We start from the raw sequence: 57,671 nt of genomic DNA, 5'->3' as shown, positions 1-57,671 counted from the left end.
TAATGAATTTCAAAAAGCTAGAAAATAAGCTTTATGTAAGTTTTTCAATCGTTATTTTATCTAGTGTCCTTTTATCAATTTATTACTTTGTTTCAGTCTATCAAACGAATAGTAATGTAGAGGGAATAATCAACGAAGACTTTTCGCTATATGTTACTCAAGAAAAAATGGCGACTAATACGGTGAAACAAACGACCGCCATGAGGAATTATTTACTTTATGATGATAAAGAATATAGCACAGAATATGAAGCAAGTAAGGAGGAGGCTCGAGAACTAAATGAGTCTATCACATCAATAAATAATGAAAATCTAGAAGCGTTGATGGAAGATAAACTGCTCTTGGAAGACACATTAAATACAGTGAAAGTTATGTTTGAAAAAGGGAATATAGAGGCAGCGACGACATTGTTTGCTGAAGAAGCTGAGCCGCTAGAAACTAACATTATAACAAACATCGAATCACTTCAAGCGAGTAGCGAGAGTATTATCGTCGGAGAAGGAAAAACTGTGTTGTCCAGTGGAAAAACGATGTTAATAATAACAGTCGTTGGTACAATATTGATATTCGCACTAAGTGTTTTCGTAGAGTTGAAAACCGTACGGATGATTACAGATCCAATTGTTGTCGTGATGAACCGCATGAAACAGATTACAAAAGGCGAGCTTAATAACAAACCTTTGGAAACGGATTTAAAAGATGAAACTGGTCAGCTAATTTTAGCAGCAAATGCAATGAATTTGCATATGCATGATTTACTACAGAAGATTAGTCAAGTATTAGGCACGGTCAACGATCAAAGTGAGGAGTTATCCCAATCCGCCAATGAGGTAAAAGTGGGTTCGGAGCAAGTTGCTACAACGATGCAGGAATTATCGGAAGGTGCCGGAACACAAGCTAACACTGCCAGTGAATTAGCGACCAATATGGAGGAATTTTCAAAGTATGTAACCCAAGTAAACGAGGAAAGTGGGATTATAGGTAAAGCATCGAATGAAATACTCACGATGGCTAATGAGGGCAGTGGCTTAATGAAATCTTCGGCAAATCAAATGAAGAGAATTGATTATATTGTTAAAGATGCGGTGGAAAAGGTAAAAGTTTTGGATAAACAGTCAAATGAAATCTCTAGTTTAGGGAAGGTGATTAAGGATATTGCTGAACAGACAAACCTTTTGGCACTAAATGCTGCGATTGAAGCTGCTCGCGCAGGAGAACATGGGAAGGGCTTTTCCGTCGTAGCTGATGAAGTACGCCAGTTAGCTGAACAGGTTTCCGACTCTGTCAATGAAATTACGAACATCGTTACAGGTATCCATGAAAACTCTCATACTGTATCTACGTCTCTTGAAAAGAGTTATGTTGAAGTGGAACAAGGAACGAAGCAATTAAAAACAACCCAGGAAACATTTGATGGTATTCGTTTGTTCATCACAGAAATGGTTAATACGATTAATAGGACGACTGATAGCGTATTGAAAATGGAAGCAAAAAGTCAACAAATGAATAGTTCTATTCAGGAAGTGGCTGCAATCACTGAAGAATCAGCCGCTGGAATTGAGCAAACGAATGCAGCTTCTCAGCAAACAAGTAGTTCAATGGATACTATCGCACAAAGTTCAGAACAGTTGACAGAATCAGCAAATGACTTAGCTGGATTAGTAAATCGATTTAAACTCTAAAAGAAATTAGATACTTCAAGCCCCCCTGTTCCTGGTTGGCGTGAGCAGGGGGGCTTCTTTTAATATTTATAAGATTGTCCACCATCAATGGTAATAACTGCTGCGTTAATAAAAGTAGCTTCATTAGAAAGTAAGAATGCAACTAAATGGCCAACTTCTTCAGGGCGTCCAAAGCGTTTCATTGGATTTGGTTTAACGAATTCCTTTCCAACCTCTTCCCAGTTGTCTCCATCCATTTGTCTAAGTGAACCTTCTACCATAGCAGTCATAATGGCACCTGGTGCAATAGCATTAATGTTGATACCATATTCTCCATACTCAATTGCAGAATTTCTAGTTAGTCCAATCACACCATGTTTACTTGCAGAATATCCTGATTGGTTACCCACACCGCGGATACCACCTACAGATGCTGCATTGACAATTGACCCCGAACCTTGCTCTCTCATTACTTTTAGCACATATTGCATTCCGTAAAATACACCATTTAAATTAATGCCAATAACTTTTTCAAATTCTTTTGAGCCAAAGTCTTCGGTAAGATTTTGTTTTCCTTCGATCCCTGCATTGTTGAAGAAACCATCGATTCTTCCAAACTTATCTACTGTTTGATCAACATAATTTTTTACTTCTTCTTCATGAGCAACATTTGCTTTAACTAATAAAATATCGGTTTCTGGAGCTACTTCTAAAACTTTTATTTTTGTCTTTTCCAGTCCTTCTTCATTCAAGTCAACTAAGGAAAGTTTGGCACCTTCTTTAGCTATTTGCAAAGCCGTTGCTTCTCCTAAGCCAGAACCAGCACCTGTAATAAGAACAACTTGATTTTCAAATCGCTTGTCCACTTTTAATCATCTCCTAGTCATCGATTTATAAAGTTTAAGACCTTTGAATTCAATTTAATAATATCACACTTAAAAGGCAAATTCACTAAATTGATCAACATTTCACAAATTGAACGAAATTAAAAAATATGCAACAAATCAGTTACTCCAACAATCATTAAAGGTGGATAAGTACTAGCTATAAGTGAAATGTATTTTTGTTTATAAGGTTCTATATTTATATTGTATATCTTTTACTTGCGTAGTGTGTGTATATATGATAATATGTTCATATAAGGGGGGGGAGATGTACAGTGGTTGAGAAAGATATGGATAATCTGATACAAACTGAAGAAGACTTAGATAAAGAAACGTTATTTGTTGTTTCACAAACATTCAAGGCTCTTGGTGATCCAACGAGAATTAGAATACTTCACTTATTATTTCAAAAAGAATGTTCTGTTAATGAAATAGCTGATTCATTGGATTTAAGACAATCAACTGTGTCACATCAGTTACGGTTTTTAAAGAATTTACGACTAGTAAAAAACCGTCGTGCTGGAACAACGATGTTTTATTCTCATGACGATGAACACGTCATTAATATTTTAGAACAAATGATACAGCACGCTCAGCATAGTTAGTAATAATTTTTACCCCATATATGAGTATATGTTCATGTATTAGATGCAAGCGTATGACGATTTATATGTTTACATAATCAAAGGAGTTGAAGCATGATGAGTGAATCAAAACATGACAATCATGACCATGATCACAGTCACGGCGGTAAAGCCGAAGTTATATTATTTTTCGCTGGTCTCGCTGCATTTTTAATTGCATTATTTGTAGGTACTGGACCTTTAAAAACAACCTTATATATAACGTCATTAGTTTTATCTGGATACCATATTATTATTGAAGGCTTTTCAGATACGATTCATCAAACGATAAAAAGAAAGAAATTCATGCCAAACATTCATATTTTAATGACTTTGGCAGCAATTGGAGCTGTCATCATTGGTGAATATATGGAGGCCGCCTTATTAATCCTTATATTTGGTGGGGCTCACTTTTTAGAACATTATGCAGAAGATAAAAGTAATAAGGAAATTACCAACCTCATTCAACTCAACCCTACTACAGCAAGAAGAATGAAGAAAACTGGAGAAACTGAAATTGTCGATGTTTCTGAATTGAAAATTGGCGATAAGCTTTCTATTTTAAATGGGGATCAAATCCCGACAGATGGAACTGTCATTTCAGGAAATAGCTCGGTTGATCAGTCGTCGATTACAGGTGAAAGTATCCCGGTAGAGAAGAAAAAAGGGGATACGTTATATGGAAGTACAATGAATGGTGCAGGAACTCTAGTAATGGAAGTGACAAAAGATAGTTCAGATACAGTTATTTCCAAAATAATTGACATGGTGAGTCAAACACAAAGTAATATTTCAAGAACGGCTGTTTTTATCAAAAAAGTAGAACCTATCTATGTTACTATAGTTCTTTTGTTGACACCGATTTTCTTTTTAGTAGGTTTATATATCTTCCAGTGGTCGGGTTACGATAGCTTTTACCGAACAATGGTCTTTCTAATCGCTACATCACCTTGTGCTTTGGCAGTAACAGATATTCCCGCAACCCTTTCAGCAATTAGTAACCTAGCAAAACGCGGCGTATTGTTTAAGGGGGGATCTTATTTATCTAATCTTTCCGATTTAACAGCAGTAGCCTTTGATAAAACAGGAACATTAACAGTAGGAAAACCTGTGGTTACAGAGACGTATTTCGGAGAGGAAGTAACGAAAGAACAACAAAAAGAATATGAAACAATCATTGTCTCGATGGAAAGCAAAGCAAATCATCCGCTTGCTCAAGCTATTATCAACCATTATGACGACATTTCGCCTATAGAAATTGAAGTTGAAAATATAATCGGTGTAGGATTAATTGCAACATCCGGTCAATCAACATATAAAATTGGGAAGCCAAATTCCTATAACGTCATCCCGGAAGATATTAAAAGACAAACTGAAATTTTTGAACATGAAGGAAAGACAGTTGTATATTTCGGTTCAGAAGAGGAAGTACTTGCACTGATAGCCATACAAGATGTTCCTAAAGATACTTCAAAAGAAGCTATCCAATACTTTAAAGAAGAGAACATTCATACTGTCATGATTACCGGAGACGCAAAGCGTACAGGAGAGGCAATAGGTCGTCAACTGGAAATCGATGAGGTGCGTGGAAATGTCATGCCTGATGAAAAGGCTGGGATTATTTCTGATTTAAAGGAAACTTATCCAGTAACGGCAATGCTTGGAGACGGTGTGAACGATGCACCCGCACTTGTTACAGCAGATATTGGTGTTGCCATGGGGGAAGGAACGGATATTGCAATTGATGTTGCAGATGCAGTGTTAATGAAGAACGATTTATCAAGATTTGCCTATACGCACAAACTTGCAAAAAAACTTCGCAAAGTTGTATGGCAAAATATAATTTTTGCTTTAGCTGTTGTAGTTCTGTTAGTCATTTCAAATATGATTGGTCAAATGAATATGACACTTGCGGTAATCTTTCATGAAGGAAGTACATTGGCAGTAATTTTTAATGGTTTAAGGCTATTAAAAGGTGTAAAAGACTGACCCCTTTGATAATAAATATTGTGGCACAGTAAAAAATAAGGCCTATAGAATAGCTCATTAAAAAGACTACTCTATAGGTCATTTATATACCAATAACGTTATGCGATAATTGCGCTCCGTTAACAGTATAGCAAATATTCTTACATGTTATATTTTATCGTTCCAAGGGAACTTTAATAATGTACTTAATAACATAAAAGACGAATAAGAAAAGGTGATAATATGGGAAAAGTGGCAGTCATTACTGGAGGAGCGCAAGGAATTGGAAAAGGAATAGCAGAACGCCTGGGAAACGATGGATTTAAAATTGTTATCAGCGATATGAATATTGATCTTGCAGAGGAAACAGTCAAAGAATTTAAAGAAGCAAACATTGATGCCTTAGCAGTCAAAGGTAATGTGTCCAAACAAGATGATCAATTTACAGTTGTAAAAGAGGCTGTAGATAAATTTGGGTCAGTGGATGTGTTCATAAACAATGCAGGCATAGATCAGGTGGAAGCAGTAGAAGATATTACCCCAGAGAATCTGGAGAAAATCTTTAATGTCAACGTTTTTGGTACCGTATATGGAACCCAGGCGGCAGCTAAGCAAATGAAGAAACAGGACAAAGGCGGTAAAATTATTAATGCATGCAGTATTGCTGGAAAAACTGCATTTGAATTACTTGGAGCGTATTCGGCTACGAAATTTGCTGTTCATGGATTAACTCAAGTTTCCGCAAAAGAATTGGCTCAATTTAACATCAAGGTAAATGCATATTGCCCTGGTATTGTCGGAACCGGTATGTGGGATCGTATCGATGAAGGCATGGTAGAATATAAAGGCATGAAAAAGGGTGAAGCATGGCAGCAGCAGGTAGATAATATTCCGCTACAGCGTTCACAAACACCTGAAGATGTGGCAAACCTTGTATCTTACTTAGCTTCCTCCGACGCTGATTATATGACAGGACAGGCCATTAATATTGATGGGGGGATTGAGGTCCATTAATAGGATTAACGAGAAATAGGAATTTTTATTACGGGAAAGAAACCTCTATTGGTTTCTTTCTCGTTTTATACTTAAGGAGCTGACTACCAAGCCTCTTATTAACTTTTAACTTTAATTAAGTAGGCACAATCAAAGGAGGTGTACAACTTCCTGTCATTTGCAAAGTCTTTTTGCTACAACATTACAATGGATAATAAGCTTGTCCAGTCTGAGTGCAATTGCTATTAAAAGGGACAGGTTTTCAAGGTGTAAAAATAATCACCTTACTCGTCAAAGTAGGTGGTTATTTTTTATAATCGATTTCTAAAATAATCGGACAATGGTCACTTCCCATTATATCAGGGCTTGTTGTGGAGCTTTGTACTTTTTCAATTAGCCGTTCAGAAACAATAAAGTAATCAATCCGCCACCCGATATTACGTTCTCGCACTGTCTTCATATACGACCACCATGTATATAAACCTTCTGTATCTGGTTCAAAATAGCGTAGTGTATCAATAAAGCCAGCTTGGAGGAGTCGTGTCATTCGCTCCCGTTCTTCTTCGGTAAAACCAGAATTCCCCTTATTGGATTTAGAATTTCGAAGGTCGATTTCTTGATGGGCAACATTTAAATCACCGCAATATATAACTGGCTTTTTATCATCTAGTTCTGTTAAATAGGCGTATAATTCATCCTCCCAATCAAGACGGACATCTAGACGTGCAAGATCACGCTGAGAATTAGGTGTATAAACATTAACTAGGTAAAAATTTTCGTATTCTAATGTGAGAATTCGCCCCTCAGATTGACTTGACTCTTCACCAAGTCCATAGCTCACTGAAAAAGGTTTTTTCTTTGTGAAAACAGCGGTGCCAGAATACCCTTTTTGCTCTGCATAATTCCAATATTGGTAATACCCTTCCAAATCAAGATCAATCTGACCAGCTTGTAATTTTATTTCCTGAACACAAAAAATATCTGCATCTACCTCATGAAAATAATCCAAAAAGCCTTTTCGTACACATGCTCTTAATCCATTGACATTCCAAGAAACGAGTTTCATCTCAATATCCCCTGTTCATTTTTAATCATCTATTTATTTTATCATACATTTAAAAGGCAGCGTATAATAAATAAACGCCGCTCATGGAATATACTCGCTTTCCGTGGGCGGTTAATGAGCCTCCGAATGCTACGCATTTCGGGGGCGCGTCTGGCCTCTGGGACTGCGCTAAATGCTCGTCCCACCGAAAACTTATGCTCCCACTGGAGTCTCGCATATTCCATTCGCTAATACAAGTTTACTTTTTGAAATTTCATATAAAGATATTAAACTTTCCACACTATTTTCCGGATTCTCAAAATAAATATTGACATGAAGTGTATTAACTGTATAATACATGCATAGGGTGTATTACATAGTTAATACAGCATTTTTTTAATTGTAGTGTATTAATTGACTAGTACAGTTGGAAATCAACAGCAAGAAACCATAGGAGTTGGTTTAATGAAGATGAATTTAAACACACGGGATCCCGTTTATGTTCAGGTTATTAGGTATTTTAAAGAGCAGATTGCCAAAAGGTTGTTGGAACCAGGTGAAGAAATACCTTCCCGTAGAGAATTGGCAAATAAGTTAAAAATTAACCCAAACACAGTGCAACGGGCATACAAGGAGATGGAGGGCCAAGGATTGATTTATACCGAACGAAATTTACCAAGCCGTATTACGAAAGAAGAACAAATCTTAAAAGCAGTACGTGAGGAATTGATTTTAGAAGCGGTTGAATCTTTCATCTCTTCCGTTCGATCAATCAATGTTCCTATAGATGAGGCCGTTAAACTCGTTAAAGAAAATTATGAAGAAGAAAGTAATGAATAGGGGTGATGAAGTAATGATTGAAGTTACTAACATGCAGAAAAAGTTTGGCAGAAAAAAAGTTTTGCAAGGTGTATCATTTACAGCGAATAAAGGAGAAATTACATGCCTTATTGGTGTCAATGGTGCAGGAAAAACAACGATTCTTAATGCGATTATGAATTTGACTCCTTTGAATAGTGGGCAAGTCCTAATGGATGGTCAATTAATAAATAAAAAAAGTTATGAAAAAATTACTTTTATTCCAGATGCTATCACTATGCTTCCGCAAATGCGAATTAAAGAAGCCATGCAATTTATGGCGGATTTTTATAAAAGCTGGAATCAACAACGAGCGAATGAGATGATTTCTTTTTTTAAATTAAATAAAGAGGACAAAATATCGACGTTATCCAAAGGTAACACTGCAAAAGTTAATCTACTGCTTGGCTTAGCACTTGACGTGGATTACATATTGATGGATGAGCCTTTTTCAGGTATTGACATTTTCAGTCGCGAGCAAATAGCAGATGTTTTTACAAGTCACTTGATTGAAGACCGGGGCGTTATTATTACAACGCATGAAATTAATGATATCGAGCATTTAATTGATAAGGCGATTTTGCTTGGTGACGGTCAAGTGATTAAGCAATTTAATGCTGAAGAGATTCGTGAGCAGGAAGGGAAATCTGTCATCGATGTGATGAGAGAGGTGTATATAAAATGAGTAACTATCTAAAGCTCGTAAACTTTGAATTAAATCGTTTTATTAAACTTTATATGGTATTGATTGGGGTGACCATTGTATCCCAACTGGTGGGAGCAGTTCTTGTTTCAAGAAGGTATTTAAAAGATGTGAACCAAGCTATATATGAAGATGGAATGTCTCAATCAAGCTTCATCGAACAATTCGGGCAATTCTCATTTTATGATTTTGGGATGTCATTGTGGTTTGTTGGTCCTATTGCGTTAAGTATCGTCGTTTTATTGATTTATGTATTTTTCATTTGGTATCGTGATTGGTTTGCTAAAAATACATTTATCTATCGTTTATTAACGTTACCGACAGCAAGATTAAATGTTTATTTATCAAAGGCTACAACAATATTTTTAATGGTTCTTGGGCTGGTCGCTTTACAACTTATATTAATTCCGATTGAAAGTAGAGTATTAGAGTGGATGGTTCCACTTGATTTCAGAAATGATTTATCACTTGATCAAATTATTGAACAGTTACATGTTATGTCTGTCTTAATTCCCCAATCAATTCTCCAGTTCATACGGAACTTTGGGATTGGCTTCATGTCTGTATTTATTGTTTTTACAGCAATATTACTTGAGAGAAGTTTTAAATGGAAAGGGATTCTTCTTGGTATTTTATATGGTGCTTTTACAATTGGTCTCTATGTCCTTCCTGGAGTTTTAGAGAGCTTGATCTCACCTGGTTACTTTTATCAATCAGAGAAGTTTTTCATAGCAATAGCGATGGTAGTCATTATTTCAAGTTTATCAATATGGCTTGGACGTTTATTACTTAAATATAAAGTAACGGTGTGAAAGGAGGAAAAACAATGAAGCGGTACTATAAATTAATAAGTTTAAGTTTATTTACTATTGTTGTGTGGGCAGGTTTTTTTATCCCATCAATCCCAGCTTCAGGCAACCAACCAGAATTTGTTATCAAAACTCAAGATGATCAGAAAGAACTCGGGCATCATTTAGTCGTGTCAGGAGATTACAGTGATAATGATAATATAAGTAAGTTTTTAACAATTTCAGAAGAAGGATCAGATTACTTTAGTGATCGGTCTTATCTCTCTCAAAAAGAAATGTTATATGCAAACCCTGGAGCTGAGCAACTTATAAAAGATTACCGAAACTTTATGAGAGGTAAAGGTTATGATCTTAAATCGTTTTATCAAGATGATACGACACTTGCTTATGTCGAAATTGATTCTGATATAAATTTCAGAGGTTATGAATCAATCAATCCGTCTTTTCAGGTAGATGTATTGGATAAAGAGACAAAAGACCGTACGACGTTTGAACTAAAGTTAACAAAAAATAGTAACTTTGATTATGGTGACATTTTGTTTGTTCAACTTAAGGAAAATGAATTACAAGTCGTCGCGAGCTTATCCTCTTTTGACCATGAAAAAGGAATAGATAGTGAAGAATACCATCTATTTGCGATTGACGTTGAAAATCAAGAGTTGATTAACGATGAACTGATTTTGGAGAATGAAGAGAATATAACAGAGTCACAAAGTGAGTGGCAAAGTCTTGATGTCATTTCAGCTGAAACGGGAGAAAATGATCAAAATTATATTGTTTTTATGAAATCTGTTCAAGAAGCTGAATCATTACCGAATGGTGAAGAAAGGATTTTTATGAAAGATAGTGAGTTCATTGCTTATAACTTAGAGTCTAAAAAACAATCAAAACTTGATATACCAGAAGAGATTCAGCCTGAAGATTATGACGATAGTCTTCATTTGGAAGGAAATAATCTCTATTTCAGTAAGTTGAAAAATAATGAATTAGACATGTCTAGTTATGATATCTCAGAGCAGACTATTGCATCTGAGCAAACTTTCTCAACACCAGAAAGAGATACAGAAGAAAGTACTTATTATGGCATTGAACACGGTTATTTAATAATTGCAGGTCGATATATCACTAATGAATCAGATGCTTCGATAATTATCTATGATCCAAAATCTGCCGAAAAAATTTACGATGGGGAGATTAGTGCAGATGATAAGATGAAAGCTGTTAAAGGGGAACTTGCCATTCATGACATCACTTTTACAGTAGGATTAAATGAATATTGAATGGAAGTCTTGACCGTTATCAGAATGGGGGAATCATGATTTGAAAAAGCTAACTTTAAGTATTTTGTTGGTGTGTTGGACTACTCTGTTGATAGGCTGTCAATCAAACCTTGAGGAGATGCACCTATTGGGAGATATAGAAAAGGTTTCTATTGCGAAATCAAATGGTTGTGGTGGTATGAATGAACAATTCTTTGCTACCCTAACTGAAAAGGACAAGATAGCAAAGTTTCAGTCAATGCTTACTCAAGCAGAAGGAAAAAAGATAGCCAATAGAAATGAACCAGACTTTGATATTCTAATTCAATATAATGATGGTGAACATCTTTTACATCTAATATTAGGAGAAAAGGGAGAAAAAAGTTCTTTTAGTTATATAGGGCATGAAGGCACAGCGTATTTTGTGTCCCCAGAAAATACGGATACGTTAAGGGAATGGATAAAATAAAGGACTTCATCATTTTGAAGTCTTTTATTTTGTATAAAACCATTTGTACTTATCGTTAAATAAGTGAAGTGCAGTGAACTACTCTCCACTTAGCTAAGCTTGAAGATGGAGACTTCTTGGCTGAAAGTGTTAAAAGATTTGTCGTGAAAATAACAAGGCTTAATTTTCAAAAATGTGATTTCACCTAACGACATTTTCATATATTTTATTAACCTTTTCATCAAACTGATCCATATGGACAATCCGTGCTTCGCGAATATACTCTTTGCCTTCCACGAATAAAAGTAGCACTGGTACGGTAAAGATAGAGAATCGGCCGGCGACGGCTTTAACTTCATCAGCATTTACATGGCCGAGTTGAATCTCCGGATACTTATTCATTAATGATTGAACTTGTGGAAGTAACCCGTGGCAAACACTACAGTCAGGACGTGAAATATAGATAAAGGAGAGTTGGTGCTGATCTATAAATGAGTCGACTTCATCAATTGTCGTTAGTTGTTTAAATTCTCTCATCTCGGTATCCTCCATTCTTACAATAAGTTTACCACTTTAAATGGCTCTATACACTTTCCATGTTTATTCGTCTTAAGAAACAGGGAAACAGTATTATATAAACGAGGTGAGATAAATGACCAATAACAACCAACAAAATCGTGAAGAAAACTTTCGCCAAGAAAGAAAAGAACCGATAAAAAACCAAGAAGAAGAGCGTTTCACTGACGATATACCTCTAGAGGATCTGAAAGTGAATATGAAACAGGAACGTAAGAAAGATAAAACACAGAATACGTCTCAGAGTGAAAAGAAATGGGAGTAGGAGCCACTCGTACTTATATGCGAGTGGTTATTTGTTTCCTGACACTAAATGTTGTCTTTTTTCTAGTAGCTCCTTGTTAAATAAAATCTGCTCATCTCCTGGACGATGTTCTCGTGCAAGTTCATTATGCTTATAGGCATTTTCAAAATCCTGTAAATTATAATAGCAAACACAAAGCTGAAGATGCGGATACCAGGTGGAGTAAGCCGGATAGGTGAAGCTCCATTTATTTGGGTCTTCTTTAATAGTCGTTGCTAATTTATACCAGAACACCGCTGATTCGAACTCTCTTTTTTGTTGAAAGTGATAACCAAGCCGACTACACGTTTCGGGGCGTGGCGTCTTTGAAAAAAGAAGAGAGCTATATAGTGATTCTAATTCCTCTTCTGATTTACCTAGAAACCGATAACAATCAGCCCGGTAAATACATGAGTATACTTTATCTTCAATCCATCCTTCATTTAAGCTAACATGTTTTGTGTATTGTTTAATAGCTTCTTCGTAATGACCATTTTCACGTAATTCATTTCCGTAATAAAAATAATCCCGTGGTGTGAATTCTTCCTTATTCTCTAGTTTACTTTGATAAATATTAAGATTTCTGCCGACGGAATGACTCGTTTTTTTATGTGTAACGGCAATATTTGAGTTAACAATATTGCCGGACACTTCGAGATAGTTATGGCAATCTCCTTTCCATTTAAAATTGCGCGATCTTTTCACGAGGCGATTTCGTCGATACCTCAAAGTTATATTCCCGTATTCATCTAGGCCGGCATTATAATACATGGAAACAGAATCAATGGAGGGATCCAAAGTTTTTTTTAGTTTCTTAAATTTTTTTCTGTCTTCCTTTAATAAAACATCATCTGCATCTAAATATAAAATGTAATCTTTTGTTGCCTTTTTAAAAGATTCGTTTCTTGCATCTTTAAATTTTCCAGTCCATTTAAAATGATAAACTCGGTCTGTCAATTTCTTAGCAATGTCAACTGTATTATCAGTTGAGCCAGTGTCTACTATATTTATTTCATCTACCAAATCTTTAACGGATCTGAGACATCGCTCAAGAACTTCCTCCTCATTTTTGACGATCATACATAAGCTAATAGTGACCATTGTTTCACTCCTAAATAGTCGTGGATGAAATCACACTTTTATAATATGTTATTAATCTCTTATTTTAATGCTTGTATGAAGACCTATTTTTGTTACTAAAGTTATTTAATAGGAAAAAAAGAAGATACTCTGGGCGTGAGTATCTTCTAGGAGGCCGATACGAAATATCACCTCAATAGTAACGTTAGGAGATATTTATTGAGGTGTGAAAGAAGGAGAGAAGTTTTAACTATAACAAAAGAAGTTTAAACGAGATAGTTAGATTTCTTGCTATTCATGGAGTTTTTGTGGTGGGCTTTACAACTAGAAGTTAAAAGTCCCTATCGTTCCGGTAGGCCCAGTTGGAGCAGTGGGTCCGGTAGGTCCAGTCGGCCCGGTAGGCCCGGTAGGCCCTGTGGGTCCAGTAGGTCCAGTAGGTCCTGGAATGCCAGTGCCACCACCGCTAGCCGATAATAAAGCGACATCATCAACCAACACGCTGCCACTGAAAAGGCTACTTACTTGTTTACTGATTTCCACTCTAGCTTGCGTTGCGGTTGCTGGAGCGGTAACAGTTGTTTGATAAACTTCTTTCCACGAATTTGACATAACATTTGGCAAGCTAGAACTTGGGATTTGAACAGCTAGACCATCTCCAACTGCTGCATTATTGTCATCTAAAAATGTCACTCGAATGAGTAAATCTGGACTTGTGAAGAAACCGTATTTTCCTAAAGAGATAATTAATTGTAAGCTTTGTCCTGAGGTAATGGGAGCTGTTTGAACCAGTGAAGATGGAGTTGCTCCGGACGCCAAGTATGCTGCATATCTTCCAGAGTGTGGATTGTATGCTGTTAGTCCTGCATTTGTTTGAGTCCAACCTTCAAATGTCCCCGTTTCAAAACCACCATTGGTTAATAAGTTATTTATGGCCAAGAATTTATCCTCCTTTTACTATAATAAGTTCAATACAATCTATCATTTATTGAACTCACTATATTCTATGGAAATCTTCAAATCTCGTAAAGGCAGACTATCCAATACTTACACACATTTATAATTAAAGAAGTAGCTTAGTATTTTCACGTTCTATGAACTGCTACACTAAACTAGATTTAATTTCCATTATTAGTTGTTTGGCTCGATAGTCATTGGTGTGGAATTTGTGAACTAAATTAAAACCATTTTGAGTTATTTTTTCTCTTTCTTTATGGTTATTCAAATAGTAGTCTACTTTCTCTTTAATGTTATTTGGGTTACAAGCTACATAACTTTGACCATCTACAAAACCTAAGTCTTCTATATCCATATTTGGTTCGGCGATTAATAAAGTTTTACACGCGGGAGCCTCAAAAAACTTAAGCACTGCAACACCACCAGTACGGCCACGGCCACCACAAGTAAAGAATATTTTGGCCTGGTTTAGTACTTTGGCATAATCTTCATTGGCAATTAATTGTTTAGATTTTGAAACATAGTGACCGGGATGAGGGTGAAAGACGAAGCCAGGGTCACTTTTCATTTCTTCAAAGACTGCATCTCTAAATGCGTAGCGCCCTTTGGGAGGAATTTTCCTTGGTAATGAAAATCTTCCACGACTCTCTTTCGCGACATGGGTTAACCCCATCAGCAGTGAATCGATACTTTTCTTGAGTCCCCAATCAGTCATAACTCTAGGATTAATTGACCAAGGCAACCATCGAAGTTTCTTTTTATATTCCGGAAACACTTGTAAAAATGGATGCTTTGTGGCAGAAAAAATGAGATCAATCTTATTATGATCAAAATAATGGATTCGTCGCTTAGGATTCCAGTGTAAATCAATGACATAACATCCTGTTAAAATATCAACTTGATCAAGTCCTTCTATTTTCGGAGCTAATCCATAATTCCAAGCGATATCGTAATGAAATATAAAGTCAGGCTTAAAATTAAGTTTCTTGAGAATATCCTTTATATGACCATTTTTATCCCAATAATAAACATCAGCGTAAGTTTCTAATGCCCTAATCATATCTCCCTTTGGTTTGTGTGTCGGATAAACCCAAAATGGTTTTATTAATACGAGGACTTTCAATCTTCTTTCCATTTTTTTCAACCTCCTTTCTTTTAAAATAAACTTTCTAAGAAAAAGGTTTAGCTATTAGTTTATAATATAAAACTGGAACAACTTGGTTGATATTGTTAATTATCGTTCGGTTACTTTACATGATATTATAACATCGCTACGGAAAAATATTCCGCTTTCCGCAGGGACGAAGAATTGCAGTTCATTCTTCTTTGCTGCTGAGCCTCCTTGCCCCGGCAAGGGGTATGCCGACGTTGTCCGCAAAGGACGGTTTTAGTCGGCCCTCATATTTACGCTCTGCGGGGTCTCACCTAGGCTTTATCTCCTGCTGGACAAGTAATACTTCGACAGCAACACATCGCACGCAGAAAAAGTGTTTTTCTTTTTTAAGGAGTCTCCATGTTTTTCCTTCGCTAAGATAATCGTTCGCTTTGTCCCACCCTCTTCTAAAGCCTCCATAAAGTAATATTTTCATCGTTTGTGTCCTTTTCAAGTGCTCCCTTTAAATCCATGATAACTTTTTGTTGACCGTGGTCTTTTAATAGGTTTTTAAGTTGGCTAACTTTATCAAGATTGTAGGCTTCATGAGGGACTGCCAGAATGATGATATCTACTTTATCCAATTCATGGAGTCTCTTGAATAATAGGAGGTCTTCATGTGAGGATAACTCATCAAGTTGAACGTGCGGGTCGCATACTTGTGTGGATATGCCGAGTTGCCTTAGTTTTTGCACTATTGTCAATGCTTTTGAGTTACGCAAATCGGGGATGTTTTCTTTAAATGTAATGCCGAGTACACTTACTTGCAGCTGATTGATGTTTAGTTTATGAGTCATCACCAATTTTAACAACGACTGGACGACGTGTTCTGGTATATATTCATTGATTGCTCTTGCCGTAGCTAGAAAGTTTGGATCATATCCTTTTTTCTTCGACTGGTAAATTAAATAGTAAGGATCCACCCCGATACAATGTCCACCAACTAATCCCGGTGACATAGGGATGAAGTTCCATTTTGTTTTTGCTGCTTCTAAAACTTCATACGTATCAATATCCATTGCCTCAAAAATAAGCGAGAGTTCGTTCATGAGTGCAATATTGACATCCCGCTGTGTGTTTTCTACTATTTTTGAAGCCTCTGCAACCTTAATTGATGGCGCTTTATGAAGTTTAGCGTCAATCACTTGACTATAGATATTGTGAATTTTTTCTAAGGCAATATTATTTTGACCAGCGATGATTTTAGGATTATTAATAAACATGCGCTCTTTATCACCAGGATTAATTCTTTCAGGGGAATAGCCGACAAAAAAGTCAATTCCTGAAGCGAGTTGTGACTGTGTTTCCAAAATAGGAACACAGACTTCTTCCGTCGTCCCTGGATAAACGGTTGACTCAAATATAACCGTTGTTTGAGGTGTGAGATTTTTGCCGATTGTTGCAGCAGCTTTTTTAAGATAAGTTAAATCAGGCATCTTTGTTTTAGTAATTGGAGTTGGAACCGTCACAACAATATAATTACATTCTTTTAACCGTTTTTGATCAGTGACAAAATCAATAGAGCTTTTTTCAAGGTCTGATTCTGAAAATTGTCCTTGCTGATCGACATTATTTTTTAAATCATTGATCTTTTCTTTATTAACGTCAAAACCAATGACGTCAAACTTTTGTGCAAAGCCCATCGCTACAGGCAATCCCACATAGCCGAGACCGACAACTCCTATTTTTGCAGTGGACTTAATATATTTAAACCTCTTATCGATTAAATACCCAAATTTTAATGGTGAAGTAAGATAATGTTGAATTTTGTCCCAAAGTAATTCTAGTTTATTATTTAACTGTTTATCTTGGGAAGGGGAGGAAAATGGATGAAAGAACTTTTTATCGACTTGAATCTCGACAAGAGACGTACCATCTTGTTTAATCCTATTAAACGTATCTCGCTTCAACATATCGCTAATAGAGTTTGATTGCATATTAATGATGAAAGTTGGGTAGGAGGAATTACTCTTTTTTATGAACTGCTCATGAACTCGGTTTAGATACGATCTGGAATCTACCGATGTTTGTTGATCGTTTAAGAAGATGATTATTAGACTGTTTTTGTCCGGTTTGGCTTTCTCACTACCATTTATTTGATAGGCCTTTGTTGATAAAAAGTGTGAAAACTTAGTTTCAAGGGAACTGTCCTGACTTATGAATGAAATAGTTAAATCTTCATCTATCATATATCATTTTCCTTTCTATATAACTTACTAATGGTATATGCAAGGATAAAAGAGTAAGTCAGTGCTTTAAGCTAAAAAAGGCTATCATATGATGGGTATTTAGACAGATATTCATTTATGAAATTCACTCTATTAATAAAAACCTGAATTACCTTTTTGCCTTTTGTAATAGATTTCGTGTCAATTTAATGGAAGTGCCGTTAAGTTGTTTTCAGTTCTTGAATAGTTTGCTATGAGAAGACTTTTAAAAAAGGATGATGATTGATGATTCCAATTAGTGATCCAAAAAGTCAATTAGACACAATTCAAGATGAATTACTAAAGGAATTGAAAGACGTATTAAAGAGTGGTCAGTATATATTAGGGTCTCGAGTGAGTGACTTGGAACGTACTATTGCCAAGCGACTTGGAACAGCGGAAGCAATTGGTGTAGGCAATGGCACAGATGCGCTTATTTTAACACTTAATGCCTATGGAATTGGAAAGGGAGATGAAGTCATCACTACCCCATTCACTTTCTTTGCTACAGCGGAAGCTATTACAAGAGTGGGCGCCACACCTGTATTTGCTGATGTGGATCAACGAACATTTAATATAGACCCAAGTAAAATAGAAGATAAAATAACCGATGTTACTAAAGCCATCTTACCTGTGCATTTATTTGGGCAACCCGCAGCAATGGGTGAAATAAATCAAATCGCAAAAAAGCATCATCTTTATGTTATTGAAGATGCTTGTCAGGCTTTTGGAGCGACGTATAAAGGAAATCAAGCAGGAGCCCTAGGGGATGCAGCGTGCTTTTCCTTTTTCCCAACGAAGAATTTGCCGACTATTGGTGACGGCGGAATGATTACAACATCAGACCCCAAACTAGCGAAAAGAATTCGATCCTTACGGGCACATGGTAGTTATAAAAAATATCATCACAATGAAATTGGTTATAATAGTCGTCTTGATGAAATTCATGCTGCTGTGATTGCGACTTGTCTTAACTATATTGATCAGTGGAATGACCATAGACGACACTTGGCATCCCGGTACGATGATGCTTTAAGGGAAATCCCCTTTATAAGGCGACCGTATCGCGACTTAGACTCAACCCATGTATATCATCTATATTGTGTTGAATCAGATCAAAGAGATGAGTTCAGGAATGCTCTTACAAAGCAAAATATTAGTACTGGGGTATATTATCCACGCTGTCTTCATCTTCAAAAGGCTTATGAGCATTTAGGGTACAAACTAGGAGACTTTCCTATCGCAGAGTCGCTTTCTGAAAAACTGTTTGCCCTGCCATTATATCCTGGCCTATTACTTGAAGAACAAGATTATATTATAGAAAGGATTAAAAGGCAGGTGAGTGAATAATGATTCGGGTCGGTTTAATTGGTTGCGGATTTATAGCAAAAAAACACCTAAAAACACTCACCCGTTTTGATGAAGTGACCCTTGTAGCTGTCAGCGATCTTAGTCATAAAAATATGAGGGAAGCAGTTGATTTATATCAGATAGAAGGAAAGCGACAATTATCGGTTTCTTTTTTTAAGAATTATCAAGACTTGTTAAAAAATAAGGAAATCGATGTAGTGATTGTATCAGTCATTTCAGGCCTTCATGCGGAAATTGCAAAACATGCCTTAAAATATGGCAAGCATGTCATTGTTGAAAAACCTCTCGCTTTATCATTAGCTGATATTGAGGATATTGAGCAACTATCTAAAACCTTTAGTAAAAAAGTGTTTGTATGCCATCAATTACGCTATCGCCCTCTCTTGCAGAAGGTGAAAGAATTGATTCAGAAGGGATATCTGGGCGATCTTTATTTCGGAATGGCCTCTCTTAGGCTTAACCGTACATCAGCATATTTTAATGAAACAGCTTGGAAAGGGACATGGGATAAAGATGGTGGCATGCTTGTCAATCAAGGAATTCATTTAATCGATTTATTAATATGGCTAATGGGTGATGTTCAATCTGTTTATGGTGAAATTGCCACAAAGATTAAAAACAAAGAAACTGAAGACGTAGCAGCAGGTATACTTTCATTTGAAAATGATGCCAAAGGTCTTATCGAAGCCAATACAATTACGAAGCCAAAAAATCTTGGTTACTTTTTATCCATCTTTGCTAAAGAAGGATCAATTTGTATTGGTGGAAAAGGGCTGAACAAAATAGAACATGCTTATTTTGAGAATGCCCCGGAATTAAAGGAAGAGCTTTTTCAAGTAAGCAATGCAGATGAACATTATCTAATGTATCAAGACTTTTTAAAAGCATTAAAAAGCAATACCCCCTATCTAATGACTCCACAAGAAGGGAAGCGGGCTTTAGAAGCAATTTTTGGACTATATCAAGCAACTAAACATCAACAACCTATTCAATTGCCACTTACTGACTTTACAACAAAATCCATGCGTGACTAATAATTTCTAAAAAGGAAATGGGGTGACTAAAATGATTGATCAAACCGTTAAGTTTGGGAAAGACATTCATCTCGGTGACTATGTTGTGATTGAAAAAGGTGTTGTCATTGGTAATGACGTGAGTATTGGTAATCATGTCATTATTAAAGAGGGGACGGTCATTGGCGATGGGGTAAGCATTGATGATTTTACGTTAGTGGGAAAGTTACCAGCCAAGAGTAAAGGCATGGCGAGGCAGCCTAATCTAAAGCTATCGCCCCTCATCATAGATAGACATGTTAATATTGGCTCTCACACGATTATTTATAGAGGAACTGTTATTTATGAGGGTGTACTAATTGGAGACTTAGCCAGTGTAAGAGAGAACGTGTCCATTGGTGTGAATAGTATAGTGGGAAGAAATGCTATGGTAGAAAACAACACGCGTATTGGAAAAAATGTAACCATTCAAACGTCTGCTTATGTTACAGCTGATATGATTATTGAAGATGAAGTCTTTATCGGACCTTGCTTTTCTTCATCGAATGATAAATATATGGGAACGGGCAAGGTAAAATTAAAAGGTCCAACTCTTAAAAAGGGAGCTAAGATAGGCAACAATGCTTCGCTTCTTCCGGAAGTAGTTATCGGGGAAGGGGCAATCGTAGGGGCAGGCGCCGTCGTGACGAAGGACATTGCTGGTGGTTTGACAGCTGTAGGGAACCCGGCCAAAAAAATAAATGATTAAAATATCTAGAGTAAATTCTTTTACTTTAAAATCAAACTAAAAAAAGGGTGCCGGTGAGCACCCTTACATATTTCTTAAAATTAGAGGATCTTTCTTTAAGGATAGCGTAACAGATGAGATGAGAATTTTTATAACGGAGGAAACTCACTCGCCGGGATAGGCGTAAGTGCATCTAAACAAGTAATCCCATTAAAACTATCTAATTCGACTGTTAAACAAATCCCTGTCGCCAGAAAATCGGTTACTGGATTGTCTTTTGGAAAGAACGGGCAGACATCACTTTCTGAATCCATTGATAAGCTGGGGATATCACAGTCTTCAGTCACGGGAAGCAGAATTTCAAGGATGACACAATTACCTTTTTCTTTTGTAAACTTCTTAGCGCGAAAGATAGGTGATTCAACACATCCGAAAAATGGCTTGCATCCATCAGATTCAGGAGCCTTAAATATGCCGCTTCCAACGAAAGGTTGACACGTATGGTTGCAATAAAGAATAAACGGGATAGTTGTGTTTGCTGGAGATAGATCTGAATGATTGTGACGTGAACGGAGTTGGTTAATTGAACTTTCGCAACTTACATAACAATCATCTTCTACTTTGTTTTGGGCTTTGATTATACGAGCCACTTCTGCTTTCACACAATTATCTGGAGCCGTTTTCGGTGGGGGAGTCGGCTTCTTCTCAACGACGGGTTCTCTTCTTCTATACATACAATCTCTCCTAACATAAACTATTGATTTAGTCATCTATACTAATATATGTATAGTAGATAGTTGTGGTTGTATAATAGTCTAATTTTAGTATAAATGGTTCATATATAGTAGACATTAGCGCTCATTATCCATTTTGTGGGTGCTTTACTGTTGCGGGATAAACTTGATGGCATAAATTAAATGTAAATCCAAATTCAAGGTTTGTAGGGCTTTGTAGGATTTGACCCATGACTGATTCTCAGGTAGAGAAAGCCGCCTAATAAGTGGTTTTCTCTCTTTTTTCTTTCAATAATTTATATTATCCTAATTTCTACTTTTACAAGCGAAGACAGGCAGATAATAGAAAATATGCGTTTGTGCGTGTACATCTATCTATTCAAAATTAAACCTGTTACATATAGTGTTAGTGTAAGGGAGTTTTCCACTACCTGATTAATAACAAAGTCTAGTAGAAAGAAAGCTTCCAAATAAAAATAATGAAAATAGGAGGAATTTTACTGTGGCAAAAAGAAGAAACTTCTATCATAGGCATCCTCAAAGAAGGGAAAAACATTACTGTGAACATCAATGTGAATTTGATAAATGTGATGTATGTCATGAAAAAGGGGAATTGGTAGAAAAAGTAATTTGTTCGGAAAATGTTCAAAGAACGGCAGAGTTTGCACTACCTTTCACTGTTGAGCCAGGTCCCGCTGTTACTGCATTGATGGCACTCTTACCCAACGTAACTAACGCTGTCGTTACACCAGATTATTCGGGTATTCAACAAGAAATAACTGTTCTAAGGGATAAGGTGATTCACTTTGGTTATATTCCGGCAACAATTGATGTAACAGGAACAGTTACAGGGCTCCCAGCAAACCCTAGAATCCCAATTAGAATTTTGTTCCAAGAGCATACAGATTGTCCAGGTGTATGCCCGGGAGATCATGTTATAGAGTCTCAGCCAGAAATTGAAGCTGTATTAAATGAACCATTGATAGGAACAGGAGCTAACGGTACTTCACTGAATCTTTTATTATTCAAAGCAGTCATTCGTTCACACTTGACTATTGTGCGTAAAGGAATTGAAAGAGATGGAAAGATTTGCGATTTAGATTATCGACGCTGCGACCATACAAATAACCCTGGTACAATCAACTCTCCATTAAATCTATCTCCTAACTTGGGAACAACTGCTAACATGACTCCACCAACACCACCTCCAGCAACGTAGAGACTGAAGGATAAAAAGTCCTGACGCTAAGGCGTCAGGACTTTTTAACGTTAGGGTATAATATTAAAATTCCTGTGGAGAATTTTATACTGAAATTGACCCCATCTATTAGCGGAATGATCTCCCTTCATTTCTACAATCGAAAAAACGACTAGCTACGTGGCCGCCGTTTGGAATTTGTTCTTTATTATTTTTTGGAAGCGCGTCTCTCGTTCAAAATGCGCTCAAAATTCTGAAATTTAATCGAGAGAGAGCGTCTCGTTCATAAGCGGAGAAGGTAGGATTTGAACCTACGCGGCGCAATGGCGCCCTAATGCATTTCGAGTGCGTCCCCCTTCAATCAGGCTTGGGTACTTCTCCATTAAATATTGGGTGAGAAGACTCGAATCTCCACCCCCTTCATCACAAATGACGAGCGTTATTAATTTTATTTTAAAAGTATACCATATAATCATTTACTTATATGATTATTTGGTAATATAATATTATTGCAATACATAAGGTAAATAACTATTATGAGATGAATCAAATTGTTTAAATGTTGGCATTAGCATATACTTATATAATAGGTGGTGAGCTTTATGTTAACTTATTCGGGTGCTGAGCAATTATTAAAAGCAATTGGTGAAGAAACGAGATTAAAAATTGTTTCCTATTTGACGATTGATTCTTTCTGTGTTTGTGAATTGGTTGAACTACTTCAACTGAGCCAACCATCCATTAGTCAACACCTAAAGAGATTGAGGGAGAATGAAATCATTTTGGAAGAAAGAAAAGGAAAATGGGTTTTCTATTCTCTTAATAAAGAGCATGAATTTTATACATTCATCCTTCATTTGGCGAGCATGCTGCCTTCTAAAATTAAGAAAATCCAATCTTTTACTGTAGATGGAAAAAGAATTCTTTGTGATTAATTAAGAGAGAGAGGAACTTTATTTTGCTTTATTGGGCTATTTTAATATTTTTAATAACACTTATTTTAGTGATCTGGCAACCTAAAGGATTATCGATTGGATGGTCTGCCATTGGTGGAGCTATCGTCGCCTTAATAGTAGGGGTCGTTGGTTTCAGTGATGTCATTGCCGTAACAGAAATTGTCTGGAATGCTACATTGGCTTTTGTTGCTATTATTCTTATTTCCTTAATACTTGATGAAATAGGCTTATTTGAATGGGCAGCTCTTCATATGGCGCGTATTGCAAAAGGCAATGGGATAAAGATGTTTATCTACATAAGTATTTTAGGTGCAATTGTGTCTGCCTTGTTTGCGAATGATGGTGCGGCATTAATACTTACCCCAATTGTACTCGCAATGGTTCGTAATTTAAATTTCAAGGAAAAAATGATTTTTCCATTTATTATGGCGAGTGGATTTATCGCAGATACAACTTCTTTACCCTTTATAGTAAGTAACTTGGTTAATATCGTTTCTGCGGATTTTTTCGATATTGGTTTTGTGGAATACGCATCTAGAATGATTATTCCTAACCTCTTTTCACTGGCGGCAACGATTACCGTATTATTAATTTATTTCAGAAAAAACATTCCTAAGGTCTATGATGTATCAAAATTGAGCGAACCTAGAAATGCTATAAGAGATCATAAAATGTTTCGATTATCATGGTATGTACTAGGTCTATTAGTTGTTGGTTATTTTGTAAGTGAGTTTATTAATCTTCCTGTTTCTATTGTGGCAGGTGTTATAGCTATATTCTTTATCCTTATGGCGAGAAACAGTCAAGCAGTTAATACAAAAACTGTTATTAAAGAGGCGCCATGGGATATCGTCTTTTTCTCTATCGGAATGTATGTGGTGGTATATGGACTCGGAAATGCGGGGCTTACTGATGCGTTAGCTGCCGTTATTCAGACGACAGCAGAACAAGGATTATTTATAGCTACAGTAGCCATGGGCTTTATCGCAGCTTTTTTGTCATCAATTATGAATAATATGCCGACAGTTATGATTGATGCCTTGGCAATCGCTGAGACTGACACATCTGGCGTAATTCGAGAAGCACTTATTTATGCAAATGTGATTGGGTCAGATTTAGGGCCAAAAATAACTCCTATTGGTTCACTCGCGACCTTAGTTTGGCTTCATGTTCTATCTCAAAAAGGGGTTAAGATTTCATGGGGAACCTATTTTAAAACGGGAATTATTTTAACAATACCAATTTTGTTCGTTACTTTATTGGGACTTTATCTAACACTTACTATGCTTTAAAGGAGAATGGGCATGTCGAAAAAAACACTTTACTTTTTATGCACGGGAAATTCTTGCAGAAGCCAAATGGCAGAAGGCTTTGGAAGGAAATATCTAGGTGACAAATATGATGTTTATTCAGCAGGGATTGAAGTACATGGACTAAATCCCAATGCTGTGAAAGCAATGAAAGAAGTAGGGGTTGATATTTCAAATCAAACTTCTGATTTGATTGATCAAGAAATTTTAAATAAAGCGGATATTGTGGTCACATTATGTGGTGATGCCAGGGATAGTTGTCCAGCAATACCATCACATATAACAAGATGGCATTGGGGATTTGATGATCCAGCGAAAGCAGACGGGACAGAAGAAAAGTGGATTGTTTTTCAAAGAGTAAGAGATGAGATTGAACAAAGATTAAGGAAGTTTGGAGAGGAAGGTAAATAGAAAGAGGCTAAAAGCCAATCAAATGGACTTAAACTATTATATTAATGCTGGTGAGAGGATTCGAACCTCCGACCCCTTCATTACGAGTGAAGTGCGCTGCCAGCTGTGCCACACCAGCATATGTTAATTAATTCACATAAAAATAATAATACTTTTTCATCACTTTTTCAAGTGTTTTTTTATAAAGATGCTCACCCTTTAAGATGAGCATCTTAATGATTACTATTCTAAGGCTTCAATTCGCTTCTCTAAGCTCTCTGTCATGTGTAATTGGTTAATCAATCTTTTGATCAATTGAATTTCCGCTTGTGCCGTCATAACGTGATCTTGAGCATGAATCATGAAAAAATTTGGAACGACGCCTTCTTCCTGGTTCTGTACGACTTGTGTCTGGTATTTATGGGCTTGTACAAATTCCTCATGCGCTTCTTCAAGTAGTTCTTCCGCTTTTTCAAAATTATATTCTTCCGCTTCATCTAAGGCTTCATATGCTGCCCCACGGGCATTTCCGCCATGTAAAATGAGTTGCATTGTGATTTCTTCGTAATTCAATTTAGTCACCTCTTTTAGCTCTTTGCTGACTCAGTTGTTTCATCTTCTATAAGTTGCTTTTCATACTTTTTAAAGAAAGGAAGGTAGATGACTGTTGCAATCACAGCATTCATAATTTGCACCAGCCCGGCAATCACTGATCCACCAGTGGCAATAAACCCACCAAAGAATAAAGGAACTGTAAAAGGTGGTTGAATAATAACTGGAGGCAATATCCCTGTTGCAAATAAAATATAATTGACTGTAACAATAACAAATGGTCCTAAAATAAATGGAATGACGAGGATTGGGTTTAGAACAATGGGTAATCCAAAAATAATTGGTTCATTAATATTGAATAAGGAAGGAATGATCGCCGTTTTTCCGATTTGTTTAATTTGAACTGAAGCTGAAAACAACATAAATATAGCTATTCCTAAAGTTGCCCCTGATCCCCCTACATCGGTAAACATATGGAAAAAAGGTTCTGTAACAATACCGTGTGCATCAGCTCCAGCCTTTACCGCATCAGCGTTTTCAGCAAGCTGTGTCATCCAAAATGGGTATGCTACAGATGAAACAACGTTCATGCCGTGGATGCCGATTGTCCAAAGGATTTGCATGAGTAAAATCATGCCTATGGCGGCAAAATAAGAGTTTGATGCTGTTACAAGCGGGCTAAAGGCATCAAGGACAAGTTGCGGAATGGTGACACCAAAGTTTGCCCACACAATCCAAGCTAACGCCCAAACTAAGGGTAGTATGATCATAAATGGGACAAGCGCACGAAAAGTACGCATGACATATGGTGGTACTCCTGCTGGCATCTCAAACGATATTCCTTTATTTAAAAGAAATCGCATCAGTTCAGTCGTGATAATACCAAGAATAATAGCTACGAATAAACCTTGACCACCAAGGTACTGTAGAATATCTCCAAAGGCGACTTGTTCAATATCAACAACTGGAAATGCTGTCATAAAAAACGCTAACATTGATAATATCCCAGCCATAACAGCATCCATATCTTCTCGAATAGCTAAACTGTATCCAACACCAAAGGCAACCGTGAGAGCCATGAGGCCAAAGGTGAGATTAAACGGGAATAACAATTGTGCTTGTATTGGTGTAATTACCCTTTCCCACGCATTAATAATTCCCCAATCGAGGGAAGTCGGTGGGTTGGCAATGATTAGGAAAATAGCTCCAGTAATTATAACTGGTAAGGCAAAGATGACAAACGCATCACGGATTGCCTGTAAATATTTATTTTGTGCTATCTTTCCTAATGGTTCCATAAGGTGATCTTCAAGCCATTCTACAATATTCACACGTTTTTCCTCCTATTTTAGTAAGTTTAGTGCTTGATCCAGCACTTTGTCACCATCCATGAGCGCGAATGCACGCTGATCAACTAGCTCGACGGGAATGTTGAATTCATCAGCTGTTTTAGTTACTTCCTTTTTTAAATGACGGACTTGAGGTTCTAATAAAGCGACATCGTAATTGTCAGCCTTTTGTTTAAATTCACCCGTTCCTCCTGCATCAACTTCGAATGATAATCCTCTTTTTTCTGCAGCATCTTGAACTTTTTTTGCTAATTGACTCGATGTAGCACCCCAGCTACAAAGAATAATTAATTTTTTTGGTTGTTCTGACACTTAAATCATCTCCTAATTTGAATGTTTTTTAAATATTAAATGCCTTGATAAAAGTCCACTTAGGCATTTCTTTTTTTTTGCTCTTTTCCTATTATTTTCTCAGCCATTGTGTCAATCTTTTTATAGTGACTCATTAGCCAAGAGGAAAACCATGAGGCTGTGAAAATAATAATAGAGAAAGCCAAGCCGAAACCAAGAGTCAGTCCAGCTGAAGGTTGATCGGTTATAACGGCATAAATGCCATAACCTGTCCAAATAAATGTAAACACTAAGGCATATATAAATAGGAACTTCTTCATTCTCTTTCTCCTTTCCTTTTGAATAAGATAAGCATTTTTGCTAAAAGTTAATTAAATCCCTTTAATTAAAGGGAACCATTATATTTATAGATGGGGATGAGTCTACATAAGTCTTACTTTTCCCTTTCGCCTTTATAACATGCAAAAAACATGCTAGCAGGGTTGAACTCACATTAATAAAGGTTTCAATAAAAAATGAAGTGTGCAATTTATTTGCACACTTCATTGGGAAAGCTTAATAAGCACTTTTTAATATTAAAGTAGGGAATTTAATGGGATATTTTTTTAGCATATTGAATGGTGGTGACCATAATTATTTCACAGTTTTCGTTATAGTTATTTTCCTATCTACGATAAATTGTCGGCCACTTTGATTCAACCAGTCAGCTATCATACGGTCAATTAAACTGCCAATATACACTCACGAAATAACTAAAAACTAATATCCAACTGTTTATTTTCTTGTTGTTCAATTCCTTTCATATATTTAATTCGACGTTGAGCGGAAGTTTTGCTGACCTGCTCATCTGCATGATAGGAGGAACGAACGAGTGGTCCAGATTCACAATGGCGAAACCCTTTCTCGAGAGCTATATCTTTTAGCTCAGCAAACTCCTCTGGATGATAATAACGTTCAACAAATAGATGCTTTGTCGTCGGTTGTAGGTATTGGCCGATTGTCATAATATCAACGTCATGAGCCAACAAATCATCCATCGCCTCAATAATTTCCGCTTTAGTTTCACCAAGTCCAACCATGATACTTGATTTTGTCGGTGTTTGTGGAGCGATATTTTTGACTCTCTGTAAAAGTTGAAGTGAACGATCGTATGTAGCACGAGCACGCACGCGTTTCGTCAAACGTCTGACTGTTTCAATATTATGGTTGAAAATATCAGGGCCACTTACCATAAGCATTGATAGACTTTCATAGTCACCTTTCATATCTGAAGGTAAAATTTCAATCGTGCATCCAGGATTCTTTCTTCGAATAGCTCGAACAGTCTCTGCAAATACGGCAGCACCCCCATCTTTTAAATCATCACGTGCTACCGCTGTCACGACAGCGTGTTTGAGCCCCATAATGGCAACTGAATCTGCAACCCTTTCAGGTTCTCCCCAGTCAAGTTCATTTGGAAGCCCTGTTTTAACTGCACAGAACCGGCATCCACGGGTACATGTATCTCCTAAGATCATAAATGTAGCAGTTTTTCGTTCGCTCCAACATTCATGAATATTGGGACACTTAGCTTCTTCGCAAACTGTGTTTAATCCTTTCTCTCGCATAAGTTTTTTAAGCCTAGTATACGATTTATTTGTGTTTAATTTAATTTTTAGCCAATCTGGTTTGCGTAAGATCTCTTTTTGTTTTTGCATAAAAGTAACCCCTTTAGAAATATGTATTTTTAAACAAACGCTTCAGACTGATATTTGTTTATTGCTAAGTCATAAACCTCACACCATTGTTCCTTAGAAAGGTGTAACGGTTTTAAGGAGATATTTAGCCCATCTTGAAATCCCTTGTAAAATGCTTGCACCAACTCTTGGTAGGTATGAATCTTATTAGTTAGTTGATCAATTGTTGTAGCTTTTCTTAAAAATATGTCTTGTTTCTTTAATTTCACTTCTTCATTTGGATAAAGGAACATATCAAAGAGCATAGTTGTGTCTATACTCATTGGAATCGACCCATGTTGAAGTAGAACCCCTTTTTTTCTTGTTTGTGCGTTGCCGGATATTTTTTTCTCATCTACAATCATTTCGTAGTAGGCCGTTTTTTCAAAGCAAACAGGTGAGTTCGGTTTGAGGTTATCTTTAGGAATGGCATAGTCAGCATAGATTCCTAAATTTTTATATCCTTCTAAAACGCCTTTTGATAAAATGTAATAGGCATCGCGGACAGTTCTTGGTATCTCAGGATGTGCTTCAGAAATAACAATACTGTATGTCAATTCATCGTCATGAAGGACTGCACTGCCCCCTGTCAGTCTTCTAACATATTGACATTGATACCTTTTAAGGGATTCAAAGTCAATCGTAGTCTCCACCTTTTGAAACTTACCTACTGAAAGGGTTGGATTATTCCAACTATAAAACCGTAATGATGGCGGAATATCACCCTTACTATGCCATAATAGTAAAGCTTCATCCAAAGCCATATTAACAGCAGCATCGTTTGATCCACTATTAAGAAATCCCCATTCCTCCTTCAATTTCTCCATCCTCCTTATGAGAAGGGCTATTCGCAGAAATAGATACCGTCATCACTATATGGTTCGCCCCTTCTCTTACTGTGGCATTAAAAACATTTTCCAAGCCTTTGAAAACAGATATGGCTTTTCCATCTAACCGCGTAGAATAATGAGCTCTTGTGACCGTTACATACTCTTTCATGGCTTCAATTTGTTGGTAAATCATGTCCATATAATCGTCACCACCAAGCGGGTAGAGTGAGAACTTAGCCGCAACGGGTTGCTTAATTCCTAATATCTCGTCTAAATTATTTGGATGGTCATCTTCAGCAATATATTTGTCTCCATCCGTGTCACCCGGACATCCAACAGAATAAGTTGCATTAAAGGCAACATGTTCACCCGTTTTCGCTGCATGCATGAAGATAGCTTTTGATACATCAAAGACGTGAACAGCTTTTCCTCGAATCGTCGTTGTCACATCATCGGTGTGTACCCACACTTTTGATGTATCTGTTGATTCAATGGCTCTCAAAATAATGTCAATAAAATTATCTGACATCGGATGAAGTGAAAAACTAACCCCTGTAATTGAATGATCTCCACATACTTGTTTCATAATATTTAAGCCCCCATTTAAGTAATTTGCAAATTTCTTTACAAAAAGAACAAGACTGCAGCCCGTTTGGGAATGCAGTCTTGTTGTATGTTTTAAAATATAAAGAGTTCAACCTCGACCACACTTCCCCACGCTGGTATTATCCAGATCGGGTGCAAAGGGTCAGAACTTAAAAATGTTCTTCTCAGCTAAAAAAATAGCTCCCCTAGTGCTCCAACTTTATCCAATTTTTATAATCTCATATTAACATAAAAAAGAAAATTGTAAAGAAAGTCGGATTATAGTCAACTGCTAGAGTAAGCATTCGTGAGTTATTTTTTGAATGGATAAATTCTATTTGATTCAAAATATAAAATGGGGGGAATGTTAATGTAGAGGTGATTATCATGATAAATGAGATATATTTTGGACCTTATTTGCGACCAATTTTGACAGTTGTTGTTATCATAGCACTAGCTTATATTTTATTTAGATTTCGCGCGGCTAAAAATCCAAAAGATGATTCACTTGATATTATAGAGAAACGCTATGAGCAAGGAGAAATAACCCAAGGAAGATTATGACGAAGCTAAAAGAAGGCGAGGGGAGAAGTAGATCTTTGATGGCTCAATATTTATTTATAGGTATGTTCTCCTTGCAATTAAAGTAAAATGTTAGGAGAAGATGCCTTTTTTATTGTGATAATATATATTTGAGTATTGTAAACAAGCTTACTTATGGTATTTTATAATTAGTGTTATATGAATAGGTGTCAACTTATCGTATGTTTGAATAAATTGGGAATAATTAAGATAGAGGGAAGGGAAGTCTTAAAATGAAAAAGCTTAAAGTAGGCGTTATATTTGGTGGGAAATCTGCTGAACATGAAGTATCCCTACAGTCCGCAAAAAATATAGTAGAAGCAATGGATAAAGAAAAATATGAAGCAGTGTTAATTGGTATTGATAAAAGTGGGAAATGGCATTTAAACGATCAATCTTCCTATTTAATCAATGCAGAAAATCCAAAATTAATTCAATTAAACAAATCAAATGACCATATTGCCATTGTGCCAGGTGAGATAGATAATCAACTCATCCATGCTGATGGTGGGGGGATGATGGATCAACTTGATGTTATTTTTCCAATTGTCCATGGCACATTAGGGGAAGATGGCAGTTTGCAAGGAATGCTTAGAATTGCCAATTTACCTTATGTTGGACCAGACGTTTTGAGCTCATCCATTTGTATGGATAAAGATATTGCCAAACGATTAATGAGTGGAGCAGGAATTAATGTGGCCAAAGGCAAAGCTTATACACATGCTGAACGCCATGAAATTGATTATGATGAACTTGTTGAAAATATCGGTAACCCATTGTTTATCAAACCAGCCAATCAAGGGTCATCCGTTGGTGTAAGCAAAGTATCATCAAAAGAAGAGTTTGAAAAAGCAATCGATATCGCTTTTGAATACGATCATAAAGTTATGATTGAAGAAACGCTAGTGGGACGTGAAATTGAATTTTCTGTGCTTGGAAATGAGGAGCCAATTGCTTCTTTACCTGGCGAAATTTTACCTAAAACAGAATTTTATTCATACGAATCAAAGTATATAGATGAAGATGGTGCTGAGTTGGCAATACCAGCTGCTTTGTCAGACCAGACAACTGCGCAAATGCAAGAAGTGGCACTCAGTGCTTTTAAGGCGTTACAATGTGAAGGCTTAGCTCGAGTAGACTTCTTCTTAACAGAAGATGGACAAATTTACGTAAATGAAGTGAATACTCTACCAGGTTTCACAAAGATCAGCATGTATCCTAAACTATGGGAAATAAGTGGCATTGAATACACAGATCTCATCAGTAAACTTATAGAATTAGGGATTGAAAGGCATGAACGCCAAGAAAAGTTAAAAAGTTCGGTGTGGGATGAGGGATAATTTATGGGGCGGCCATAGTAAAATAAAGAAGGTTTCCACTTTTTATCGTGGGAGCCTTCTTTATTTTAGTAGCGATTATTTATTAAAGTAAATTTACCCATCCTGGAACAGATAAATTTGTTAATATATCAAGTTCTTCTTTCCGTTTTTCAGTGTAAGAGCTTACGTCTTTTAAATCATTATCTACAAAAGATGGATGTGTCATCACTTCAACAGATGATACGTCCAAACGATTTAGTTTACTAAAAATATCCCTATTCACGCCATCTTCATAAAACTCAAGCCAAAGTGCATCTGTGAGTAGTAAGTTAGGATACTCTTTTAATGATTCAACGTAACGAACTGGTACGCTATAAGTTTCAGCAAGTGAGATAATAATTTGTTTAAGTGGTTCCCAACCATGGATATGATGATGACTGTCAATATGGTGAAGTGTCAAGCCAGTCGCTAAGTAAGCCTCAATTTGTGCTGTCCATTCTTTCTTTACTTCATCTAGATTTGGTGGTTCCGTTTCTACATAATTGCTTCGATATTTGAAGCGACCATTTTCATCAATCAGAGAGCTAACAGAACGCTGACTAACTGGTTTTCCCCAAGTCAAAACAAGATGAATACCGATATCCAATGTTGGATGATGTTTTGCCTGTTCAACAGCATAATCAGTCGCTTTACCATTCATCATTAATGTTGTTGAACCAACCACACCTTCTGAATGAGCCTTGATAATTCCGTCAGTCACACCTTTAGTTAATCCGAAATCATCTGCATTAAACAAAATATTCATTTTGACACCAACCTTCATGATTTAGTCTTTCCTATATAAAATACTCTAATGTTCTGATGGATAATCTCGTTCAATTAGAAAATTTGTTTTGTCTCCTCGATAGTAAGCGCGAGAAAACTCTACTTTTTTTCCACTTTCATTTTCAGCTATCGTTTCCATATAAAAGCAAGGTAATCCTTCTTCACAATTTAAATAGTAACAAATACGTTCGTCTGCAAGTGCAATTTCAATATGTTCTGTTGTCTTTGCAATCTGTACACCAAATTCATCAGTTAGCGAAGTATAAAGTGATGTTTCAGCATGTTTTTTTGTAAGCCCTGGCGCTATTTCCCAAGGTATATAGGCAATTTCATACTGGGTTGGCGCCCCATTTGCTTTACGCACTCGCTCAATGCGTTGAATTGGGTCTTTCAATGATACATCAAGGGAATTTATTATATATTCATTTGCAGGAACAACGCTAATATTGACTAACTCAATTTGTGCTGTCTTTCCTTGAACAGCAATTTGGTCACTGTATTTTTTAACAGTATGGGTCAAAGTTTGTCTAACTTTTTCATCAGCTACATATGTGCCTTTTCCTTGTTTACGGATAAGGTATCCTTCTAAAGTAAGCTGATTAAGTGCTGTTCGCACCGTTGTCCGACTCACATTAAAAGTTTCACATAATTCCAATTCAGTAGGAATTTTTTCACCTTTTTTATACTTATTGGCCTTAATGCTATTAAGTAGTTCTTCTTTTATATAAGCATGTAGCGATTTGTTTTTTTCCATGTTTATACTCCTCAAATTATACTCTATTTTAAGTTTACAAGATACAACTATCAATAACAACTTTAAACAATTGTCATATCATATCTATAAAAAACATAATAATGATATAGACATATTATATAATGTATGATACATTTAGTATGAATAATGAATTGATGGTTTTCACTCCTGTTTTGGATCCTTTATGTAAGCGATATCAACCCAGGATAGTGCATTAATATTGATGACTGTATAAATTTCATCAAACATAAAATAGGTATGAACAATAAATGAGTTGTACGATACAATTAAAATTACATACTACAACTTGTTTATAATTGATGCTCAGGAGTCTTTTTAGTCAATAAAGTATGTACATGAAAAGGAGAGAATTATTATGACATTGAAGGTTGTTGTTGTTGGCGGTGGGTCAAGCTATACACCAGAGATTATAGAAGGATTAATTAATAGACATGAACAGTTTCCGGTTTCTAACATTGTTTTAGTCGATATTGAAGCTGGTAAAGGAAAACTAGAAATTATCGGGAATCTCTCAGCGAGAATGATTGAGAAATCAGGTAAGCCGATAAGTATATCTTGGACACTTGACCGTAAAAAAGCTCTGAAAAATGCCGACTTTGTTTCAACGCAAATTCGCGTAGGTGGTTTGGAAGCGCGTTCAAAAGATGAACGAATTCCTTTAAGTCATGGTTTAATTGGTCAAGAAACGAATGGAGCAGGAGGCATTTTTAAGGCATTTCGCACGATTCCTGTCTTAATGGATCTCGCAAAGGATGTTCATGATATTTGTCCTAATGCTTGGATTATTAATTTTACAAATCCAGCTGGGATTGTGACCGAAGCGCTATTAAAGCATTCACCACATAAAAAAATTATCGGTGTTTGTAACATTCCATACAATATGCGTCATTCAACAGCTGAAATTTTAAATGTTGATCCCTCTGATGTAAAAATTGAATTTGTTGGTATGAACCACTTTATCTTTGGAAGGCGCGTTTATGTAAAGGGCGTGGACAGAACAGATGAGGCTTTAGATAAACTACTAAATGCCAATTTAGATTATTCACCTGCAAATATTGTTAATTTAGGTTGGTCACAAACGTTTATTGAATCAACGAAGCTTTTACCGAATCCATATCACCAATATTATTTCCAGACAAAAGAAGTATTGACAAATGATATTGAAGCTTATGAAAAACATGGTACACGTGCAGAGGTAGTTACAGAATTAGAGAAATCTTTATTTGATATATATAGAAACCCTGAATTAAATATTAAACCTAAAGAACTGGAGGAAAGAGGGGGTGCGTTTTATAGTGATGTAGCGTGTAGTTTAATGGATTCAATTTACAATAATAAAGAAGACATCCAGACAGTTAATACATTGAATAACGGAGCGATCTCTGATTTACCAGATGACGCAGTAATTGAAGCAAACTGTGTAATAACAAATCATGGCCCTGAACCTGTGGCTCTTGGAAAGTTACCGTCATCAATTAAAGGAATTACTCTTGAGATGAAGGCTTTTGAAGAACTTGTTATAGAAGCAGCAATTAGCGGTGATTACAATGATGCTTATATGGCAATGGTTATGAATCCGCTAATCAAAGATGAAAAATTGAGTAAAATGATGTTGGATGAATTATTGGAAGCTCATAAAGCCTATTTACCACAATTTGATATTTAAGGGGGAATTTAAAATGAATAATAAATTCATGCAAAAGTTTATTGAGATTGCCGGGCGGATTGGGGCACAACGGCATCTCGTTGCTATCCGTGATGGGTTTGTCGCTATTATGCCACTCATAATTATTGGTTCGCTTGGTGTTTTGCTTAATAACTTCCCACCTCTTGGAAAGGTGGATCTTGTTGGATGGTTAAATGGAGTCTTCGGTGAAGGTTGGCAAGTAATTGGAGGGAGCATATGGAATGGATCCTTTGCCATTCTAGGTTTATTAATAGCTTTCTCTATAGCGTATAATTTAGCAAAATCATATGAAATTGATGGTCTATCAGCTGGATTGATTTCAGCGGCAGCTTATATTATGCTTGTTCCGGAAACGCCTACAGATTGGGGATTGGAATTTGCTTGGTTAGGTGCCCAAGGTTTATTTATTGCTATCATTCTTGCATTAGTATTAACAGAGTTATTTAAAGTACTTGTGAAGTCCAAATTTACGATTAAAATGCCTGAAGGAGTTCCAGAAGGTGTAGCCAAATCATTTACAGCATTGATTCCAGCATCGATTATTTTAGTGTTAGTTGGACTTTTCCAAGCAATTATTAGTGCTGTATCTGATTTAAGCGTTTTCGAAATGATTTTTAATATTATTCAAGAACCATTACAAGGCTTAGGAAACACTTTACCAGCAGCCATGCTCGTAGCATTTTTAAACCATTTACTTTGGTTTTTCGGATTACATGGCACAAACATTCTTGGTTCTGTTATTGAGCCGATCTATCTTCCATTAATTGAACAGAATTTGCAACTTTTCCAAAGCGGAATGTCTGCCCTTGATGTACCATACGTAGTAACAAAGCCTTTCTTTGATACATTTGTTTATATGGGTGGATCAGGAACTACTATTGCATTAATGGCTGCTGTTTTTATCGTAATTCGGCGTGAAAAAAATCATCCATATCGACAAGTATCCAAGCTTTCTGCACCGGCAGGAATTTTTAATATTAACGAACCAGTTATTTTCGGTTTTCCGATTGTGTTAAATCCTGTGATGCTCATCCCGTTTATCTTTATACCGGTTTTACTTACTGTGATATCCTACATCGCCCTTGCGACGGGATTGGTTCCGAAAACGGTTGCAATTTTACCATGGACAACACCACCGATTTTAAGTGGGTATCTCGTAACAGGTGGAGATTGGCGCGGTGTAGCATTGCAAATCTTCAACTTAGGAATTGCGACTTTATTATATATTCCGTTTGTGATGGCAGGAGTTAGAGCATTGAAGCAAAGAATGGAGGACTAAACTATGACAGACATATCTCAAGATATACAACTTTTATCTTTTCAAATTATACTTCATGCAGGAAATGCGCGTTCCTACGCAATGGAAGCGATTCATGAAGCAAAAGAATACCATTTTAAAGAAGCACGAGAGAAAATTGAGTTAGCTGAAGAGGAGTTCACAAAAGCACATCATGAGCAAACGAAATTACTACAAGAAGAATCAAAAGGAAGCAAGCATGAAGTTACAGTTATTCTTGTTCATGCTCAAGATCATCTTATGACCGCTATGACCGTGAAGGATTTAGCGAACGAAATGATTGATATGTATGAAAAAATTCAGAAAGCGGAGGGAAAGTAAATGAAAATTATTTTAGTTTGTTCAGCTGGTATGTCAACCTCAATGCTTGTTAAAAAAATGATTCAATCTGCAGAAGAAAGAAATATTGATGCAGATATTGAAGCGGTCGCTGAATCGCAATTAAAAAATAATCTTGACGGTCTTGATGTCGTATTAATTGGACCACAAGTTCGTTTTCTTGAAAAGAAAATTAGAGAATTTGTAGAGCCTAAAGGTATAAAAGTGGATATAATTGACCAAATGGCATATGGAATGATGCAGGGAGATAAAGTGTTAGATCAAGCAATTCAATTGAAAGATTCTTAAAAGTTACGTTTCATAAACTGAGTACGTGAGATAAGTAAAAACTAACGCATAAAATATATTTTTATAAAGATACACTTTCTCATTGTCAGCGTAGGAAAAATACTTAGACTCCTTGAAAAAGTCGCGATGAATCGCTGTCGAAGCATTCCTTGTCCAGCAAAAAAAGCCTAGGTGAAACCCCGCAGAGCGTCATGAATGATGGAAGGCTAAATTCGCGACGTCCTGTCGCAACGCCTTCATGATCAACTTCCTGTAGGCCCAAGGCTCATCAGCCGCTCACGGAAAGCGAAGTATTTTTCCGAAGCGAATAGCACTCACTTAAAATTATTCGTCTTTTAAGAACTAATACTTAGGCAGTCCCATCTCTCTGTTTTAGTATATTTTATTATATAGAGGGTGATTTATAGTCGGTAGGTTGAATGATAAAAATTAGTAATCAATTAAGTCCGTTCACAGATAACCAATCATGACTATATTATGACTTTTTATGAAAAGAAGATTCTGCTCATGCTTTTGATAGTATAATGGTAATACTAAAGTTAACTGGAGTGAGAAACGATGAGGTTAAAAATTACAGTCATTCTCTTGGTTTTTTCTATTTTTTTAGTTAGCTGTCAACAGCAAAGTCAAAATGAAACATCAGCAGACAATGAATCGCTTGAGAATATTAAGGAATTAGTCAATGATTATAGTATTGGTGAACTTACGGGAGAATCAGCTTCTATCACGTCCACCCAATTAATAGTAAGTGATAATGAAGAAAACGAATCTATCTATGATTTGCCTGAGGATGAATTCTTTGTTTCTATCGCGCCTTTTATTAGCGAAACTCATCCTTGTACAGATCACAGTTTAACTGGCTGCCAAGGTGAGTTAGACAATGAAGATTTTGATGTATACATTGAGGACATGGATGGAAACGTAATAGTCGATGAGACAATGAATTCCGAGGCCAATGGATTCATTGACTTGTGGCTCCCTCGTGAAGAGAAATACCAAGTGAAGATTACTCATGAAGGAAAACAGGTAGAATCGGAAGTTTCAACCTTTAATAACGATAGAACATGTATTACTACAATGCAGTTAAGTTAATAAAGTTTAAATCAAAAGAGGGCTCACCAAGATGTAAAGTCATCGGTCGTGAGAGCCCTCTTTTTTTAGTTCTTAATTGTACAGGTTAACCTTTATATCGGCTGAACTTCTCTAGTGCCGGGATTCTATCTTTCACGATAGGCTTTTCGTCAAAATAGCCTAGATGTAAGAAGCCTACAACTTTCTCATTGTCCTCCACACCAAGAATATCTTTTATTTTATTCTCATATATATGTGGGTTTGTTCTCCAAACAACACCGAGTTGTTTTTCCCAAGCAAGCAACCAAAAGTTTTGAATCATCGCAGCGGTTGCACCAAAATTTTCATCCCATTGTTTTTGCTTTTCTGGTTCTTCCATAACAACTACGAGATAGGCATTTGGTTCATTGAGAAAGTCTTCCCGATTTTCTTGTCGTTCTTCTGGATAAGTTGAAGCGACTTTTTTGGCGAAATCGGCTTTTTCGTCCGCGCCCACAAAAATAAAACGCCACGGCTGTCTCATTCCATGTGTGGGTGCCCAGACAGCGTCTTCAAGTAATTCTAAAACCGCTTCTTCGGTTACTTCTTTATTGTTATACCCCTTTTTTACAGCACGTCGCTCCCGAATGATTTGTGCCAAATCCGTTTGATTCTTAGTGAGTTCCATCAAGAAATCCTCCCATTACCCGATAAAGTATTTTAGTAACTGATAACTATTATCAAATAAATTGTAGCTGATAAATACTGTTAAATCAACTTTTCACTATTGCTAGCTGAGTAACGGGAGGAATAACTCACTTAGTAAGTATATGTTAAAGTTAATCAATCGTCTAGATATTCGGAAATGGGGATGGCTATTTCTAGAGCTTTTTCTTTCTGCCCCTTTTCGAGATAATATGTAAAAAGTTCTTTTTCATAACGTTGAGCAATCATAATATAGCCATTAGATTTAAAATAAGGCAATGCCTTGTCCTTCAAATAACCATAATAGTGTCTATATTGTTTTAAGATCTGATATTTATGCAAGATCAATATTGTCGAATACAAGGTATCATTAATTTTTTTAGCGATTACTAGACCTTCATCTATATATTTTAATAACACTTCTTCAGGTATCAAGTTACTTTCCATCCCACAACGAACCAACCCCTCTAAAGAAAGTAAGTAAACAGCAGAGTTTTTTTCTTTAAGATCCATTGATTTTTCATATAATTCTTTAGCTTCATGATAATTTTGTTTTCTTAAATTTTCGTATGCATAGTTGTGGAGGATCTTTGCCTTTTTATCATAAGCATGAACAAGGTCGCAGAGTGAAAGTAGATTATTATATTGTTCAACAGTGTCACTAAACTCTCTATCATAATCAGACTCAAGTTGAATAATCATAAGATTTTCAGCGTCAATAATGCCAAGGAAATTATTACGCTTTTTAAATAAACTTAATGCCTTTTCAGCGTAATAATAAGCTAACACAGGTGATTTGTTATGATGATAGGCTGAAGCTAAATCATAATAAACGAGTGGATTTGAATAACTTTCAAAGTCAATACTTTTTAAAAATTGAATTGATGTTAGATGGTTTGCCATCACCATATTATAACTTCCTAGGACATGCTTGTATAAATTCTTTTCGAAATCAGGTAACTTTTCAATGTTTTTCGGAAGGTGCTTAAATTGCTTTTGTATTTTATTAAAATTTCCAAGTTTGATATTATGCTGCAGCTTTATCAAATTAAAAAGGGTTTTATATTCAGAAACGGCAATTAATGGATTGTTATCTAATTCGAGTTCAATCTCAGAAGCTGCTGAAGTGTTTTGGGCAATAATCATTTCATGCCAAAGATCAAGTTTTTCTTTAATCATTGATATATTTGAAATTTCCTTATCCATATCTATTCCCAATTTATGAGCCAATAGATCTGTAATTTCAGATGAATATTCAGTTAAGCCACGTTCTATTTTACTCACGTGAGTGGTAGAGCAAATTTCTCTTCCTAATTGTTCTTGTGTCAGATTGGCCTGTTCACGGTAAAATTTAATCACTTTACCTTCATACATTGTACACCTTCCCCCTCGAGTTTTATATTTAGTGCATAATATTTTGAAAAGAATGAAATTTGACTCAATAACCATATTATATGGCAAAATTGGGGTTATTGGCGATAGGTCTTTGCAACTAATTTTTGCTTAAAATGATAAAGAAAATCGTTTATTTCTAGTAATAATAGGTCTGTATAACTAATTTGAATAATTAAACATTTCATAATAACCCCAATTTACAAATGGAGTATCGGTGATAGTCTTAATAGTAAGAACTTTATAATAAAGAGGACTTTTTTCGGGGGGAATGTCGAATAACAAATTTATCTGCTAGCTAGATAACTACCCGTATACTTTAAAATTTAAGTGAGGTGAATAATGACGCACGTTTGACTGACTATCTTTTAAGAGGTGAAAGGAGAGACTTATGATAAAAAGACAAAATTTAAAACTAGTAACTGTTATTTTATCTATTGCGTTACTATTAAGCTCATTGTTTGTACCCTCATTCCAACCAGTACAGGCACAAACGAACAAAAAAGATGCAGCTGACATTTTAAATAATTTAACAGCAGAACAAAGAAGTGCTATAAAGCAATTAGACGCACAGAAAAGTTTCGTGGTACATCCTGATATTAATGTTGAAAACGACAGTCCAGTTGATGTCATTATTGAATTTAAACAAGAGCCAGCAAAAGTAGAGGTTGCTAAGACGAAGCTGAGCGGGAAAGGGCAAATCTTGTCTCTACAAAACTCAGAGGAAAAGGTTGAGGAATCTCATAGTGAATTTAAAAAGCTGATTAAAACCACCGAAAAAGAACATTCAAATGAAACGAAGTCGGAAAATGGGAAATCCTCCAAGGCAAAATCAGAACAATCTCAAGCTAAAATGATTATAAAACAAGAGTATCGTGATGCTTTTAATGGTGTTTCTATGACTCTACCAGGTACTTTGATTGAAACACTTTTACAATCTGGTTTAATCGAACGAGTGTGGAAGAATGAAACAGTAACACTAGATTTGCCAGAATCAAATAGTAAAGAAATTGAACCGAAAATGATTGACAGCATCCCGCAAATTGGGGTTGATAGGCTTCATGATGAAGAAATTACAGGGGAAGGAATTAAAGTAGGCGTTGTTGACACAGGTATTGATTATAATCACCCTGACTTAACCAATGTATATGACGGATATCGTGCAAAAGAAGGTGAAGATCCAACAACGATTGATCCAGACAGTGTTAAAGGTTGGGACTTTGTCGATGATGATGCGGATCCAATGGAAACAACATATCAAGAATGGCAAGAATCAGGGGAACCTGAATTCGATATGAATGGTAGTTCTTATTATACCGCCCACGGTACGCATGTTTCAGGCACGATTGCAGGCCAACAGGAAAATGAAATCGACCATTCCGTTAAAGGGGTTGCACCTGGGATAGATTTATATAATTATCGTGTATTAGGTCCATATGGGACTGGGGATATGGATTGGATTATTGCTGGTGTAGATAAAGCGGTTCGTGATGGTATGGATGTGATTAACTTATCCTTAGGTGCTAGCATTAATGATCCATTATCTCCTGCATCAATTGTCGTTAATAATGCAATGTTATCAGATGTAGTAACCGTGGTAGCGGCTGGAAATGCTGGTCCAAGTGCAAAAACTGTAGGTACTCCTGGGGCAGCTGCGTTGCCGATTACAGTTGGAGCAAGTGATGTATCACAGAACATTCCAACCTATGAAGTAACTCTAGGCGATACATTATTAACAGATTTACAATTACTAGCTAAAAACTTCACTGATGACATAGGAGATTTCCAAGACGAATCCTATCCTATTGAATATGTCGGCCTTGGCACAGTAGAAGATTACGTAAATAAAGACTTGTCAGGAAAGATTGCGCTAATTGAACGGGGGGATCTTGCATTTGCAGATAAAATTGAAAATGCAACGGAAGCGGGTGCTTTAGCAGCCATTATTTATAACGATGAAGATGGACAAATTCCATTTTATCTTGGTGAAGCAACAGACATTCTCCCTACATTTCGATTATCGAAAGAAGATGGAGACAAGCTAAAATCAGCGTTAGATGAAGAAGAACAATTGCAATTTGGTGACCTATCGAATACTAAAACGATCGGTGACAATTTAGCCGATTTCAGTTCAAGAGGTCCTGTTACAGGCAGTTACGATATCAAACCAGATGTTACTGCACCAGGTGTAGCTATATATTCTACCTTCCCATCATTTATTAATGATGCTGATAATAATAGTTATGAATCAGCTTATGGACGTAGTGATGGAACTTCAATGGCAGCACCACATGTCGCAGGGGCAGCGGCATTAGTTTTACAAGAGAACCCTGACTATACGCCATTTGAAGTAAAGAAAGCATTGATGAATACATCTGTAAATTTACAAGAAGATTATTCCGTTTATGAAGTGGGAGCTGGTCGAATTAACGTTTATGACGCAGTTCATACAGATACGATAATTACTGTTATTGATGACGTTGACATGATTGAAAGTGATGACGAAGTTGTAACAATTGATGGGGAAACAGGGTCAATACGTTATGGCAGTTACTACATGACGGGTGAAGAAGACCTTGAAGAGAGTAAGCAAGCTATTATTGAAAATACCTCTAACGAAGAAAAAACATATAGTATTGAAGCTGACTTTTTACCAGCAGAAAATAATCGTCAAGATGCAGGAGCTAACGGTGTTGAATTGGATATGCCAAATTCTATCACGGTATCAGGTGAGGCAAGTAAAGCGCTAGATCCGACTATTTATGTTCCAGCAGATGCAGCATTTGGAACGTATGAAGGTTATGTTCGGATAACAAACGTAGATGATTCATCTGAAAAGTATCAGGTCCCATTTGCTGTAAGGATTTCTGATAAAGGAATTGATTATGCGGAACTAGACCGACCAGCAGTAACGAATGACTGGGAGTTCCATCCATTTTTAAATCCAATCATATCCGTATTTTTAAATTTAAAAAGTCCAATGGAAACAGTCGATATTGTCGTAAATGATCCTGAAACAGGTGAGTCACTAGGAGTTGTTGGATCATTATCTAATTTAGAAGCCGATGTCGAATATGTTTTATTGGAAGGGTTTATGGGACATGTCTATCCTTTTGAAGATGACCCGGCCAACCCAATATCATTTGACCCAATTGTATTACCAGAAGGGGATTATATTTACGAATTAATCGGAACAGATGCTGAGGGTGAAACATATTCTTTAGAAGAAATCATTGTCGTTGATAATACGCCACCTGAAATGACTTTCAATGATTATGAACCAGGTGTTATTGAACTGAATGAATCAATGTTTACAGATCAATATGGTCATTATGCATTTTGGATGCACATGAATGTATATGATTCAACAATCGACTTGCTAAACTCAAAAGGATTTAATTACGATCAGTCCGAAAACATTGTCGGTTATTATGATAAATCTCCATTTCCGGGCGTACTTGGAGTGGATTCTGAAGGCCTCTTGAAAGTTGGTGTTCTTCCAGAAGAAATAGAAGATGGACCGATGAATCTGGATTTAATTCCAGTCGATTTAGCAACAAATGCAAATATGGATATACCAAGATATTCATTTATTAAAGAAGGATCGCCTTATGCTTTGCCGACTTATGATCAAGACAAGTTATCACTTGACGATGAATTTACGATGACGTTAGATCTTAACAACATCGATCAACTTATCGCTGGTGAATATGAAGTAGAATACAATGAAGACATTTTTTCATTTGAAGGTGTCGAATTAAATAACGAATTTAAAGAGTTTGCCGAAGAACATGATGTACAAGTCGACCTTCATGAACCATCGTTTGATGAAGGGTTTTCTGGCAAAACAGTCACAGTAGGAGCCACTATTGCGGATGAATCATTTGAAGGATTTTCAGGAAACACAGACTTCATTGATCTGAAATTCAAAGTAATCGATGATGAATATTATAAAGACTTATCCGTTTTAACTGTCAATGACCTTGGATATAAACAGTACGGAGATACTGAATATACCTCGATTCCTGTGTTTTATCATGATACCTTTATGTTAATTCCAAGTAAATCTACTGTAAATGGTTCTATTCATGCAGAAGCCTTCCGACATGAAGAAGGATTCATGGAAACGAGAGATTATGAGGAAATTGGCGTAAATGTCTATGCTAAATTAAATGATAAAGGCAAAACTTATCAAGGTTCAATTGACAATAATGGTGTGTTTACGATAGATGGTCTACCAGTTTCAGATGACGATTACACGTTTTATGTTGAGGTTCCTGGTCATTTGACCACTACATTAACATTGAACCCGGCAAAAGAAGTAGACGGTGAATTAGTTGGACATGAAACTAAAATAGATCTGGGTATAAACAAAGCTGGTGATTTAAATGGCGATGGGGTCATTGATATACATGACGTCATGAGAATTGTTGCTCAATATGGTAAGGAAAATGATGACACAGATATCAATAAAGACGGCATTGTAGACGAAATTGATGTCCGGTATATCGAAGAGAATTTCTTAAGTATTGGCGATACAGCAGGTGATAAAAAGCCACTTGAGAAACTTGGACCAAAAGGAATTGATGATTTCTTAAAGGCTCTTGGTCTAGAACCATCTGATAAATAAGATTTTCGCACACTGTTTGATGTGTGCGAAAATCCCTAAATAAGTGATTGGGGGCTTTTAGGTGAGCAAAATCTATAAATTTCCGTATAGAAAAATAATCACATTAATTTTTAAGATGCTGTTTGCTGTCATATTTGTGCTCGTACTGATGTTGCTTGTACAAATGAGCAAACATCCTAACCAACCCCCTCATATTTTGGGCTATCAAGGACTTACGGTTTTATCAAATAGTATGAATCCAACCTTTGCAACAGGTGATCTTGTTATTGTAGAAACAATGAGTGCATCAGATATCCATAAAGATGACATTATTACATTTAAAGTAAAAGATACGTCCTATATTACCCATAGAGTTGTCGACACTATTAAAGAAAAAGGGGAAACGAGCTTTGTCACAAAAGGTGATAATAACAATGTTATTGATGAAGAAATAGTTCATGCTAATCATTTGGTTGGAAAAGTACTATTCCATATTCCGAAGTTAGGATATATCGCAAACTTTGTTATTAGTAAAACAGGCTTTGTACTTTTGATAATAATCCCACTAATTGGTTATGTCAGTTTGGAGTTCTATGAACGTATAAGAAACAATGATGACAATGAGAAAGTTAGTTAAAAAATATATCTAAATAATGGGGGATAACAAATGAAAAAGAATAAAGTTAAAAAAGTTTTTCTTGCTACGTCACTTTCGGCAGCGTTAATTGCAACGGCCGGCTTAGGAACACACTCATGGTTTACTTCCGAAACGAATGCACATGGTGAAATGAAAAACGGTGCATTGGAAATAAATAATGGCGTGGATATTGAAGAGCCACTTTTTGAGGGGGAGAATTTTACTCCTTCTCAGCTTGAGTATGGTAATTGGGTATCTCTGTCAAATACTGGAGATTTAGACGCACACTTAAAGGCGACCTACACTCATTCAATCGATAAAGCGTCACTTGATGCTTACGAAGTGGGGTATATGGCGATGAAATATACAATTACGCCTAATCAAGATGCATATGAAGACTCCGAAATCGCTCTTGAAAACCTTTTTGAAGGAACAACGAATGAGCGTACCGTTAATATGAGCTTATCAGAGGGGATAGAAGTTCATGGGGAAATCATTTCCCAAAATGAGTCTGATTCAGGGGAAATCTTACTAGGCGAAGGTAGTGAGGATTCGTTCTGGGAATTGGAAGAAGGTCAATATATTGACGTGATGATCGGAGTAAAGATGGATGAAAGTGCAGGCAATGAATACCAGAGTGCTACTTATAATGCGCAACTTAATGTGATTGGAAAACAAACCGATGATGGTGCAAAGTACGATTAATTTGAAATAACTAACTTGTAAATATAAAAGGTGAACAAGCATGCAGACAGACATATATATTGATCCAAAAATAGATATCTATAGTGATGAATACATTGAAGTACTTATTGAGTTTAAAATAAAGCCTGCCAAAGTAGCCATGGCGATTAGTCATTTAGGTCTAACGATGGAACAAGCTAAAAAGCAGGTTGACATGAGTCATCAATCATTTCAGAGTGACCTAAAAATTTTGGATGAACAACAAAATAAATACTCGGTTATTCATACTTATAAAGACTCCTTTAACGGTGTAGCGATGCGGCTTAAGGGAAATGCAATTAAACATCTTCTTAAATCTACAGCTATTAAAGCGGTTTATAAAAATAAAGAAATAGGATTACCGAAAAAACCGGTCGACACGAGGTATCAAATATAATTTGACTAATACTGCCCCCAATCTTAATTGTCACAATTAAGATTGGGGATCTTTTCGTAATAGACCGTAAAATATAAATCATTGCCAAAAAAATCGCAAAATCACAAAAGGTTCTTGCAATAATGAATTATTTAACGTAATAATATAGTATAGAATAGATGAGTGAGATTGTGAGCAATATCGGTCTTTTATGTGAATTTAATCACATGAAAGGGGAAACTCATCGAAACCACCGTTATGTCAGACATCCAACATAATATAAAAGGGGGAAATTAAGTGAGGAAGTTCTTACAGAAAAAAGGGGTCTCTCTCTCAGTTAAAGAATATTTGATTACAGCTTTAAGTTATATGGCGTTAGGGCTGTTTTCTTCGCTCATTATGGGGTTGATTTTAAACACAGCTGGAGAACAACTGAATATAAGTTATCTTGAAGAAATGGGTACATTCGCGATGGACGATAAAATTGTTGGGGGAGCTATCGGAGTCGCCATCGCATATGGATTGAAAGCACCACCGCTCGTTATGTTTTCGGCTTTATTTGCAGGTGCGTTTGGGTCAGAACTTGGTGGACCTGTCGGCAGTTATATCGCGGCTTTAGTTGCCATTGAGTTTGGGAAAATAGTCTATAAATTAACGAGAATTGATATAATTATTACACCAATGGTCACGGTTATTGTTGGATTTACAGTGGGGAAATTCATTGGGCCACCGATTAATCAGTTTATGACTTGGTTTGGAGAACTAATCAATTGGTCTACAGAACAGCAACCACTTCTTATGGGAATCCTTGTGGCGGTATTAATGGGGTGGGCTTTAACTGCCCCAATCTCAAGTGTGGCTATCGCATTTATGCTTGGAATTGACGGTATTGCGGCAGGAGCGGCGGCGATTGGTTGCTCAGCCCAAATGATAGGCTTTGCCACGTCAAGTTACCGTGATAATGGATTTGGTGGCTTTTTAGCCCAAGGTTTAGGTACTTCCATGCTTCAAGTTGCTAATATTTTAAAGAAGCCGATCATCATTATCCCGCCAACTATTGCTGGTGCTGTTCTTGCCCCGTTTGCAACAATGTGGTTAAAACTATTAAACAATTCATCAGGTGCAGGAATGGGGACAAGTGGGCTTGTTGGACAGATCATGACATTCGAATCGATGGGGTTTTCGATGTCTATCTTTTGGAGCGTGTTAATCTTACATATTGTAGCTCCTGCCGTTATCAGCCTTGGTTTATCAGAATGGTTTAGGAAGAAAGGATGGATCCAACAGGGAGATATGAAGATAGACTATGAATAATGGGCAATTTATTCCTAATCATGTAAAATGGGAGCTAGAAGGCAGCGCCATGCTACGAATAGAAAGGAAAGGTGATAAGATCATTTATTGATTTGCGTAGGAAGATCTTTAGATTTCAACTTTTAAAATGATAAAGAATCGATTAATCAATTTTAATAGGAGGAATATGAGATGGATAAATTTATGAAACGTGCAGTTGAATTATCAGCTGAAAATGTTCGTGAAGGTGGTCAGCCTTTTGGAGCGGTCTTGGTCAAGGACAATGAAATTATTGCCGAGGGTGTGAACGAAGTACATATAAAATATGATGTGAGTGGGCATGCTGAATTAGTAGCTATTCGTATAGCACAGGAAAAGCTACAAACCAATGATCTATCAGGAGCTATCATGTATGCCAGTGGAGAACCTTGTCCAATGTGTCTAACAGCTATGTTCTACGTAGGAATTGAAAAAGGATATTATTGCGCATCTATTGAAGATACAGCGGATGTAGGATTGGGTGCTTCTGTTACTTTATATGAGGACTTCCAGAAACCACGTGAGGAAAGAACGGTACAAATGTATTCCATGCCACTTGAAGAAGGTCAAGAAGACCCAATGAAATTATGGAAAGAACAGAATTAAATCACTAGTGAAGTTGTTGTTTTACGATGAATGGTGAGGTTTTTTCCAGCGTGAGAAGATCTCACCGTTTCATTTATAGTAACGATTATGATAAAGCATATTAATTATTCGACATCCTCCATATATTAAGCTATGATGAAAATTGCTTTTAAGAAATTTAAAGAATGAGTTGTATTAAAAAGTTATACACTGCCTTATCACTTAACCGATTCATTTACTTTTTTTAGGAATGGTGATATTAATCACATAATACCTCCCCTAAAAGCTGTATAATAAAGATAAGGTTATTCGTTGGAGGTTTTCAATCATGTCTTTTTACAAACTGCTCGTTTTTATTCATATATTTTCAGCTATTTTGGGATTAGGTCCTGGTTTTATTATGATTTATGTTGTTACTAAAGCGAAAACAATGACCGAACTCAGACATGCCTATCTGATTCGTAATCGCATCCATATATTCGTCATGGTTGGTGGAACATTACTGCTTGTAACAGGGGTATTAATGGGGATGATCAATCCATACTTGTTAAAGCAAGGTTGGTATGTTGTAAGTCTCATTCTATTTTTGGTTGCTCTCGCATTTGGACCGATTGCACTGTCACCACGCTCAAAACCTATTAAAAAAATGCTGAAAGAACATCAAGGTGATGATGTGCCAGAAAGATATCATATTTTAGCAAAAGATTTATTCTTTTATGAACGTATTGAGAACATTTTATTTTTAATTATTATCGCGTTAATGATTTTAAAACCATTTTAATAAAGTAGATAAAATTAGCGCATCGAATAGGGTGGGCTATTTTATTTATAATAAGACGTTTTTGGCCTATGAAAATAATTAATCATGATTGATAACGATAAAAATAGGGGAAAGGTGATATTAAACTATTGAAAAAAGATAAAGGACATGCTATAGTTGTACAAATTTATTTAGAGTAGTGTATTCAATTTAAGTTTCAATAAAATTTTAAAATAATAAAAGAGGAGGCGATCACCATGCGAAAAGTAAACTTAGAAGATATTTTCCTTCATCCTATTACACAGAAATATTTAGCTCGTTCCGGTATTGCACATGCCATTACAGTGGCTGAATATGCCTTTTTGCTTGCCCATGAATATGGTGTTAATCCAGATCAAGCGGCTAAAGCAGGGTTACTTCATGATATCGGACATTACACTTGGTATCGTGATGGAAAGTGGGATTATGATTTATATAAAGAAAATGACATCCATGCTATTAAAGGGGCGAGCCGGGCACATAAATTGTTGATTCGAATTGGCGAAGAAAGACATATTGCGAAAGAAATAGCCATTGCTATCTTACTGCATACGGATTCCTATTTGCCGCAAGGTCATCTAGAATTGCAACCTTTGCAACAAGTCGTCACGCTTGCTGATGAAAAGGATGAAGAAACGGGTGGAAATCATCACTATCGACAAATAGAACAATATGTTGCTCTAGAACGGATTCGCGCTCTAGATATAAAAATTGACCAAAAAGAAAACCCTCAAAATAACCACCAACAAAAAATGGCTTAAATTAAGTATTCCAACTTCTAACTTACACTTCAAAATGAAAACAATAAAAACTCAAACGTAAAAAAACACGGTAATATGGCCGTGTTTTTGAATGATTAGGGTTTGATTTTAATAGAGCGGCGACCACTCCAACTCGCGCGGGGACTGCGTCAACTCGCGCGGCGACCGCTCCAACTCGCGCGGCATTCCAACTTAAACATTAATACGTTCCAGTCAATCCCTATAGATTTTCCAAATACTCTTCAAACGTAATGCTTTTGTCCATAATATCTTTAGCGGCTTTCTCTCCAACATACCTTAAGTGCCATGGTTCATATTGGTATTTAGTAATATCTTCCTTACCCTCAGGATAACGGATAATGAACCCATAATCACTTGCATGTTTTTCAATCCATTTACCTTCAGGCGTCTCACCAAAGTCAATAATGAGATCGAAGCCAACATCAGCACTCGTGACGTCCATTGTTAATCCGGACTGATGCTCACTTTCTCCAGGACGTGCACTATATTTATTGGCGGCTTCTTCACCGTTTTTTTCTACATTGGCTGCGAATATTTCTTCTTGTCGATCAAATGAGCGAAATCCAGACTGAGCAAACAACTCAAGTCCCTTATCATCTGCTGCGTCAAACATTTCCTCAAGCGCATCAGCAGCAACCTTTCGCATTTGTTTTTTAGGCAAGTCCTCTGTAAATGGGAAACGTACATTTGGTATAACCAAATCATCTGGAGTGAAATCATCCGGCAAAGCATGTTCCTTATTGACAAGAACAAGAACTTCATATGGATTTCCAGTTACCTCTATCCCATCATCCGTCTCTGTAGTTTTTTGAAGAGGTAGACCATCTCCTGGTTTCACCTGATTATCACTTTCAAACTGTGCTTCAAGTGCTAACTTAGTTTTATCATCATATATTCCTGTAATATCTAACCCATCTATTTGAAATTGAAAATCAGTTATTGCCCATGTTGTTTTATCATCAAATTGAGAAGTTTCTTCTAAGTTATAATCTAATTCGTTTAAAGCTTTTTGGAGGCTCTCGATGTCATTTCCCTGGTCGCCTTTTTGTAGCAATCCTTGTGGAAGAGTAATGACGTCTTCCTTTTCTTCTTTATTATCTGTGGTTTGTTCATTTTGCTCATTACCCGTTGTATTTACAGGTGCTGTCTCTTTATCTTGTGGCATGCTAAAAAGATCACCTGCATCACATGCAGATAGAGTGAAAAAAATGGTGGCTCCCAAAGTAAGCAATGTTGTTTTTTTAAACACAATCTCGCACTCCCTCTATAAAATCCTTCACTACATGATGAAATCATTTAGATTCTATACGTATCGACCTATATTTTCTCATACAAACGGCCTTAATAGCAATATAAATATTTTCCTTATAGGTCTCATTGCACATGGGGTTATCGTCCCACATATGTATGTAAAAGGTTAAGGGTATTCGGAAAATAGTGTGGAAAATCGACTTTAGTCGTAGTGTCTCAAAGTGAAGGTTAGTAGTTTAGCATTATTTTTAGCTGGTTTCTGGTATGTTTCGCTTCATATTCGAGTATATGAAAATTGGACAAAAATATAAACTCAAGTTCAGACAAATGGTATTTGAACTTGAGTTTTATTTTTGCTTAGGAAACGATAACATTAAAATTTCTGTGGATAACTTTATACTGAAATTGGCCACGTTCAGCGCAAGCGCCCAGCAACTATCAAGCATTGAATACCTTCCTACGATAAGTCGAACTCGAATCGCTTCAGCTTGTACGTTTCCTAACCGGCCGCCCCGCGCTTTTGTTCTTTACGCTTTTTTTGCAAATAAGCGGCTTATTTCAATAATAACGTTTGTGGCCTTTTCCATATTGTCTACTGAAACATATTCAAATTTACCGTGAAAGTTTTCGCCACCTGTGAAAATATTCGGCGTCGGCAGACCTTTATATGAGAGTTGTGAGCCATCAGTACCTCCACGAATTGGCTCAATGACCGGTTCGATATGGTGATTTTTCATCGCTTCAGCTGCAATATCGACAATCTCTTTGACTGGTTCGATCTTATCACGCATATTATAATATTGGTCTGATAAGTCCAATTCCACGGAAGCTTCCCCGTAGGTGTTCTTCATTTTTTCTACAAATGCTTGAACGGTTTCTTTACGTTTTTTGAAATTATCTTTATCAAAATCACGGATGATATAATAGACTTGTGTTGATTCAACGTCACCATTAACAGATATTAAATGATAAAACCCTTCGTAACCTTCTGTGTGTTCAGGCGATTCCTGATCTGGAAACATTTCGATAAACTCAGATGCCAATTTAGCTGAATTGACCATTTTATTTTTAGCTGTGCCAGGATGGACATTGCTTCCTTTAAATGTCACTTTCGCTGCTGCGGCATTGAAACTTTCGTATTGTAGTTCGCCTAGTGGTCCACCATCAATCGTGTAGGCAAATTTTGCATTAAAACGATCAACATCAAACTTATGCGGGCCTCTACCTATTTCCTCATCCGGTGTAAATGCTACACGAATGTCGCCGTGCTCAATTTCAGGATGTTCATTTAAGTATGCCATCGCTGTCATGATTTCAGCTATACCAGCTTTATTATCTGCCCCAAGAAGCGTGGTGCCGTCAGTTGTGATTAGCGTATGTCCCGCATAATTCGGCAGTTCTGGAAAGTCTTTCGCTGATAAAACAACATCAAGCTCTTTATTAAGGATAATATCGTTGCCATCAAAATTTTCGATGACTTGTGGATTCACATTTTTTCCAGTAAAGTCGGTCGCCGTGTCAACATGAGCAAGAAAGCCGATGGTCGGTACATTTTTATCTGTTGTCGCTGGAAGGGTTGCCATTACGTAACCATTGTCATCGACAGACGCATTCCCCAGTCCGATGCTTTTTAATTCGTCAACGAGATAATGAGCTAATTCCAGTTGTCCAGGTGTTGAAGGAGTTGTGTCGTTATTCTCATTTGATTGGGTATCCATTTTGGCATATGTAATCAAACGTTTGATCAAATCATCTTTCATATCCATCATCTCCAATTTTTTAACTTTCGCTTATTTTATCATATAATAAAGAAAATATGATATAAAGCAATTAAGATGTAAAATGAAAATCTGGAGGGATTTTATGTCTTTTTTAATGACAGTAAATCAATTGGAAAATTCTATGCAAAACAATGAACGGGATGTTGCAATCGTCGATGTCAGGTACCAACTAAATAACCCGGCAGCAGGGAGAGTGGCATATCAAAAAGGTCACATTCCAGGAGCAGTCTACTTAGATTTAAAAGAAGATTTATCAAGTGAAGCTAAACAACATGGTGGGAGTCATCCATTGCCTGATAAAGATGTGCTTGCGAGTAAGCTAGGAGAATTAGGTATTAATCATGACACACTCGTCGTTATTTACGGTGAGAAAAATGATATGTTCTCAGCACGCTGCCTCTGGCTTTTTCACTATTTAGGTCACGAAAACGCCTATATTCTTGATGGTGGGTTGGCGAAATGGTTACAAGAGGGTAATGAGATTACCACGGACACACCTCAAAGAAAAGCAAAAACATTTAAGCCGTCGTCGTTTGAAAATGAAATAGTTAACATGCAGGATGTTAAGCAAAAGATGGATGACAAGTCAGCCGTCTTAATCGATTCACGTTCAAAAGATAGATATTTAGGTAAGACCGAACCACTCTACGGAAGAGCGGGACATATTCCAGGTGCGAAAAATTACTTTTGGAAAGATGTCTTAGATGCTGAAGGAAACTGGAAAGATAATGAGGAACTTGAACGTCATTTTAGTGATTTATCTAAAAGTGATGAAATTATTGTCTCGTGTGGATCAGGTGTCTCAGCATGTCCGAATATCCTCGCACTTAAACGAGCAGGGTTTACAAACGTAAAACTGTATCCTGGAAGTTTCAGTGATTGGATTTCTTACGACGAAAACCCGCTTGAAACAAAGGAAGAGTGATATGGTCAAACGCTGCGACTGGGTCACAGATGAACCTATTTATATTGACTATCATGATCATGAGTGGGGAAGACCTGTCCATGATGATCGAAAACTTTTTGAAATGTTGACACTTGAAGGAGCCCAAGCTGGCTTGAGTTGGATTACTATTTTAAAAAGACGGGAAAATTACCGCAATGCGTTCGATAATTTCGAACCACAGAAAATTAGTCAATACGGAAGCGATAAAATTGAAAAACTAACGAATGATGAGGGTATCATTCGGAACAAACTTAAAATTAATTCAGTAGTCACAAACGCCCAAGCTTTTTTGAAAGTCCAACACGAGTTTGGTAGTTTTACTAATTACATTTGGCAATTTGTTGACGGAAAGCCTCATTTGAACGAACGAAAAAATAAAGAAGACGTGCCAAGTTCAACAAAAGAATCAGAAGCAATGAGCAAGGATTTAAAAAAACGTGGTTTTAAATTTGTTGGACCAACCATTTGTTACGCCTTCATGCAAGCAACCGGTATGGTGAATGATCATACTAAAGATTGTTTTCTGTATCAATCCAGATGACTTCCTGTGATGAAGGACATATTCAAGGACAAAACTTCAATAATGTCCTTCATCTAGTTTATGAAAGACATTTTTAGTAAAATCCACGTGATTTTGTCTTTCATCGATGTAGTGAAAGACATTTTCAGGGTGAAAACTTTAAAAATGTCCCTCATCCGCCCTATGAAGGACATTTTTTGATAAAACTACATAATTTTGTCCTTCATCCACTTCAAATAAACTTAAACGAAACTTAGACACTACAATTTTCGTGACTGCTTTTATACCAAGTGCTTTTTGAAGCTAAGAAGCTACTAATTATCCTTAAAGACTATTCTCCCATTAACATTCTTGAAAATATTTACAACAAATACAATTAGACCGGCAGCCATTGCCCCGGCGCCGCCAAATGTAAACACGTGTGCAAAGGCCAACATATCAGGGATTTGTACCATGAATGTACTCAGAAAGAAGAACGGCAAGCCGATGTTATACAGCCAAAAATGCCATCTTCCTAATGAATTATTTCCAGCGGCAGGATAAACGGAATAGATTAATCCCATAATGGCAACAGAAACCCAACCAGCTAAGTTAATGTGTGCGTGGGCAGATGCCCAGTTCAATTGCAAGGTGGAAGACATAAAAATGCCAAGAGATATACCAATAATAAAATAAATAGCGGCTACTTTAATCCATCTTGGTCCCATATAAATACCCCCTTTTAAATTACACCAATAAATAAGAAAGACGTTACAATTTCTAATAAGAAACTAATATATGAAGCTTAGTAGATTCTATGTAAGTGAGTGTATTTATATGATATATCGATTTACACTAGGTACTTGCGAAACTATTTGTTAGATAGGTCAAATGCGAAAAGTGAGGAAACTTATTATAATATAAATAAAAAGTATAATTTAGCCCTCCTCTATGCATCTATAGACTGACATTCCTTCGTATGGTACGATAAACTATAAGTATTTGTTCGAAATTTTATAAAACCAATATAACTTCTTATCAAAAAAGCAACGTCGATTAACTTTACTTTTGTAAGAAGGAGAGGATTATCATTTCACAGTTAATGAACAATGTATCATTATCAGATGAATTAAAAGATCTTTTATCAGCAGCAGATGATATCAACTTCTTAAAAAAAGGCGAGCGTTTGTTTACGGCTGGAGAAAAGGCTGAAAGTATTTTCATCGTCAAGTCTGGTAAAATTCAAATTGGAAAAATGACAGCTGATGGACGAGAACTTGCCCTTAGACTTGGTAAAGAGGGAGATATAGTAGGGGAAATTGCACTTTATACCGATAGTGTTAAATATATTTTGACCGCCACGGCTCTTACCGATAGTGAAGTAGTTGAAATTAGTAAGAAGGATCTTGAGCAAAAACTATTGGAAAATAGCAAGCTTGCCATGGAGTTCATTAATATCATTACGGAAATGTCCTTAAGAGATCAAACAAAACTCCGAGACTTGGTGATGTATGGCAGAAAAGGAGCGTTATATTCAACACTTATTCGTCTAGCCAATAGTTATGGGACGGTAGAAAATGATGAGATTTTAATAAACTTTAAACTTACCAATCAAGAATTGGCTAACTTCTGTGGCACATCACGAGAGAGTGTCAGTCGATTATTAAGTGATCTAAGACAAGATCATATCGTGACAACAAATAAAGGGTATATTACCATTCACAATATCGAACATTTGAAAGCAGAAATTAACTGTGAAGACTGTCCAGTTGTAATGTGTAGCATTCATTAAATAAAGCCCCTTTAAGCTCGGCATACTTGGATTCGTTCGTAGGGTACACAAGGGTATTTATAAATAAAAAGAGCTGACTCTACATCATCGAATTACAATGATGAAGCAAGTCAGCTCCTTCATTTTGGTTTTAATTTTTCTTCTCTTCTTCACCGTCCGTGTCTTCATCACCCATTAAATCATTGGTTGCTTTTTTAAATTCACGGAGGGTGCTTCCAGCTGCTTTGCCAATTTCGGGTAGCTTAGATGGTCCAAAAATAATTAAAGCAATCACCAGAATAAGAATTAAACTAGGAATACCAATATTAGCCATGTCAATCACTCCATAATATATTTTGAAATTTACTATAGTTGTAAACTATCTATTCATCTCTTAAATCTTCCATAGCATTTAAATAAAATGGTACGAATTCTTTAAAGAAGGGATCTTGGATGTGTTCTTTATAACGTGCCCAAAGTTCATTAATAGCAAATCTTAAATAAGATTCATATATTTCTTGCTGAAGCTCTTTCATTTGTTTAACAAGCTCTTTGTTGCCATTTTTAGCTGCTTCGATTTCTTTTTTAGCAGCTGCAGTAATAAAGGCAGTCAAACTTCCAATATGATCTGGAAACTCTTCTTTTTCAAGTGGATAGTAAAAGCCTACTTTATCAAATGCACCTATTAGATATAATAAATCTTGCTTTGCCTTTTCCTGTTCATTTTCTGTTTTTTCTGTATAACTCGACAGATATGGAGGTATAAAATGTGGTCCAGGTATAGAAAAATAATTTT

The 57,671-nt window shown here is 36.4% G+C and carries 59 protein-coding genes, 2 tRNA genes and 1 riboswitch (2 of these 62 cut by a window edge); of the genes, 35 read left to right on the top strand and 26 right to left on the bottom strand.

The window, feature by feature from the left end:
• On the top strand, positions 1-1,682 hold the 3' portion of the coding sequence (locus KQI49_RS12510; RefSeq protein ID WP_253286819.1) for a methyl-accepting chemotaxis protein. It extends 10 nt beyond the left edge of the window; the window shows 1,682 of its 1,692 coding nt (coding positions 11-1,692); its start codon lies beyond the left edge, outside the window; its stop codon occupies positions 1,680-1,682.
• Between the two features lie 59 nt (positions 1,683-1,741).
• On the opposite strand, the gene KQI49_RS12505 is transcribed toward KQI49_RS12510, so the two are convergent.
• Complete coding sequence (locus KQI49_RS12505; protein WP_216489432.1) at positions 1,742-2,527, bottom strand: glucose 1-dehydrogenase; 786 nt, start codon at positions 2,525-2,527, stop codon at positions 1,742-1,744.
• Positions 2,528-2,835: 308 nt separating this feature from the next.
• Between KQI49_RS12505 and KQI49_RS12500 the strand changes: the two genes are divergently transcribed.
• The 3 genes from KQI49_RS12500 to KQI49_RS12490 all read left to right on the top strand — a co-directional run bounded on the left by KQI49_RS12500 (position 2,836) and on the right by KQI49_RS12490 (position 6,150).
• Positions 2,836-3,150 (top strand): ArsR/SmtB family transcription factor, encoded by a 315-nt coding sequence (locus KQI49_RS12500; protein ID WP_216489460.1) that lies wholly within the window; start codon positions 2,836-2,838, stop codon positions 3,148-3,150.
• Positions 3,151-3,246: 96 nt separating this feature from the next.
• Positions 3,247-5,157, top strand: coding sequence for a heavy metal translocating P-type ATPase (locus KQI49_RS12495; protein ID WP_253286818.1), 1,911 nt, complete (start codon positions 3,247-3,249; stop codon positions 5,155-5,157).
• A gap of 222 nt (positions 5,158-5,379) precedes the next feature.
• Positions 5,380-6,150 carry an acetoin reductase gene (locus tag KQI49_RS12490; protein WP_216489430.1) on the top strand — a complete coding sequence of 257 codons (771 nt, stop codon included), beginning with the start codon at positions 5,380-5,382 and terminating at the stop codon, positions 6,148-6,150.
• 283 nt (positions 6,151-6,433) lie between these two features.
• Here the strand turns inward: KQI49_RS12490 and KQI49_RS12485 are convergent, their stop codons facing one another.
• Positions 6,434-7,195, bottom strand: a complete 762-nt coding sequence (locus tag KQI49_RS12485; protein WP_216489429.1) for an exodeoxyribonuclease III — start codon at positions 7,193-7,195, stop codon at positions 6,434-6,436.
• A 444-nt stretch (positions 7,196-7,639) separates the two neighbouring features.
• On the opposite strand from KQI49_RS12485, the gene KQI49_RS12480 reads away from it, so the two are divergent.
• The 5 genes from KQI49_RS12480 to KQI49_RS12460 all read left to right on the top strand — a co-directional run bounded on the left by KQI49_RS12480 (position 7,640) and on the right by KQI49_RS12460 (position 11,272).
• The gene (locus KQI49_RS12480; protein ID WP_216489428.1) at positions 7,640-8,014 is read left to right on the top strand and encodes a GntR family transcriptional regulator; all 375 of its coding nucleotides are present in this window, start codon (positions 7,640-7,642) and stop codon (positions 8,012-8,014) included.
• A gap of 13 nt (positions 8,015-8,027) precedes the next feature.
• Positions 8,028-8,717 (top strand): ABC transporter ATP-binding protein, encoded by a 690-nt coding sequence (locus KQI49_RS12475; protein WP_216489427.1) that lies wholly within the window; start codon positions 8,028-8,030, stop codon positions 8,715-8,717.
• Positions 8,714-9,547, top strand: coding sequence for a hypothetical protein (locus tag KQI49_RS12470; RefSeq protein ID WP_216489426.1), 834 nt, complete (start codon positions 8,714-8,716; stop codon positions 9,545-9,547). The genes KQI49_RS12475 and KQI49_RS12470 overlap by 4 nt, the downstream gene beginning before the upstream one ends.
• A 14-nt stretch (positions 9,548-9,561) precedes the next feature.
• Complete coding sequence (locus KQI49_RS12465; protein WP_216489425.1) at positions 9,562-10,824, top strand: hypothetical protein; 1,263 nt, start codon at positions 9,562-9,564, stop codon at positions 10,822-10,824.
• A 127-nt stretch (positions 10,825-10,951) separates the two neighbouring features.
• Positions 10,952-11,272, top strand: a complete 321-nt coding sequence (locus KQI49_RS12460; RefSeq protein WP_216489424.1) for a YhfM domain-containing protein — start codon at positions 10,952-10,954, stop codon at positions 11,270-11,272.
• 180 nt (positions 11,273-11,452) lie between these two features.
• On the opposite strand, the gene KQI49_RS12455 is transcribed toward KQI49_RS12460, so the two are convergent.
• Positions 11,453-11,788 carry a thioredoxin family protein gene (locus KQI49_RS12455; RefSeq protein ID WP_216489423.1) on the bottom strand — a complete coding sequence of 112 codons (336 nt, stop codon included), beginning with the start codon at positions 11,786-11,788 and terminating at the stop codon, positions 11,453-11,455.
• Positions 11,789-11,903: 115 nt separating this feature from the next.
• On the opposite strand from KQI49_RS12455, the gene KQI49_RS12450 reads away from it, so the two are divergent.
• The gene (locus KQI49_RS12450) at positions 11,904-12,092 is read left to right on the top strand and encodes a hypothetical protein (protein ID WP_216489422.1); all 189 of its coding nucleotides are present in this window, start codon (positions 11,904-11,906) and stop codon (positions 12,090-12,092) included.
• A gap of 27 nt (positions 12,093-12,119) precedes the next feature.
• Here KQI49_RS12450 and KQI49_RS12445 read toward each other — a convergent pair whose 3' ends face one another.
• The 4 genes from KQI49_RS12445 to KQI49_RS12430 form a co-directional block, all read right to left on the bottom strand.
• Positions 12,120-13,211, bottom strand: a complete 1,092-nt coding sequence (locus KQI49_RS12445) for a glycosyltransferase (RefSeq protein ID WP_216489421.1) — start codon at positions 13,209-13,211, stop codon at positions 12,120-12,122.
• A gap of 303 nt (positions 13,212-13,514) precedes the next feature.
• Positions 13,515-14,126, bottom strand: a complete 612-nt coding sequence (locus KQI49_RS12440; RefSeq protein WP_216489420.1) for an NTTRR-F1 domain — start codon at positions 14,124-14,126, stop codon at positions 13,515-13,517.
• 163 nt (positions 14,127-14,289) lie between these two features.
• Entirely contained in the window at positions 14,290-15,279 is a 990-nt protein-coding gene (locus KQI49_RS12435) for a glycosyltransferase (protein ID WP_216489419.1), read from the bottom strand.
• Positions 15,280-15,704: 425 nt separating this feature from the next.
• Entirely contained in the window at positions 15,705-17,486 is a 1,782-nt protein-coding gene (locus KQI49_RS12430) for a nucleotide sugar dehydrogenase (protein ID WP_253286817.1), read from the bottom strand.
• 264 nt (positions 17,487-17,750) lie between these two features.
• On the opposite strand from KQI49_RS12430, the gene KQI49_RS12425 reads away from it, so the two are divergent.
• From KQI49_RS12425 to KQI49_RS12415, 3 genes are read left to right on the top strand one after another with little or no spacing between them, the layout of a single operon-like run.
• Positions 17,751-18,854 (top strand): DegT/DnrJ/EryC1/StrS family aminotransferase, encoded by a 1,104-nt coding sequence (locus tag KQI49_RS12425; protein ID WP_216489418.1) that lies wholly within the window; start codon positions 17,751-17,753, stop codon positions 18,852-18,854.
• Entirely contained in the window at positions 18,854-19,909 is a 1,056-nt protein-coding gene (locus KQI49_RS12420) for a Gfo/Idh/MocA family protein (RefSeq protein ID WP_216489417.1), read from the top strand. Before KQI49_RS12425 ends, KQI49_RS12420 begins: the two co-directional genes overlap by 1 nt.
• Before the next feature lie 31 nt (positions 19,910-19,940).
• Positions 19,941-20,636, top strand: a complete 696-nt coding sequence (locus KQI49_RS12415) for an N-acetyltransferase (protein ID WP_216489416.1) — start codon at positions 19,941-19,943, stop codon at positions 20,634-20,636.
• Positions 20,637-20,764: 128 nt separating this feature from the next.
• On the opposite strand, the gene KQI49_RS12410 is transcribed toward KQI49_RS12415, so the two are convergent.
• The gene (locus KQI49_RS12410; protein WP_216489415.1) at positions 20,765-21,349 is read right to left on the bottom strand and encodes a CotY/CotZ family spore coat protein; all 585 of its coding nucleotides are present in this window, start codon (positions 21,347-21,349) and stop codon (positions 20,765-20,767) included.
• Between the two features lie 502 nt (positions 21,350-21,851).
• Between KQI49_RS12410 and KQI49_RS12405 the strand changes: the two genes are divergently transcribed.
• A complete protein-coding gene (locus KQI49_RS12405) occupies positions 21,852-22,568 on the top strand; it encodes a hypothetical protein (RefSeq protein WP_216489414.1) in 717 nt (238 codons plus the stop codon).
• Between the two features lie 269 nt (positions 22,569-22,837).
• On the opposite strand, the gene KQI49_RS12400 is transcribed toward KQI49_RS12405, so the two are convergent.
• Positions 22,838-22,928: transfer RNA gene (locus KQI49_RS12400), tRNA-Ser, on the bottom strand.
• Between the two features lie 221 nt (positions 22,929-23,149).
• On the opposite strand from KQI49_RS12400, the gene KQI49_RS12395 reads away from it, so the two are divergent.
• The 3 genes from KQI49_RS12395 to arsC are packed head-to-tail and all read left to right on the top strand — an operon-like array spanning position 23,150 to position 25,224.
• A complete protein-coding gene (locus tag KQI49_RS12395) occupies positions 23,150-23,482 on the top strand; it encodes an ArsR/SmtB family transcription factor (protein WP_216489413.1) in 333 nt (110 codons plus the stop codon).
• Positions 23,483-23,505: 23 nt separating this feature from the next.
• Positions 23,506-24,795: an arsenic transporter gene (locus KQI49_RS12390; protein ID WP_216489412.1), complete on the top strand. Its 1,290-nt coding sequence runs from the start codon at positions 23,506-23,508 to the stop codon at positions 24,793-24,795.
• 12 nt (positions 24,796-24,807) lie between these two features.
• Positions 24,808-25,224 carry an arsenate reductase (thioredoxin) gene (gene arsC, locus KQI49_RS12385; protein WP_216489411.1) on the top strand — a complete coding sequence of 139 codons (417 nt, stop codon included), beginning with the start codon at positions 24,808-24,810 and terminating at the stop codon, positions 25,222-25,224.
• A 45-nt stretch (positions 25,225-25,269) separates the two neighbouring features.
• Here arsC and KQI49_RS12380 read toward each other — a convergent pair.
• The 8 genes from KQI49_RS12380 to KQI49_RS12345 all read right to left on the bottom strand — a co-directional run bounded on the left by KQI49_RS12380 (position 25,270) and on the right by KQI49_RS12345 (position 30,526).
• A tRNA-Thr gene (locus tag KQI49_RS12380) sits at positions 25,270-25,342 on the bottom strand.
• Positions 25,343-25,446: 104 nt separating this feature from the next.
• A complete protein-coding gene (locus KQI49_RS12375; protein WP_371817569.1) occupies positions 25,447-25,785 on the bottom strand; it encodes a PTS sugar transporter subunit IIA in 339 nt (112 codons plus the stop codon).
• A 5-nt stretch (positions 25,786-25,790) separates the two neighbouring features.
• Positions 25,791-27,086, bottom strand: a complete 1,296-nt coding sequence (locus tag KQI49_RS12370; RefSeq protein ID WP_371817568.1) for a PTS sugar transporter subunit IIC — start codon at positions 27,084-27,086, stop codon at positions 25,791-25,793.
• Between the two features lie 12 nt (positions 27,087-27,098).
• Positions 27,099-27,416 carry a PTS sugar transporter subunit IIB gene (locus KQI49_RS12365; RefSeq protein WP_216489409.1) on the bottom strand — a complete coding sequence of 106 codons (318 nt, stop codon included), beginning with the start codon at positions 27,414-27,416 and terminating at the stop codon, positions 27,099-27,101.
• Positions 27,417-27,475: 59 nt separating this feature from the next.
• A complete protein-coding gene (locus KQI49_RS12360) occupies positions 27,476-27,715 on the bottom strand; it encodes a hypothetical protein (protein ID WP_216489408.1) in 240 nt (79 codons plus the stop codon).
• 432 nt (positions 27,716-28,147) lie between these two features.
• A complete protein-coding gene (gene lipA / locus KQI49_RS12355) occupies positions 28,148-29,092 on the bottom strand; it encodes a lipoyl synthase (RefSeq protein ID WP_216489407.1) in 945 nt (314 codons plus the stop codon).
• 29 nt (positions 29,093-29,121) lie between these two features.
• A complete protein-coding gene (locus KQI49_RS12350; protein ID WP_305852329.1) occupies positions 29,122-29,928 on the bottom strand; it encodes a lipoate--protein ligase family protein in 807 nt (268 codons plus the stop codon).
• Positions 29,903-30,526 (bottom strand): Ykof family thiamine-binding protein, encoded by a 624-nt coding sequence (locus KQI49_RS12345; RefSeq protein ID WP_216489405.1) that lies wholly within the window; start codon positions 30,524-30,526, stop codon positions 29,903-29,905. Before KQI49_RS12345 ends, KQI49_RS12350 begins: the two co-directional genes overlap by 26 nt.
• Positions 30,527-30,634: 108 nt before the next feature.
• Positions 30,635-30,743, bottom strand: a riboswitch (TPP riboswitch).
• A gap of 169 nt (positions 30,744-30,912) precedes the next feature.
• Here KQI49_RS12345 and KQI49_RS12340 point away from each other — a divergent pair.
• Entirely contained in the window at positions 30,913-31,089 is a 177-nt protein-coding gene (locus KQI49_RS12340) for an SHOCT domain-containing protein (protein ID WP_216489404.1), read from the top strand.
• 251 nt (positions 31,090-31,340) lie between these two features.
• A complete protein-coding gene (gene ddlA / locus KQI49_RS12335; RefSeq protein WP_216489403.1) occupies positions 31,341-32,447 on the top strand; it encodes a D-alanine--D-alanine ligase in 1,107 nt (368 codons plus the stop codon).
• 82 nt (positions 32,448-32,529) lie between these two features.
• On the opposite strand, the gene chbG is transcribed toward ddlA, so the two are convergent.
• Entirely contained in the window at positions 32,530-33,231 is a 702-nt protein-coding gene (chbG, locus tag KQI49_RS12330) for a chitin disaccharide deacetylase (RefSeq protein WP_216489402.1), read from the bottom strand.
• A gap of 45 nt (positions 33,232-33,276) precedes the next feature.
• Complete coding sequence (locus KQI49_RS12325; RefSeq protein ID WP_216489401.1) at positions 33,277-34,005, bottom strand: GntR family transcriptional regulator; 729 nt, start codon at positions 34,003-34,005, stop codon at positions 33,277-33,279.
• 376 nt (positions 34,006-34,381) lie between these two features.
• Between KQI49_RS12325 and KQI49_RS12320 the strand changes: the two genes are divergently transcribed.
• From KQI49_RS12320 to KQI49_RS12300, 5 genes are all read left to right on the top strand, one after another.
• Complete coding sequence (locus KQI49_RS12320; protein ID WP_216489400.1) at positions 34,382-35,692, top strand: 6-phospho-beta-glucosidase; 1,311 nt, start codon at positions 34,382-34,384, stop codon at positions 35,690-35,692.
• Between the two features lie 13 nt (positions 35,693-35,705).
• Positions 35,706-36,992: a PTS sugar transporter subunit IIC gene (locus KQI49_RS12315; protein WP_216489399.1), complete on the top strand. Its 1,287-nt coding sequence runs from the start codon at positions 35,706-35,708 to the stop codon at positions 36,990-36,992.
• 3 nt (positions 36,993-36,995) lie between these two features.
• Positions 36,996-37,331 (top strand): PTS lactose/cellobiose transporter subunit IIA, encoded by a 336-nt coding sequence (locus tag KQI49_RS12310; RefSeq protein WP_253286816.1) that lies wholly within the window; start codon positions 36,996-36,998, stop codon positions 37,329-37,331.
• The gene (locus tag KQI49_RS12305) at positions 37,332-37,637 is read left to right on the top strand and encodes a PTS sugar transporter subunit IIB (protein ID WP_216489398.1); all 306 of its coding nucleotides are present in this window, start codon (positions 37,332-37,334) and stop codon (positions 37,635-37,637) included.
• Between the two features lie 558 nt (positions 37,638-38,195).
• Positions 38,196-38,729: a CueP family metal-binding protein gene (locus tag KQI49_RS12300; RefSeq protein WP_216489397.1), complete on the top strand. Its 534-nt coding sequence runs from the start codon at positions 38,196-38,198 to the stop codon at positions 38,727-38,729.
• A gap of 85 nt (positions 38,730-38,814) precedes the next feature.
• Here the strand turns inward: KQI49_RS12300 and KQI49_RS12295 are convergent, their stop codons facing one another.
• Both KQI49_RS12295 and KQI49_RS12290 read right to left on the bottom strand, forming a co-directional pair.
• On the bottom strand, positions 38,815-39,375 hold the full coding sequence (locus KQI49_RS12295; RefSeq protein WP_216489396.1) for a nitroreductase family protein: 561 nt from the start codon (positions 39,373-39,375) through the stop codon (positions 38,815-38,817).
• Between the two features lie 155 nt (positions 39,376-39,530).
• Positions 39,531-40,766, bottom strand: coding sequence for a helix-turn-helix domain-containing protein (locus KQI49_RS12290; protein WP_216489395.1), 1,236 nt, complete (start codon positions 40,764-40,766; stop codon positions 39,531-39,533).
• A 409-nt stretch (positions 40,767-41,175) separates the two neighbouring features.
• Between KQI49_RS12290 and KQI49_RS12285 the strand changes: the two genes are divergently transcribed.
• The 8 genes from KQI49_RS12285 (at position 41,176) to KQI49_RS12250 (ending at position 50,606) form a co-directional block, all read left to right on the top strand.
• Positions 41,176-45,414 carry a S8 family serine peptidase gene (locus tag KQI49_RS12285; RefSeq protein ID WP_216489394.1) on the top strand — a complete coding sequence of 1,413 codons (4,239 nt, stop codon included), beginning with the start codon at positions 41,176-41,178 and terminating at the stop codon, positions 45,412-45,414.
• 61 nt (positions 45,415-45,475) lie between these two features.
• Complete coding sequence (locus KQI49_RS12280) at positions 45,476-46,030, top strand: signal peptidase I (RefSeq protein WP_216489393.1); 555 nt, start codon at positions 45,476-45,478, stop codon at positions 46,028-46,030.
• 30 nt (positions 46,031-46,060) lie between these two features.
• The gene (locus KQI49_RS12275; protein WP_216489392.1) at positions 46,061-46,735 is read left to right on the top strand and encodes a hypothetical protein; all 675 of its coding nucleotides are present in this window, start codon (positions 46,061-46,063) and stop codon (positions 46,733-46,735) included.
• Positions 46,736-46,775: 40 nt separating this feature from the next.
• The gene (locus KQI49_RS12270; protein ID WP_216489391.1) at positions 46,776-47,150 is read left to right on the top strand and encodes a protease inhibitor I9 family protein; all 375 of its coding nucleotides are present in this window, start codon (positions 46,776-46,778) and stop codon (positions 47,148-47,150) included.
• Between the two features lie 276 nt (positions 47,151-47,426).
• Positions 47,427-48,443 (top strand): PTS sugar transporter subunit IIC, encoded by a 1,017-nt coding sequence (locus tag KQI49_RS12265; protein ID WP_216489390.1) that lies wholly within the window; start codon positions 47,427-47,429, stop codon positions 48,441-48,443.
• Between the two features lie 171 nt (positions 48,444-48,614).
• Positions 48,615-49,067, top strand: a complete 453-nt coding sequence (locus KQI49_RS12260) for a nucleoside deaminase (RefSeq protein WP_216489389.1) — start codon at positions 48,615-48,617, stop codon at positions 49,065-49,067.
• 307 nt (positions 49,068-49,374) lie between these two features.
• The gene (locus KQI49_RS12255; protein ID WP_216489388.1) at positions 49,375-49,827 is read left to right on the top strand and encodes a DUF2269 family protein; all 453 of its coding nucleotides are present in this window, start codon (positions 49,375-49,377) and stop codon (positions 49,825-49,827) included.
• A gap of 236 nt (positions 49,828-50,063) precedes the next feature.
• Complete coding sequence (locus KQI49_RS12250) at positions 50,064-50,606, top strand: HD domain-containing protein (protein ID WP_216489387.1); 543 nt, start codon at positions 50,064-50,066, stop codon at positions 50,604-50,606.
• 220 nt (positions 50,607-50,826) lie between these two features.
• On the opposite strand, the gene KQI49_RS12245 is transcribed toward KQI49_RS12250, so the two are convergent.
• Together KQI49_RS12245 and pepT are read right to left on the bottom strand one after the other, a co-directional pair.
• Entirely contained in the window at positions 50,827-51,876 is a 1,050-nt protein-coding gene (locus KQI49_RS12245; protein ID WP_371817567.1) for a M15 family metallopeptidase, read from the bottom strand.
• Positions 51,877-52,405: 529 nt separating this feature from the next.
• Positions 52,406-53,638 (bottom strand): peptidase T, encoded by a 1,233-nt coding sequence (pepT, locus tag KQI49_RS12240; protein WP_216489386.1) that lies wholly within the window; start codon positions 53,636-53,638, stop codon positions 52,406-52,408.
• 103 nt (positions 53,639-53,741) lie between these two features.
• Between pepT and KQI49_RS12235 the strand changes: the two genes are divergently transcribed.
• Both KQI49_RS12235 and KQI49_RS12230 read left to right on the top strand, forming a co-directional pair.
• Positions 53,742-54,584 carry a sulfurtransferase gene (locus KQI49_RS12235; RefSeq protein WP_216489385.1) on the top strand — a complete coding sequence of 281 codons (843 nt, stop codon included), beginning with the start codon at positions 53,742-53,744 and terminating at the stop codon, positions 54,582-54,584.
• A 1-nt stretch (position 54,585) separates the two neighbouring features.
• The gene (locus KQI49_RS12230; RefSeq protein WP_216489384.1) at positions 54,586-55,146 is read left to right on the top strand and encodes a DNA-3-methyladenine glycosylase I; all 561 of its coding nucleotides are present in this window, start codon (positions 54,586-54,588) and stop codon (positions 55,144-55,146) included.
• Positions 55,147-55,439: 293 nt separating this feature from the next.
• Here the strand turns inward: KQI49_RS12230 and KQI49_RS12225 are convergent, their stop codons facing one another.
• The gene (locus KQI49_RS12225) at positions 55,440-55,832 is read right to left on the bottom strand and encodes a cbb3-type cytochrome c oxidase subunit I (RefSeq protein ID WP_216489383.1); all 393 of its coding nucleotides are present in this window, start codon (positions 55,830-55,832) and stop codon (positions 55,440-55,442) included.
• Positions 55,833-56,206: 374 nt separating this feature from the next.
• Between KQI49_RS12225 and KQI49_RS12220 the strand changes: the two genes are divergently transcribed.
• Positions 56,207-56,896 carry a Crp/Fnr family transcriptional regulator gene (locus KQI49_RS12220; protein ID WP_216489382.1) on the top strand — a complete coding sequence of 230 codons (690 nt, stop codon included), beginning with the start codon at positions 56,207-56,209 and terminating at the stop codon, positions 56,894-56,896.
• Between the two features lie 130 nt (positions 56,897-57,026).
• Here the strand turns inward: KQI49_RS12220 and tatA are convergent, their stop codons facing one another.
• Together tatA and KQI49_RS12210 are read right to left on the bottom strand one after the other, a co-directional pair.
• Positions 57,027-57,209 (bottom strand): twin-arginine translocase TatA/TatE family subunit, encoded by a 183-nt coding sequence (gene tatA, locus KQI49_RS12215; RefSeq protein WP_216489381.1) that lies wholly within the window; start codon positions 57,207-57,209, stop codon positions 57,027-57,029.
• A 49-nt stretch (positions 57,210-57,258) separates the two neighbouring features.
• On the bottom strand, positions 57,259-57,671 hold the 3' portion of the coding sequence (locus KQI49_RS12210; protein ID WP_216489380.1) for a molecular chaperone TorD family protein. 178 nt of this gene lie beyond the right edge of the window; only the last 413 of its 591 coding nucleotides appear in the window; its start codon lies off the right edge, out of view; its stop codon occupies positions 57,259-57,261.

This window comes from Virgibacillus sp. MSJ-26, from assembly GCF_018918075.1.
In the GTDB taxonomy this organism is placed as follows: Bacteria; Bacillota; Bacilli; order Bacillales; family Amphibacillaceae; genus MSJ-26.
This window is presented reverse-complemented; position numbering and strand designations above follow the sequence as displayed.

Coding starts and splice junctions, on each gene's coding strand:
- KQI49_RS12500 (WP_216489460.1), top strand. CDS start 2,836: ATGGATAATCTGATACAAACTGAAGAAGACTTAGATAAAGAAACGTTA.
- KQI49_RS12495 (WP_253286818.1), top strand. CDS start 3,247: ATGAGTGAATCAAAACATGACAATCATGACCATGATCACAGTCACGGC.
- KQI49_RS12490 (WP_216489430.1), top strand. CDS start 5,380: ATGGGAAAAGTGGCAGTCATTACTGGAGGAGCGCAAGGAATTGGAAAA.
- KQI49_RS12485 (WP_216489429.1), bottom strand. CDS start 7,195: ATGAAACTCGTTTCTTGGAATGTCAATGGATTAAGAGCATGTGTACGA.
- KQI49_RS12480 (WP_216489428.1), top strand. CDS start 7,640: ATGAAGATGAATTTAAACACACGGGATCCCGTTTATGTTCAGGTTATT.
- KQI49_RS12475 (WP_216489427.1), top strand. CDS start 8,028: ATGATTGAAGTTACTAACATGCAGAAAAAGTTTGGCAGAAAAAAAGTT.
- KQI49_RS12470 (WP_216489426.1), top strand. CDS start 8,714: ATGAGTAACTATCTAAAGCTCGTAAACTTTGAATTAAATCGTTTTATT.
- KQI49_RS12465 (WP_216489425.1), top strand. CDS start 9,562: ATGAAGCGGTACTATAAATTAATAAGTTTAAGTTTATTTACTATTGTT.
- KQI49_RS12455 (WP_216489423.1), bottom strand. CDS start 11,788: ATGAGAGAATTTAAACAACTAACGACAATTGATGAAGTCGACTCATTT.
- KQI49_RS12450 (WP_216489422.1), top strand. CDS start 11,904: ATGACCAATAACAACCAACAAAATCGTGAAGAAAACTTTCGCCAAGAA.
- KQI49_RS12445 (WP_216489421.1), bottom strand. CDS start 13,211: ATGGTCACTATTAGCTTATGTATGATCGTCAAAAATGAGGAGGAAGTT.
- KQI49_RS12435 (WP_216489419.1), bottom strand. CDS start 15,279: ATGGAAAGAAGATTGAAAGTCCTCGTATTAATAAAACCATTTTGGGTT.
- KQI49_RS12430 (WP_253286817.1), bottom strand. CDS start 17,486: ATGATAGATGAAGATTTAACTATTTCATTCATAAGTCAGGACAGTTCC.
- KQI49_RS12425 (WP_216489418.1), top strand. CDS start 17,751: ATGATTCCAATTAGTGATCCAAAAAGTCAATTAGACACAATTCAAGAT.
- KQI49_RS12420 (WP_216489417.1), top strand. CDS start 18,854: ATGATTCGGGTCGGTTTAATTGGTTGCGGATTTATAGCAAAAAAACAC.
- KQI49_RS12415 (WP_216489416.1), top strand. CDS start 19,941: ATGATTGATCAAACCGTTAAGTTTGGGAAAGACATTCATCTCGGTGAC.
- KQI49_RS12410 (WP_216489415.1), bottom strand. CDS start 21,349: ATGTATAGAAGAAGAGAACCCGTCGTTGAGAAGAAGCCGACTCCCCCA.
- KQI49_RS12395 (WP_216489413.1), top strand. CDS start 23,150: ATGTTAACTTATTCGGGTGCTGAGCAATTATTAAAAGCAATTGGTGAA.
- arsC (WP_216489411.1), top strand. CDS start 24,808: ATGTCGAAAAAAACACTTTACTTTTTATGCACGGGAAATTCTTGCAGA.
- KQI49_RS12360 (WP_216489408.1), bottom strand. CDS start 27,715: ATGAAGAAGTTCCTATTTATATATGCCTTAGTGTTTACATTTATTTGG.
- lipA (WP_216489407.1), bottom strand. CDS start 29,092: ATGCAAAAACAAAAAGAGATCTTACGCAAACCAGATTGGCTAAAAATT.
- KQI49_RS12345 (WP_216489405.1), bottom strand. CDS start 30,526: ATGAAACAAGTATGTGGAGATCATTCAATTACAGGGGTTAGTTTTTCA.
- KQI49_RS12340 (WP_216489404.1), top strand. CDS start 30,913: ATGATAAATGAGATATATTTTGGACCTTATTTGCGACCAATTTTGACA.
- ddlA (WP_216489403.1), top strand. CDS start 31,341: ATGAAAAAGCTTAAAGTAGGCGTTATATTTGGTGGGAAATCTGCTGAA.
- chbG (WP_216489402.1), bottom strand. CDS start 33,231: ATGAATATTTTGTTTAATGCAGATGATTTCGGATTAACTAAAGGTGTG.
- KQI49_RS12325 (WP_216489401.1), bottom strand. CDS start 34,005: ATGGAAAAAAACAAATCGCTACATGCTTATATAAAAGAAGAACTACTT.
- KQI49_RS12320 (WP_216489400.1), top strand. CDS start 34,382: ATGACATTGAAGGTTGTTGTTGTTGGCGGTGGGTCAAGCTATACACCA.
- KQI49_RS12315 (WP_216489399.1), top strand. CDS start 35,706: ATGAATAATAAATTCATGCAAAAGTTTATTGAGATTGCCGGGCGGATT.
- KQI49_RS12310 (WP_253286816.1), top strand. CDS start 36,996: ATGACAGACATATCTCAAGATATACAACTTTTATCTTTTCAAATTATA.
- KQI49_RS12305 (WP_216489398.1), top strand. CDS start 37,332: ATGAAAATTATTTTAGTTTGTTCAGCTGGTATGTCAACCTCAATGCTT.
- KQI49_RS12300 (WP_216489397.1), top strand. CDS start 38,196: ATGAGGTTAAAAATTACAGTCATTCTCTTGGTTTTTTCTATTTTTTTA.
- KQI49_RS12295 (WP_216489396.1), bottom strand. CDS start 39,375: ATGGAACTCACTAAGAATCAAACGGATTTGGCACAAATCATTCGGGAG.
- KQI49_RS12290 (WP_216489395.1), bottom strand. CDS start 40,766: ATGTATGAAGGTAAAGTGATTAAATTTTACCGTGAACAGGCCAATCTG.
- KQI49_RS12285 (WP_216489394.1), top strand. CDS start 41,176: ATGATAAAAAGACAAAATTTAAAACTAGTAACTGTTATTTTATCTATT.
- KQI49_RS12275 (WP_216489392.1), top strand. CDS start 46,061: ATGAAAAAGAATAAAGTTAAAAAAGTTTTTCTTGCTACGTCACTTTCG.
- KQI49_RS12270 (WP_216489391.1), top strand. CDS start 46,776: ATGCAGACAGACATATATATTGATCCAAAAATAGATATCTATAGTGAT.
- KQI49_RS12260 (WP_216489389.1), top strand. CDS start 48,615: ATGGATAAATTTATGAAACGTGCAGTTGAATTATCAGCTGAAAATGTT.
- KQI49_RS12255 (WP_216489388.1), top strand. CDS start 49,375: ATGTCTTTTTACAAACTGCTCGTTTTTATTCATATATTTTCAGCTATT.
- KQI49_RS12250 (WP_216489387.1), top strand. CDS start 50,064: ATGCGAAAAGTAAACTTAGAAGATATTTTCCTTCATCCTATTACACAG.
- pepT (WP_216489386.1), bottom strand. CDS start 53,638: ATGAAAGATGATTTGATCAAACGTTTGATTACATATGCCAAAATGGAT.
- KQI49_RS12235 (WP_216489385.1), top strand. CDS start 53,742: ATGTCTTTTTTAATGACAGTAAATCAATTGGAAAATTCTATGCAAAAC.
- KQI49_RS12230 (WP_216489384.1), top strand. CDS start 54,586: ATGGTCAAACGCTGCGACTGGGTCACAGATGAACCTATTTATATTGAC.
- KQI49_RS12225 (WP_216489383.1), bottom strand. CDS start 55,832: ATGGGACCAAGATGGATTAAAGTAGCCGCTATTTATTTTATTATTGGT.
- KQI49_RS12220 (WP_216489382.1), top strand. CDS start 56,207: ATGAACAATGTATCATTATCAGATGAATTAAAAGATCTTTTATCAGCA.
- tatA (WP_216489381.1), bottom strand. CDS start 57,209: ATGGCTAATATTGGTATTCCTAGTTTAATTCTTATTCTGGTGATTGCT.